51 protein-coding genes (1 of these 51 running past the window's edge) are annotated in these 57,671 nt (G+C 40.1%); 28 read left to right on the top strand and 23 right to left on the bottom strand.

All coding sequences use genetic code 11. From position 1 onward, the window contains the following. Window positions 1-180 precede the first annotated feature (180 nt). From B2906_RS09650 to B2906_RS09665, 4 genes are all read left to right on the top strand, one after another. Window positions 181-2,193, top strand: a complete 2,013-nt coding sequence (locus B2906_RS09650; RefSeq protein ID WP_144603490.1) for an alpha amylase C-terminal domain-containing protein — start codon at window positions 181-183, stop codon at window positions 2,191-2,193. A gap of 89 nt (window positions 2,194-2,282) precedes the next feature. Further along, window positions 2,283-2,603, top strand: a complete 321-nt coding sequence (locus B2906_RS09655) for a hypothetical protein (protein ID WP_144603488.1) — start codon at window positions 2,283-2,285, stop codon at window positions 2,601-2,603. Between the two features lie 28 nt (window positions 2,604-2,631). Continuing rightward, a complete protein-coding gene (locus B2906_RS09660) occupies window positions 2,632-3,069 on the top strand; it encodes an SRPBCC family protein (RefSeq protein ID WP_144603486.1) in 438 nt (145 codons plus the stop codon). An 86-nt stretch (window positions 3,070-3,155) separates the two neighbouring features. Beyond that, window positions 3,156-4,031 carry an ATP-grasp domain-containing protein gene (locus B2906_RS09665; RefSeq protein ID WP_144603483.1) on the top strand — a complete coding sequence of 292 codons (876 nt, stop codon included), beginning with the start codon at window positions 3,156-3,158 and terminating at the stop codon, window positions 4,029-4,031. A 22-nt stretch (window positions 4,032-4,053) separates the two neighbouring features. Here B2906_RS09665 and B2906_RS09670 read toward each other — a convergent pair whose 3' ends face one another. Next, entirely contained in the window at window positions 4,054-5,112 is a 1,059-nt protein-coding gene (locus tag B2906_RS09670) for a PA0069 family radical SAM protein (RefSeq protein ID WP_144603480.1), read from the bottom strand. A gap of 169 nt (window positions 5,113-5,281) precedes the next feature. On the opposite strand from B2906_RS09670, the gene B2906_RS09675 reads away from it, so the two are divergent. The 3 genes from B2906_RS09675 (at window position 5,282) to B2906_RS09685 (ending at window position 6,439) form a co-directional block, all read left to right on the top strand. Next, window positions 5,282-5,815, top strand: a complete 534-nt coding sequence (locus tag B2906_RS09675; protein ID WP_144603478.1) for a DUF2975 domain-containing protein — start codon at window positions 5,282-5,284, stop codon at window positions 5,813-5,815. 3 nt (window positions 5,816-5,818) lie between these two features. After that, entirely contained in the window at window positions 5,819-6,022 is a 204-nt protein-coding gene (locus B2906_RS09680) for a helix-turn-helix domain-containing protein (RefSeq protein WP_091655348.1), read from the top strand. Between the two features lie 63 nt (window positions 6,023-6,085). Next, window positions 6,086-6,439: a DUF805 domain-containing protein gene (locus B2906_RS09685; protein ID WP_091655349.1), complete on the top strand. Its 354-nt coding sequence runs from the start codon at window positions 6,086-6,088 to the stop codon at window positions 6,437-6,439. 25 nt (window positions 6,440-6,464) lie between these two features. Here B2906_RS09685 and B2906_RS09690 read toward each other — a convergent pair whose 3' ends face one another. The 6 genes from B2906_RS09690 to lpxK form a co-directional block, all read right to left on the bottom strand. Continuing rightward, entirely contained in the window at window positions 6,465-7,760 is a 1,296-nt protein-coding gene (locus B2906_RS09690; protein WP_144603476.1) for a prolyl oligopeptidase family serine peptidase, read from the bottom strand. A gap of 137 nt (window positions 7,761-7,897) precedes the next feature. Beyond that, a complete protein-coding gene (locus B2906_RS09695) occupies window positions 7,898-9,589 on the bottom strand; it encodes a GMC oxidoreductase (RefSeq protein ID WP_144603474.1) in 1,692 nt (563 codons plus the stop codon). Window positions 9,590-9,723: 134 nt separating this feature from the next. Then, window positions 9,724-10,968: an ABC transporter permease gene (locus tag B2906_RS09700; RefSeq protein ID WP_144603471.1), complete on the bottom strand. Its 1,245-nt coding sequence runs from the start codon at window positions 10,966-10,968 to the stop codon at window positions 9,724-9,726. A gap of 126 nt (window positions 10,969-11,094) precedes the next feature. Then, window positions 11,095-11,706, bottom strand: coding sequence for a tRNA-(ms[2]io[6]A)-hydroxylase (locus B2906_RS09705; RefSeq protein WP_219958486.1), 612 nt, complete (start codon window positions 11,704-11,706; stop codon window positions 11,095-11,097). Window position 11,707: 1 nt separating this feature from the next. After that, the gene (locus tag B2906_RS09710; RefSeq protein ID WP_255590546.1) at window positions 11,708-13,660 is read right to left on the bottom strand and encodes a putative porin; all 1,953 of its coding nucleotides are present in this window, start codon (window positions 13,658-13,660) and stop codon (window positions 11,708-11,710) included. Continuing rightward, window positions 13,657-14,712 (bottom strand): tetraacyldisaccharide 4'-kinase, encoded by a 1,056-nt coding sequence (lpxK, locus tag B2906_RS09715; RefSeq protein ID WP_219958485.1) that lies wholly within the window; start codon window positions 14,710-14,712, stop codon window positions 13,657-13,659. Before lpxK ends, B2906_RS09710 begins: the two co-directional genes overlap by 4 nt. Before the next feature lie 41 nt (window positions 14,713-14,753). Here lpxK and B2906_RS09720 point away from each other — a divergent pair, with 41 nt between their 5' ends. The 3 genes from B2906_RS09720 to B2906_RS09730 all read left to right on the top strand — a co-directional run bounded on the left by B2906_RS09720 (window position 14,754) and on the right by B2906_RS09730 (window position 17,294). Beyond that, complete coding sequence (locus tag B2906_RS09720; RefSeq protein WP_219958484.1) at window positions 14,754-15,854, top strand: Nif3-like dinuclear metal center hexameric protein; 1,101 nt, start codon at window positions 14,754-14,756, stop codon at window positions 15,852-15,854. 3 nt (window positions 15,855-15,857) lie between these two features. After that, window positions 15,858-16,628 (top strand): zinc ribbon domain-containing protein, encoded by a 771-nt coding sequence (locus B2906_RS09725; protein WP_219958483.1) that lies wholly within the window; start codon window positions 15,858-15,860, stop codon window positions 16,626-16,628. A gap of 249 nt (window positions 16,629-16,877) precedes the next feature. After that, window positions 16,878-17,294 (top strand): hypothetical protein, encoded by a 417-nt coding sequence (locus B2906_RS09730; protein ID WP_286938857.1) that lies wholly within the window; start codon window positions 16,878-16,880, stop codon window positions 17,292-17,294. On the opposite strand, the gene B2906_RS09735 is transcribed toward B2906_RS09730, so the two are convergent. Further along, complete coding sequence (locus tag B2906_RS09735) at window positions 17,275-17,901, bottom strand: histidine phosphatase family protein (protein WP_219958481.1); 627 nt, start codon at window positions 17,899-17,901, stop codon at window positions 17,275-17,277. The genes B2906_RS09730 and B2906_RS09735 overlap by 20 nt on opposite strands. A gap of 52 nt (window positions 17,902-17,953) precedes the next feature. On the opposite strand from B2906_RS09735, the gene B2906_RS09740 reads away from it, so the two are divergent. Genes B2906_RS09740 through menD form a run of 3 tightly spaced genes read left to right on the top strand, consistent with a single transcriptional unit; the run spans window position 17,954 to window position 21,269 of the window. Continuing rightward, complete coding sequence (locus B2906_RS09740) at window positions 17,954-18,376, top strand: hotdog fold thioesterase (RefSeq protein WP_091655358.1); 423 nt, start codon at window positions 17,954-17,956, stop codon at window positions 18,374-18,376. Then, window positions 18,373-19,584, top strand: a complete 1,212-nt coding sequence (locus B2906_RS09745; protein ID WP_219958480.1) for a chorismate-binding protein — start codon at window positions 18,373-18,375, stop codon at window positions 19,582-19,584. Before B2906_RS09740 ends, B2906_RS09745 begins: the two co-directional genes overlap by 4 nt. Next, the gene (menD, locus tag B2906_RS09750; protein WP_219958479.1) at window positions 19,581-21,269 is read left to right on the top strand and encodes a 2-succinyl-5-enolpyruvyl-6-hydroxy-3-cyclohexene-1-carboxylic-acid synthase; all 1,689 of its coding nucleotides are present in this window, start codon (window positions 19,581-19,583) and stop codon (window positions 21,267-21,269) included. The genes B2906_RS09745 and menD overlap by 4 nt, the downstream gene beginning before the upstream one ends. On the opposite strand, the gene B2906_RS09755 is transcribed toward menD, so the two are convergent. The 3 genes from B2906_RS09755 to B2906_RS09765 form a co-directional block, all read right to left on the bottom strand. Continuing rightward, a complete protein-coding gene (locus B2906_RS09755; RefSeq protein WP_219958478.1) occupies window positions 21,250-22,551 on the bottom strand; it encodes an MFS transporter in 1,302 nt (433 codons plus the stop codon). The genes menD and B2906_RS09755 overlap by 20 nt on opposite strands. Before the next feature lie 38 nt (window positions 22,552-22,589). After that, window positions 22,590-23,390, bottom strand: coding sequence for a helix-turn-helix domain-containing protein (locus B2906_RS09760; RefSeq protein ID WP_219958477.1), 801 nt, complete (start codon window positions 23,388-23,390; stop codon window positions 22,590-22,592). A 142-nt stretch (window positions 23,391-23,532) separates the two neighbouring features. Beyond that, window positions 23,533-24,399: a LysR family transcriptional regulator gene (locus tag B2906_RS09765; protein ID WP_219958476.1), complete on the bottom strand. Its 867-nt coding sequence runs from the start codon at window positions 24,397-24,399 to the stop codon at window positions 23,533-23,535. Window positions 24,400-24,491: 92 nt separating this feature from the next. Between B2906_RS09765 and hutH the strand changes: the two genes are divergently transcribed. The 3 genes from hutH (at window position 24,492) to B2906_RS09780 (ending at window position 29,443) form a co-directional block, all read left to right on the top strand. Next, window positions 24,492-26,057 (top strand): histidine ammonia-lyase, encoded by a 1,566-nt coding sequence (gene hutH, locus B2906_RS09770; protein WP_219958475.1) that lies wholly within the window; start codon window positions 24,492-24,494, stop codon window positions 26,055-26,057. Between the two features lie 12 nt (window positions 26,058-26,069). Continuing rightward, window positions 26,070-27,335 carry an imidazolonepropionase gene (gene hutI, locus B2906_RS09775; RefSeq protein ID WP_219958474.1) on the top strand — a complete coding sequence of 422 codons (1,266 nt, stop codon included), beginning with the start codon at window positions 26,070-26,072 and terminating at the stop codon, window positions 27,333-27,335. A 107-nt stretch (window positions 27,336-27,442) separates the two neighbouring features. Continuing rightward, on the top strand, window positions 27,443-29,443 hold the full coding sequence (locus B2906_RS09780; RefSeq protein ID WP_219958473.1) for a urocanate hydratase: 2,001 nt from the start codon (window positions 27,443-27,445) through the stop codon (window positions 29,441-29,443). 33 nt (window positions 29,444-29,476) lie between these two features. Here the strand turns inward: B2906_RS09780 and B2906_RS09785 are convergent, their stop codons facing one another. Continuing rightward, entirely contained in the window at window positions 29,477-30,100 is a 624-nt protein-coding gene (locus tag B2906_RS09785) for a Uma2 family endonuclease (protein WP_219958472.1), read from the bottom strand. A gap of 62 nt (window positions 30,101-30,162) precedes the next feature. Here B2906_RS09785 and hutG point away from each other — a divergent pair, with 62 nt between their 5' ends. Next, entirely contained in the window at window positions 30,163-31,119 is a 957-nt protein-coding gene (gene hutG / locus B2906_RS09790) for a formimidoylglutamase (protein ID WP_219958471.1), read from the top strand. A gap of 642 nt (window positions 31,120-31,761) precedes the next feature. Here the strand turns inward: hutG and B2906_RS09795 are convergent. Beyond that, window positions 31,762-34,710, bottom strand: a complete 2,949-nt coding sequence (locus B2906_RS09795) for an FAD-binding and (Fe-S)-binding domain-containing protein (RefSeq protein ID WP_286938912.1) — start codon at window positions 34,708-34,710, stop codon at window positions 31,762-31,764. A gap of 181 nt (window positions 34,711-34,891) precedes the next feature. Here B2906_RS09795 and B2906_RS09800 point away from each other — a divergent pair, with 181 nt between their 5' ends. Beyond that, entirely contained in the window at window positions 34,892-35,662 is a 771-nt protein-coding gene (locus B2906_RS09800; RefSeq protein WP_286938921.1) for a YdcF family protein, read from the top strand. A 91-nt stretch (window positions 35,663-35,753) separates the two neighbouring features. Further along, window positions 35,754-36,875, top strand: coding sequence for an AAA family ATPase (locus B2906_RS09805; protein ID WP_219958468.1), 1,122 nt, complete (start codon window positions 35,754-35,756; stop codon window positions 36,873-36,875). 38 nt (window positions 36,876-36,913) lie between these two features. Here B2906_RS09805 and B2906_RS09810 read toward each other — a convergent pair whose 3' ends face one another. The 5 genes from B2906_RS09810 to B2906_RS09830 form a co-directional block, all read right to left on the bottom strand. Then, window positions 36,914-38,215: a type II toxin-antitoxin system HipA family toxin gene (locus tag B2906_RS09810; RefSeq protein WP_286938925.1), complete on the bottom strand. Its 1,302-nt coding sequence runs from the start codon at window positions 38,213-38,215 to the stop codon at window positions 36,914-36,916. Further along, window positions 38,209-38,544, bottom strand: coding sequence for a helix-turn-helix domain-containing protein (locus B2906_RS09815; RefSeq protein ID WP_219958466.1), 336 nt, complete (start codon window positions 38,542-38,544; stop codon window positions 38,209-38,211). The genes B2906_RS09810 and B2906_RS09815 overlap by 7 nt, the downstream gene beginning before the upstream one ends. 645 nt (window positions 38,545-39,189) lie before the next feature. After that, complete coding sequence (locus tag B2906_RS09820) at window positions 39,190-43,050, bottom strand: AAA domain-containing protein (protein ID WP_286938941.1); 3,861 nt, start codon at window positions 43,048-43,050, stop codon at window positions 39,190-39,192. Next, window positions 43,051-43,863, bottom strand: coding sequence for an SDR family oxidoreductase (locus tag B2906_RS09825; RefSeq protein WP_286938947.1), 813 nt, complete (start codon window positions 43,861-43,863; stop codon window positions 43,051-43,053). 273 nt (window positions 43,864-44,136) lie between these two features. Then, entirely contained in the window at window positions 44,137-45,297 is a 1,161-nt protein-coding gene (locus tag B2906_RS09830) for a DUF4221 family protein (RefSeq protein WP_219958463.1), read from the bottom strand. Between the two features lie 92 nt (window positions 45,298-45,389). On the opposite strand from B2906_RS09830, the gene rlmD reads away from it, so the two are divergent. Together rlmD and B2906_RS09840 are read left to right on the top strand one after the other, a co-directional pair. Beyond that, window positions 45,390-46,796, top strand: a complete 1,407-nt coding sequence (rlmD, locus tag B2906_RS09835; RefSeq protein ID WP_286938960.1) for a 23S rRNA (uracil(1939)-C(5))-methyltransferase RlmD — start codon at window positions 45,390-45,392, stop codon at window positions 46,794-46,796. Then, window positions 46,793-47,170 carry a hypothetical protein gene (locus tag B2906_RS09840; RefSeq protein WP_144603406.1) on the top strand — a complete coding sequence of 126 codons (378 nt, stop codon included), beginning with the start codon at window positions 46,793-46,795 and terminating at the stop codon, window positions 47,168-47,170. Before rlmD ends, B2906_RS09840 begins: the two co-directional genes overlap by 4 nt. A gap of 102 nt (window positions 47,171-47,272) precedes the next feature. Here the strand turns inward: B2906_RS09840 and thiL are convergent, their stop codons facing one another. Continuing rightward, the gene (gene thiL / locus B2906_RS09845; RefSeq protein WP_219958460.1) at window positions 47,273-48,301 is read right to left on the bottom strand and encodes a thiamine-phosphate kinase; all 1,029 of its coding nucleotides are present in this window, start codon (window positions 48,299-48,301) and stop codon (window positions 47,273-47,275) included. A 285-nt stretch (window positions 48,302-48,586) separates the two neighbouring features. Further along, a complete protein-coding gene (gene mce, locus B2906_RS09850) occupies window positions 48,587-48,988 on the bottom strand; it encodes a methylmalonyl-CoA epimerase (RefSeq protein WP_219958459.1) in 402 nt (133 codons plus the stop codon). 90 nt (window positions 48,989-49,078) lie between these two features. Between mce and B2906_RS09855 the strand changes: the two genes are divergently transcribed. The 5 genes from B2906_RS09855 to B2906_RS09875 all read left to right on the top strand — a co-directional run bounded on the left by B2906_RS09855 (window position 49,079) and on the right by B2906_RS09875 (window position 53,619). Continuing rightward, the gene (locus tag B2906_RS09855; protein ID WP_091654361.1) at window positions 49,079-49,405 is read left to right on the top strand and encodes a HesB/IscA family protein; all 327 of its coding nucleotides are present in this window, start codon (window positions 49,079-49,081) and stop codon (window positions 49,403-49,405) included. A 137-nt stretch (window positions 49,406-49,542) separates the two neighbouring features. Continuing rightward, window positions 49,543-50,637 (top strand): glycine cleavage system aminomethyltransferase GcvT, encoded by a 1,095-nt coding sequence (gene gcvT, locus B2906_RS09860; protein ID WP_219958458.1) that lies wholly within the window; start codon window positions 49,543-49,545, stop codon window positions 50,635-50,637. Then, entirely contained in the window at window positions 50,634-51,344 is a 711-nt protein-coding gene (locus B2906_RS09865; RefSeq protein ID WP_219958457.1) for a 2-phosphosulfolactate phosphatase, read from the top strand. The genes gcvT and B2906_RS09865 overlap by 4 nt, the downstream gene beginning before the upstream one ends. 79 nt (window positions 51,345-51,423) lie before the next feature. Continuing rightward, window positions 51,424-51,933 carry a hypothetical protein gene (locus tag B2906_RS09870; protein WP_219958456.1) on the top strand — a complete coding sequence of 170 codons (510 nt, stop codon included), beginning with the start codon at window positions 51,424-51,426 and terminating at the stop codon, window positions 51,931-51,933. 144 nt (window positions 51,934-52,077) lie between these two features. Next, on the top strand, window positions 52,078-53,619 hold the full coding sequence (locus B2906_RS09875; protein WP_219959402.1) for a M81 family metallopeptidase: 1,542 nt from the start codon (window positions 52,078-52,080) through the stop codon (window positions 53,617-53,619). Window positions 53,620-53,852: 233 nt separating this feature from the next. On the opposite strand, the gene B2906_RS09880 is transcribed toward B2906_RS09875, so the two are convergent. Continuing rightward, on the bottom strand, window positions 53,853-54,947 hold the full coding sequence (locus B2906_RS09880; RefSeq protein ID WP_219958455.1) for a BamA/TamA family outer membrane protein: 1,095 nt from the start codon (window positions 54,945-54,947) through the stop codon (window positions 53,853-53,855). Window positions 54,948-55,002: 55 nt separating this feature from the next. Continuing rightward, window positions 55,003-55,350 carry a nucleotide pyrophosphohydrolase gene (locus B2906_RS09885; protein ID WP_219958454.1) on the bottom strand — a complete coding sequence of 116 codons (348 nt, stop codon included), beginning with the start codon at window positions 55,348-55,350 and terminating at the stop codon, window positions 55,003-55,005. Window positions 55,351-55,431: 81 nt separating this feature from the next. Here B2906_RS09885 and B2906_RS09890 point away from each other — a divergent pair, with 81 nt between their 5' ends. After that, window positions 55,432-56,472 carry a zinc-dependent alcohol dehydrogenase family protein gene (locus B2906_RS09890; protein ID WP_219958453.1) on the top strand — a complete coding sequence of 347 codons (1,041 nt, stop codon included), beginning with the start codon at window positions 55,432-55,434 and terminating at the stop codon, window positions 56,470-56,472. 1 nt (window position 56,473) lies between these two features. Beyond that, complete coding sequence (locus B2906_RS09895) at window positions 56,474-56,866, top strand: iron chaperone (protein WP_219958452.1); 393 nt, start codon at window positions 56,474-56,476, stop codon at window positions 56,864-56,866. On the opposite strand, the gene B2906_RS09900 is transcribed toward B2906_RS09895, so the two are convergent. Next, on the bottom strand, window positions 56,838-57,671 hold the 3' portion of the coding sequence (locus B2906_RS09900; RefSeq protein ID WP_219958451.1) for an ATP-binding cassette domain-containing protein. The gene runs 639 nt beyond the window's last position; only the last 834 of its 1,473 coding nucleotides appear in the window; its start codon lies beyond the right edge, outside the window; the stop codon is at window positions 56,838-56,840. The two genes, B2906_RS09895 and B2906_RS09900, sit on opposite strands and share 29 nt — an antisense overlap.

Consider the following 57,671-nt stretch of genomic DNA (forward strand, 5'->3'; position numbering starts at 1 on the left):
GCAAACCTAAAGGACGGTAGGCAGGGAGTGGAAGGCTTTTTCTATCATTAATGGCCACATTTCGACTCCGCTCAATGTGACAAAACCGCCTTTAACAGAGCCTCTTTTTTATTTGAGCTGTGGGAAAGTTTCATTCCTCCTATTTTTTCCTAAATTCAGCTCAGGTTAATCTAATTTTTCGTGAATTCAAACAATACACCACAGCTTATTCAGGATGAACCTTGGTTGGAAACTTTTGAAACGCAAGTTCAAAAGAGAATAGACCGGTTTAACAGTGCAAAATTCCATATTGAAAATGAGTTTGGAAGCATTTTGGAATTTGCCAATTTACATCAGTATTACGGAATACATTTTGAACCCATCCGAAAGGGATGGATTTACAGGGAATGGGCTCCTGCCGCCAAGCAACTTTTCTTAATGGGGGATTTTAACAACTGGGATAGGTATAATCATCCTATGCGTAGAAATCACAGAGGAGATTGGGAAATTTTCCTACCCTATCAAGAATATAAAGACAAATTTGTTCACGAGAGTAAAATCAAAACACATGTCATTGGAGCAAATGACGTGGCCCTAGATAGAATTCCTGCCTTTATAAGAAGAGTGGTGCAGGATGAAAGAAGCCATGACTTTGCCGGTCAATTATGGTTTCCTGAGAAATCCTTCGAATGGACTGATTCAGCATTTCAACTTCAAGCGATTCACCAGATGCCCCTCATCTATGAATGTCATGTGGGAATGGCCCAGGAAAAATTAGGAGTAGGCACTTACAAGGAATTTGAAGAAAATATTTTGCCCCGAATTAAAGCGGGTGGTTACAATGCCATTCAAATGATGGCTGTCATGGAACACCCCTACTACGGCTCTTTTGGTTATCATGTATCCAACTTTTTTGCGCCATCCTCCAGATTCGGCACACCTGAAGAATTAAAATCCCTGATCAATACAGCCCACAATATGGGTATAGCAGTGATTATGGATATTGTACATTCACATGCAGTTAAGAATGTGAATGAAGGATTAAATGAATTTGACGGCACGGATCATCAATACTTTCATCCCGGAATGAGAGGCTATCACGAAGGCTGGGATTCCAAGCTATTTGATTATGGAAAATGGGAGGTTCAGCAGTTTTTGCTTTCCAACATTCGATACTGGATGGAGGAATTTCACTTCGACGGTTTCCGATTCGACGGTGCTACATCCATGCTTTATCATCACCATGGTCATACCTCATTTGACTCTGCAGACAAATATTTTGACTTGGGGGTAGATGAGGATGCCTTGCTGTATTTCCAATTGGCAAATGAAGTAATCCATCAACTCAACCCTCATGCTATAGCGATTGCTGAGGAGGTTAGCGGAATGCCCGGATTATGCAGGCAGGTGGCAGATGGAGGAATAGGTTTTGACTTCAGGTTAGCGATGGGAATTCCTGATTTTTGGATCAAAACGCTGAAGCACAAGCAAGATGAGCAATGGGATATGTTTGAGCTTTGGCATGAACTAACTAACAGACCCAAGAAGGAAAAATCCATCGCTTATGCAGAAAGCCATGATCAGGCTCTGGTAGGTGATAAATCTATTGCCTTTTGGCTTATGGATAAGGAAATGTACTTTTCCATGTCGGTTTTAAATCAAAATCTGGTTATTGACCGAGGTATTGCTCTCCATAAAATGATCCGAATGATCACGCTTTCATTGGGAGGAGAAGGTTATCTCAACTTCATTGGTAATGAATTCGGGCATCCTGAATGGGTAGATTTTCCAAGAGAAGGCAATAATTGGAGCTATCAATATGCCCGAAGACAATGGTCATTAGTAGACACTGAGCATCTTCGATACTCTCAGTTGGATGCTTGGGATAAATCCATGATTCAATTGGCAAAAAACCATGACTTATTGTCCTCTGGCAGTGCAGAGCAACTCTATCTGGATCCTGACAAGAAAATCATTGCCTACCATAGAGGACAATTAATATTTGTTTTCTCTTTTCATCCTACAGAATCCTATTTTGGATACCCTGTCCCAATGCCCGAAAAAGGAAAATATCAAATAGCTCTCCATTCAGATGAAAAGAAATATGGAGGCTTCGAAAGAGTGGATAAGTCAGTGAAGTATGAGACAGACAAGGACCAAATGGTGCATTTATATGTTCCCAACAGGACTGTACTAATTATTAAAAAGCTCTAAACCGAAATTAAAACTGCTACACTACAATTTTTAATTCTCAGGTAATCTGTCTGGATTTTGGTAACTTATACTTGATCAACACTCAAGTTATGAAGGTTCCAAAAACGATTGACCTTAAATCATGGATCCGGTTTCATGCAAAAATTGGAGTAATACTCGGCTTCTTTTGTGGGATTATTTACTCCATTGGAGGGTTAGTGGTTGACTCTTTAGTTACCTTAGGGCTTGCATCAGGTGAGGTTTGGGAAACTCCTGGACTTTCTTTAGGAACATTACTTGCAATGGGAGCTTTGATTGGAATGCCTGTTATTTTCGGCTTCTTACTAATCTGTGCAGCATGCCTAGAAGCATTGATCTGTTATATTTTCCCGAATTGGTTTTCTGATTTCAATTTCAATAAAAATTCGTAAAACCTTATTTTTAAACTCCATTTACAATATGAAATCAAATCATTTTAAGCCAATTATTGTATCTGAAACTTTTCATCAGGACGTAAAGACCCTATGGAAATATTTGGTAGAAATCCAGCATATGCATCAATGGTATTTTGAAAATCTTCCAGATTTCAAAGCTGAAGAAGGGTTTGAAACCTCATTCTCCGTAAGTTCGGAGCAGAGGACTTTTACCCATATTTGGAAAGTTTTTGAGGTAATCCCTTTTGAAAAAATCAAATTGAGTTGGACTTATAAAGAATATTCAGGTGAGGGGTTTGTTACTTTTCAATTGGAGGAAAAAAACGGCGGAACAAAACTTACAGTCATTACAGAGGGCTTAGAAACCTTCCCTCAGAATATCCCTGAATTCCAAAGAGAAAGCTGCGAGGGAGGTTGGCATTATTTTATCAAAGACAGATTAAAAAGTTACGCCACCAAATAATGATTGGATCCAATCAAAGATTTTAAGGGTTTCAAAGGCATAATTTCCAATTCTTACTGATATTTGGATAGAATAAATTCAACAATATGCCCCGTTGCGCTTTTCTTTCCATTTCCAATACCGAAGGCTGGTTTATTGACGATGATTTGGTTCATCCGTTCCTGCATGAATTAGGCTGGGAAGTAAAAAATATTCCTTGGAATGAGAAAACCGATTGGAATAAATGGGATTTGGTCATCATCAGAAGCCCTTGGGATTATCAACAGCATTTGGAAGAGTTCATGGAAGTCCTTCAAAAAATAGAGGATTCCACGGCAATTCTTTTAAATCCTTTAGATATCGTAAAACAGAACATTCACAAAGGATACCTTTTTGAATTGGCAGAAAAAGGAATTGAACTGGTTCCTACTCAGAAATTTTCAAGCTTGGATGAAAGCCTCATCACCGAATCTTTTGAAAAATTTAAAAGTAATCAGTTAGTAATCAAACCTCTTGTAGGTGCAAATGCAGACGATACTTTTTGGATCAATATTTCCCATCCGCTAGACTGGGAGAAGCCTCTGGAAGTCTTTCAGGAAAAAGAAGGTATGATACAGCCTTTCATGAGTGGCATTGTCAAAGAGGGTGAGTTCTCTTTGATTTACTTGAATGGGGAGCTTAGCCACACCATTCTAAAGACCGTAGGAATCGGAGACTTTAGAGTTCAGGAAGAACATGGAGGCGGGGTAATAGCTATTCCAAACCCAGAACCAGAACTTGTGAAAGCAGCAGGTAAAGCAATGAAGGCTTTATCATCAACTCCTTTCTATGCCAGAGTTGATCTGGTTCGAACCCGTCAGGGAAGCTTTGCCTTGATGGAATTGGAATTGATTGAGCCTTGCCTTTATTTCCGATTTGATCCGAATTCGCCAAAGAAATTTGCAGCCTTGATCCATGATTATTATTCAAATCTTTCCAACTAAGAAAAGGTAAGGCCATTAATAATTATCCAAAATTCAGCGAATAGTTCCCCCCTTTCCTGAAGGCCTGAAGATTGAATTTTGGCATGGTGCGATTGGAGAAATATTTCTTTTTAGAGGTGTAAAAAAGTTGGTGAATCATTTCAGCGAGTATTCCTTCTCCTTTCATTCTTCTTCCAAATTCTACATCTTTAACGGATCCCCCATGAAGCTCGGCGATTTGACCCATGACTTTTTGAAATCTATCCGGATAATTTCTCTTTAACCAATCACTAAAAATCTCCTCCAATTTTCCATTCAAACGAACCACGGTCATCCCTGCAGACCTAGCTCCTTTTTCAGCGCTTGCTTTCAAAATTTCTGGAATTTCTTGGTCATTCAATCCCGGAATAATGGGGGCATTCATTACTGCGACCGGAACACCAACATTGCTCAACTTTTCAATTATTTGAAGCCGCTTAGAAGCACTGGCAGTTCTGGGTTCCATTTTCCTTCTCAATTCTTCATTCAAAGAGGTAATCGATATATAGACTTGCACCAAATCCTCCTTCGCTAAGTCTTGCAAAATATCAATATCCCTTTCTATCAGTGAATTTTTGGTGATAATCCCTACCGGATGCCGATAGCGGGCAAATACTTCTAACAATTGCCTGGTAATTCCCATTTTCTTCTCAATAGGCTGATAACAATCCGTATTTCCTGAAAGTGAAATTGGAGCTACCTTCCAGTTTGAACTCAGGATCTGCTTTTCCAACAATCTTGGAGCATCTGGTTTTGCCATCAATTGGGTTTCAAAATCTAAACCTGCCGAAAAGCCATAATATTCATGGGAATTTCTTGCATAGCAATAGCTACATCCATGTTCACATCCTTGATAAGGATTCAATGAAAAGCTCAAACCTATATCTGGGCTTTTGACTGGATTGATGATAGTTTTTGGATGCTCCAATCGGATATTGGTTTTTGGAGACAAAATCAACTCCTCATCCAAACCTTCCGAATGCTCAGTCACTAAATGCTGTGAGGAAAATCGGTTACCCGTTTGTAGCTGGGCTCCCCTACCTTTCCAATGATCTTTTTCCATGTCAATATTTTTGTCAAAGGCCTAGTTACAGTTTAAGCAAGCAAAAGGAGATTTAAAATTTATTGGCAATAATTGACAGAACTAGAATTGAATAAATTTTTTATCAATAATTATTTATTGTTTTTCAATAAATTTTTATTGTATATTTCGAAAAAATAAAAAACATACCATGAGGGCATCACAATCACTTTCCATCCTACAGGTGATCTTTTGGATCATCTTTATTGGCTTAGCAATAAAAACTGGAACCCTAATCATTTCTTATGGAGTAAGCATTTTTGTCAATCCAGAAGGAGCAAATGATCTTTATCTGGGATTATCACTTAAAAGTCTGATGGTTCAAAGTCCCATTTCCTATCATTTATTAGTGATCGGATTGATTACGATTTTCATTATCAAAACCAACCTTCTCTATCAGGTAGTTCAGCTATTTCAGAAGCTAAAACTCGTTGAGCCTTTTACAAATGAAGTTTATCATCACCTGACCAAAATGACAGGCATCACATTTCTAATAGGTATTTTAACTTATGTAGTTTTTGCCTATGCTAAATTTTTGAATGGCAAAAATTACGAGGTATCAGAAGCTTGGGAGCATTTGGAAGGAAGGCTGGAATTTATTTTCATGGGCATGTTACTCCTAGTGGTTTCTCAGATTTTTAAAAGAGGAATTGAAATTCAACAAGATAACGAACTAACCATCTAAGCTATGCCTATACAAGTCAATTTGGATGTCATGATGGCTAAAAGAAAAATTTCTTTGAATGAGCTTTCAGAAAAAGTTGAATTAACCTTATCCAATCTTTCCATTCTTAAAACAGGGAAAGCAAAAGCAATCAGATTCAGTACCTTGGAAGCAATTTGTAAAGCCTTGGATTGTCAACCTGGCGATATACTAGAATACATTGAATAGGCTTCCTAGCGCGAAAGGATCTGTTGAAACAAAACAATTAGCTATTTAATGTGTTAATTAGGTATGAAATCTATTTTAAAACCTACTGGACGAATTACACGAAGAAAGTATTTAACACTCTTCATGTTTTTTTATTTCGTCAACATTTTATGCTTAATGAAAGCTTGGGAAGCCTACCAAATCGAAGCTTGGCCTGCCTTTTTCTCTTTCAGCATTATCTTGATTGCCTCGATAGTTTTATTGCTGATACAGGCGATAAGACGTTTACACGATATTGGGATGGATTGGAAATATGCCCTTTACCTATTAATTCCGCCACCCATTAATTTTATTGGATTTGTATGGCTAGCATATAAAGAAGGTCAAGATGGTCCAAACAAATATGGACCTGATCCCAGAAAAACAGATATTGTATAAAAAAAGGAGCTCGAGGCTCCTTTTCTTATTTTTTGGCCTGGGCAGCCATCCATTCCATGATGGTAACAGGCCTTCCTCCCACTAAAACAGGAGATCCATCCAAACCTGTCCTAGCTTGATTGGCATGAACATAAATCCAAGACCAATGTCCATTGTAATGATAATTATCTCCCCCATAGAATCCGGTAATATCAGTTACATGATCATAAAATGTAAAATGTACATTTTTAGCTCCAGCCTTCTTTAATCTATCATAAAGTGGAACCACGGTAGATTCTGGTTTGGTTACTCCATCATCTTTGGAATGAACAAACCACATGGGAACCTGCTTGATTTTTTGAATATCCTGTTCAGTCACGTACTGAGCGTCATAAGCAAGAGCGCTGATATAACCCGCAGCAAAATAGTCAGGGTGCTCAAGGATCAACTTTAGAGACATGTATCCTCCATTTGAGCAACCTCCAACGTAAATCCTTTTGGGGTCAATTCCAGGATTGGACTTTACGTAATCTTGAATTAAGGCAAACAATGCCTCATTATAAATATCATTCGTTTGACCACGGGTCATACCCTCGGCAGCCTGCATCCAGAATGTTGGACTTTGAGGCACCAAAACATAAGCACCGGCATCACCAAACAAAGTTTGAATTTCAGGGGAGGCATAATTGGCCGCTCGGTTTCCCAAAAGAGCTATGGTAGGATCCATCCCTCCTTCACCTCCGCCATGCAGCCAAATTATCAAAGGAGCTTTTTTCCCTTTTGTTTCAGGGCTAAATGAGGCATAGGACATGGTCAAATTACCGTACTGAAATTTCCCCTTCAAATCGTATTCATCTACTAAAGGCATGATTTTTCCAGCTGCCTGATTCCAAACTTGATTGGTCTTCGAATTAATAATTGTCAGTGAATAATCAATCCAAAAGTTACCACCTCGGTTTCCAACTCTCATATATTGGATTGGAGAGCCTATAGGTTGAGTTGGGCTCACCTCCAATACCAAAGTGATATGTTTCCCAGATGCTACCCGATTCCCATTTTCATCGGAAACAAAGGCAAAAACCACATCTCTTTCTCCTGATTTTTGGGATTCCGGAATATCACCCTGAGAGCTTTCTCTTTTTGCAAAAACTTTAAATTCTGCAGGATTTGCATCAGACACTTCATTCTCTAAAGTGATAATCACCTGATTGACGGCAGGTCCCCAATCGAACCCTTCAACTACTAGCTTGTAGCTGCCCTCAGAGGACTTTATTTCAGAATTAGGATTGCCATAAATCCAATTGCTGAAGAGTAAACAAATAATTAAAAGGCTATTTTTCATGGTTTATATAGGTTTTGGGTGTAATACTCCCAACTATTTAACCAATTCCTGAAAAACTTCCCTTTAAAATTATATCAGTGGAAAATTTGAATGCAATATCAATTCTTGGCTGATAGCTTACAGATAAGGAAAAGGAATTAAGATAAATTTCCTTTCTTCAGTTCTTTTACAGCATAATCTACTGCTCGGGCTGTGAGTGCCATATAGGTTATGGAAGGATTTTGAGTGCCTGTGGAGGTCATACAGGCTCCATCAGTTACGAAGACGTTAGGCGCATGGTGCATTTGATTAAATCCATTGAGCAAAGAAGTTTGGGGGTCTCGTCCCATTCGCACTCCTCCCATCTCATGTATATCCAAACCAGGAGCTTGCTTGCTATCAGATTTTCTAATATTCACACAGCCTGCCTTTTCCAGCATTTCCTCTCCCTGCTGATGAAAATCCTGTAGAATTTTCTCATCATTTTCATCATAATCCACACTAACCTGTAGCAATGGTATACCCCATTCGTCTTTTTGATCCTTACTCAAGCTCACTTGATTACTTTCCTTTGGAATAGTTTCTCCCTGCATCATCATAAAAACATTCCAAGGACCAGGTTGAGTATTGGCTTTTTTAAATTCGGTGCCAAATCCTCCCACATCTGCATGACCAAAACCAGAACGGCCGGCAGAGTAAAAAGTCATATATCCTCTAAGGAAATCCATTTCCTGCTTTTTCACATTTCTAAAATTAGGCATCATGACCGCGGTTGGTCTTCTACCAAAATAGTATTGATCTTCAAAGCCTTCATACTTAGCTGAGATGGTTCCTCTATAGTTATGAAACGCAATGTATTTCCCCAAAACCCCATTTTCATTGCCCAATCCTTCTGGAAACCTTCTGGAAGTGCTATTCAATAAAATCAAATTGGTATTCAAAGCCGATGCATTCAAAAAAATGATTTTGGCAAAATAATCTTTCTCCTCCTTTGTTATCCTGTCAATCACTTTGACTCCAACCGCTTTTCCTTTTTCCTCATCCCAAATCACAGAATGAACCACTGAGTCAGGTCTTAAAGTCAAATTACCGGTTTTTGCTGCCCAAGGTAAAGTAGAAGAATTACTGCTAAAATATCCTCCAAAAGGACAGCCTCTGTAGCACTGATTTCTTGCCATACATTGCCCCCTCCCTTGAGCTAGGTGTTGGTCTTTGGGTTGTGTCAGATGCGCGCACCTACCTTTGATGAATTTTCTATCTTGATAGGATTGATTAACCCGCTGTTGAATCTCTTTTTCCACACAATTCATCTCCCAAGCTGGCAAAAACTCTCCATCCGGTAAGGTATCTAATCCTTCATAACTTCCGGAAATACCGACAAATCGCTCCACATAGCTGTACCAAGGTGCCACATCTTCGTAACGAATGGGCCAATCAACTGCAAAACCATCCCTGCCTGGCCCTTCAAAGTCATATGCACTCCAACGTTGAGTCTGTCTAGCCCAAATCAAAGATTTACCACCCACTTGATAGCCTCGAATCCAATCGAAGGGCTTTTCCTGGACATAAGGATGATCTGAATCTTTGACAAAAAAGTGCTCCGTATCCTCTTTGTAAGCATAGCAACGGTTCACCACAGGATTTTTCATCTTATCCTCCCTGGGAATCTGATTTCTGTGAGGCATGTCCCACACTGATGCTGTCATGGTCGGATAGTCCTTTAGGTGCTGAACATCCCTTCCTCTTTCCAAGACCAAGGTTTTCAATCCCTTTTCGCAAAGTTCTTTAGCTGCCCATCCTCCGGATATCCCAGAACCAACTACTATAGCATCAAATTCATTACTTTTCATAATCGAAAAATAATGATTTCTATTTCATCTTTTATAAATTTTTTAAAAAACTATACTTATGATTGGAGATTCAAAAAATAAAAAAGTCCCATCTCCTAAGGCTTAGGAAATGGGACTTGAAAGAACAAATTCGACTATTCGTATCTCAAGGATTCGATAGGGTCAAGTTTACTTGCTTTGAAAGCTGGGAAGTAACCAGACAATAAGCCAACGATGATACAAATAATAAAAGCGATAAACATCCACAGCCAAGGAACCAAGAAACCTCCAGGTCCAATCGCATTAGCAATGACATTTCCGATTGCTATTCCGAGAATTACCCCGAAAATTCCACCTAGCACGCAAATCATAATTGCTTCTATCAAAAATTGCTGACGGATCCTCAGTGGAGTAGCTCCTAAAGCTTTTCTAATACCTATCTCACGGGTCCTCTCTGTAACAGAAACCAGCATGATATTCATCAGTCCGATGGAGGCTCCCAAAAGAGTAATGAACCCAATACCAAAACCTCCTATTCTCAGATACCCGGCAACTTCCTCCAAACTTTCCGCTACCGATTGACTTTTTGTAAGATCAAAGGAGTTCTCAGCAGTTACTCTATCCTGACGGATTTTTCTCATCATCCCAATTGCCTGACCCATTTCGTAATCGATACGCTCAGGGCCGGAAGCAACAGCTGTAACATTGTAATTGAAAACACCTCTTTGGTCAAGTCTTGCAGCATTCTCTATAGGAATTAAAACCTGTCTGTCTGCTCCTTGATCCTGCCCTACTCCACCTTGCTTTTCCAATACTCCTACAATGGTGTAAGGCTTTCCGAAAAAGCTGATTTTTTGATTGATAGGATCTTCATTGGATTCAAAAAGAGTTTCCTGAATTTCTTTTCCTATGATGCATACGTTATTTCCGTATCGTATTTCAAGATTGGAAAAATTTCTACCTTCTTCGAGTTTGATTGCTTTTATGCTCAGGTAATTTTCATCCACGCCTCTAATTCTCGAATTTGGATTGGTGGTTTCGGAACCTCTTTTTATCTCAGCGGCTCGACTGACTGTAGTTTCCACCGTAGATATTCCGATAGAACTATATTCCTGCTTGAAATCCTGCACTTCTCGGAAAGACAATTTAGGATAGGTCTTCTCCTCTTTTCCATCTTGAATAGCTCGTCCCCCACTGAAACCTTTGTTTCTTACATCAAAAGTATTAGCTCCCAAACCAGAAAAGCTTTCTGCAATTTGAGACTTTATTCCATCGATGGCAGTCAACATCCCTACAAGAGAGGAAATACCAATTGCTATAATTGCACCGGTCAGGATAGTCCTTAGAATATTAACTTGAACAGACTTTAGGGCTTCCCTTATATTTTCGATCAAATTCATGTATTGTTCGAATTAGAACAGATTTTTAGAAAAAACTCATTTATGATTCTTAATAATAAGCAATTCGCTTTTAAAAAAAATTTGAGACTCAAATTATTGAATTTCAACTTTCAGTTACACTTTAATTCAATGCATCCTATCCCCTCTCAACTCCATTTCTTTTAGGATACTTGCTTCATAATCCAGCCATTCTTGCCATCGTTGATTGACATATTCAGGATCATGAAATTTTCTGGCCATTTCTATGAAAGTAACGTAATGCCCAGCCTCAGAAATCATCAACTCGTAATAAAACTTTTTCAGCTCCTCATCCTGAATATGTTTGGATAAAAGTTTAAAACGCTCACAACTCCTTGCCTCGATCAAAGCATTCAATAATAAATGCTCCGTCAACTGTTGTTTCCTACTTCCACCTTTTTTGACAAAACCATTGAGTTTGATGACATATTCATCCTTTCTAGGAAAACCAAACTTCATATTTCTCTTTCGTAGCTGCTCCATCACCCGCTCAAAATGCCCCCATTCTTCTGCAACTATGGGAGTCAGAGTTTCCACCAACTCGTCCAAGTCAGGATATCTCAAAATCAAACTGATACAGGAAGATGCCGCCTTTTGTTCACAATAAGCATGATCCACCAAAATATCCTCGATCTGCATTTCTGCAATCCCAACCCACCTTGGATCAGTGGGTAGTTTGAGATGTAACATTTTCTGTCTTGTACTTTCTTCCCAGCTCATATCAGTCAAATAAATACCAGGTAATTCCCAGGTCAATAAATGATTTGTAGCCGGTGTAGTCAGGTGTGACAAAATATCCTTCCCGATTCATCAAACCGGCATTCAAATGATTGTATTTTAATAGAACTCTTGTCCTGTTGATTCTGAAATTCAGGAAAACATCTGCCACTGGGTATGCAAATACCTCGAAGCTATTTTGAAGGTGAAATTGCTGATGAGCAGTAAAATAAGCATTTGCAAAGTAGCTGGACTTGTATCTCACATCCACACCAAATTGGATGAAAATATTTTCATCAAATGCAGGACTGTCAAAATAAAAACGAGTATTTCCGAATACTTCAGGGATTCTAAAAGCATCAGATGCCTCTCCAGTTACAGACGTAATAATAACCTCTGTATCCCATTTAAATTTCTTCCCTATTTGTATGGAGGATTGAATACCGGGCATCAAAATAAAAGCTTCACCTCCTGCCTGCTCGGGCACTCTTTGCTCGTTGAAAAAGACGTAATTATTGACCCTACTAATGGTTAATGATGGCCTGATTTTGACTTTTTCTAAATCAACTTTCAAGGTTCCCTTCACTTGATCTACACCAGTGTTGGAAAAATCATTATTCCAGGCATAGTGATTCCCCGCATAAACCTGCTGCAGCGAGGTGGGCTTATAGAGTGCTTTGGTATATTCCAAATCCAAGTAGGGGGATTTAAATACCCCATGCAGCCTGAATGCTCCCGGGATAAGGTATTCACCATCAGCACTCACACTCCATTTCTCAGAAATTTTCCCAATCAATTCCCCTCCTATGTATAATTCATTAAAGGTGTTAGGAGAATTAAAAAATGGACTTCTCATCCTACCATTCCTCAATCGGGTAAATGCATTGTAATAAAAGCCTCCAAAGGTCCCTTTGAAGCCGAACTCATTTCTCCACTCGGCAAAATCATTGAAATTTCTTGTGGTATCCTGCCGGTTCAGTCTGGTACTGGGATAATACAGGGAATCACTGTTAGTCAAAGGAGCATCAAAAACCAAATCTTGCTTCCTTCTGTCGAAAATATGATAGATCTGTAGCCCGTCTTTCACCTTATATTCATGATAGAAGTGATAGTCCTGCCTCAAATCTCTGGCTTGGGAGGTTCTTAGCCAAACTTTCGCATCCTCATAGGTGAAATAAACTGATGTAGAATCCACTTCAGGAGGTATAATCCCTCCGATCTCATTGACCACATGACGCATCCTCGAGAAATTCCCCAAGAACCAATATTTCCCGTCTTCAGATCTATAATTCGTATGGATAGAATAAGTGGTTTGATCCACCATGTTATCATCTCTAGCTGTAGGATTGAGGGTTTTTCTTACCCGCATGGTGTGAAAATCAAAACCTATATTCCACCTTGGATTGACATTTCTGGCAAATTTGATATCCAACATATTTCGGTTTCCACCCCCGAAAAAAGCTGACATCTCAGTAAATGGAGATTTGGTATCAAAATAGCGATTGTTGGAAGGATCGGTGTAATAGATGTCATAGGCATGAAAACCCGAAGTAGTACCGATTAACTCTGGAATCTGATAAAAAACCGGGGTAGCCGCACTACCAATATTACCCAAATCCTGATACTTCCAGCCACTTTTAGCCACCGGATCATAATTGTGAAAATTGGTCAAGGAAGTATCCTGAGGGTATAAAGTCAGACTATTTCGCTTAATATCTTTTTCGAAATAAAATAAGGCTGTGGTGGGACCAAAAACCATCTTGGTACTATCATCCAACAAGGTTCTTCGGCCATTTTCTTCATCTTGATTTTCTCCCTCTTGCACAGTTCTCTGGTTGACCCGCTGATTGGGATTTTGAACCTGCCTCCCATTGGTTGGAATAGGACGCTGTGCCTGAGCAGAGCCAGCCACGAGAAGCACCCAAAAAAAGCATATTCCTAATAGAATTTTATTCACCGAGCTTTGTCCGTTCCAAAGACTTTTTGTTGTACCATTTTAATCAATTTTTGCTCATCCTCTTCTTCCAAAAGTACCTGAATGGGCAGCACAAAAATCGGAATTTCTCTTAGAAATCCTTTGGGAAGCAAAGATTTTACTTTTACCCCATCTTTTTCTGTTGTGAGAATAACGGGATTTTCATTTGCATGTTTGGCGACAAGCAAGCCTATCTTTTCTAAATCAGCCTGATCATAATGATGATGATCCGAAAACTTTACAGCCTCCAACACTTCATATTGACTTTTGCAATAATCTATAAACTGCTGATTGTTAGCTATTCCACTAAATAAAATTACTCGTTTTCTGAACTGAGAATTTTCTGCAAGTGCTTGTGGTTCCCCATAGCCTACTTTTGTGAACAAGACAGGCTTTGAGCCAGCATATTGCCTAATATTTTCCTGAAATTCTGAGGCTTCCTTATTGGACTTAGACAAAGGGCTTTTGGTAACAATAATCAAATCGGCCCTTTTTGCTCCATTTCTACTTTCTCTAAGCCTTCCCATTGGAAGTAAAAAGTCCTGAAAAAAAGGCTCTTCCCAAGTAGTCAATAAAATCGAAAAATCTGCTTGAAATGATCGATGCTGAAAGGCATCGTCCAGGATAAGCAGGTCCAACCCTTCTTCTTCCTCTGCTATTCTTGCAGCTGCATTCACCCGATCTTCTCCTACAAAAACACGGATTTCGTCTCCAAATTTTTGATAAATCTGATAGGGCTCATCCCCGATTCCCTCAGGGCTACTGACGGAAGTAGCTTTAATAAAACCCTCAGTTTTTCTTCCATACCCTCTGGACAGGGTAGCTAAGCGGTAATCTTTTTTAAACGTTCTTATAAGGTATTCCACCATGGGGGTTTTCCCTGTTCCGCCAACCCTTAAATTGCCCACCAGAATTGCGGGAATTGGAGATGGTGTGGTTTTGAATACTCCAGTATTATAGAGCCAGTTTCTGACTCGAGTGATCAAATCAAATAGGACTGAAAAAGGATAAAGAAGAAAAGCAAGGCGCCTCATTCCTAAGAATTCGTATTTTTGATCAAATAAACCAAAAATTTATGGGATACAAGATTGGGGAAGTAATTTCATTTTTAGAAAAGCTGGCTCCCCCAGCCTATCAGGAGTCATATGATAATGCTACACTGATAACAGGAAACAGAAACTGGGACTTGACCGGAATCATCTGTTCTTTGGACTGCGCTGAGGAAGTCATTCAAGAAGCCATATCAGCAGGAGCCAATATGGTGGTGGCACATCACCCCATAGTTTTTAAGGGATTGAAAAGCCTGACCGGCAAAAATTATGTCGAAAGAACTATCATCAAAGCTATCAAACATGATATTGCCATTTATGCTATCCACACTAACCTAGACCATGTCGCTCACGGTGTTAATAAAAGAATCAGCGACAAACTTGGCCTTTTGAACACAAAGATCTTACAGCCTAAAAAACAGTTGCTCAACAAGTTGGTATTTTTTGTACCGGAGGAACATAAAAACAAGGTTTTGGATGCTGTCTATGAAGCCGGAGCAGGGCAAATTGGAGAGTATAAAGATTGTTCATTTCAAGTTAAGGGCATGGGCACCTTTACTCCATCGGAAGATGCAAATCCTTTTTTAGGCCAAAGAGGAGCTCCACAATACGAGGCCGAAATCCGTGCTGAGGTCATTCTTCCAGCTTTTTTAAGCAATAAGATAATTTCTGCCATGAAAAAAGCCCATCCCTACGAGGAGGTGGCTTATTACCTGAGTGCCTTGGAAAATGAGAATCAGGAAGTCGGCGCAGGAATGTTTGGAGAGTTGGAAAATCCAATGACTGCGGAAGAATTTTTAGATTATCTCAAAGAGAAAATGAAACTGAAAATAGTAAAGCATACCGCATTAGTTAAGGAAAAAATTAAGAAAGTAGCTGTTTGTGGTGGTGCTGGAATATTTTTATTGGGAGATGCCAAAAGAAAGGGTGCGGACGTTTTTATCACCGCTGACGTCAAGTATCATGAGTTTTTTGATGCTGATGGATCCTTAATTCTTTGTGATATCGGCCATTATGAAAGTGAAATTTTCACAAAAGAATTATTGGGAGAACTATTGTCACAAAATTTTCCTAATATTGCACTCTATTTGACAAAAGTAGTTACCAATCCCACATCCTACCGATAGTACATGGAAAGTACAGTAGCACAAAAACTCGAGGCAATTCACAACCTTCAATTAATAGATTCTAAACTAGACGCAATCATCAAAGTTCGCGGTGCACTTCCAGAAGAGGTGCAAGATTTGGAAGATGAAATCGCCGGCTACGAAACTAGACTTGACAAATTCAATAACGAGATCCAATCTTACGAAGATGAGATCAAGTCTTTGAAAGAAAGCATCAAGGAATCTGAAAAACTGATCAAAAAGTATCAGGAGCAGCAGATGAACGTACGAAACAACCGTGAGTACGATGCCATCACCAAAGAATTAGAACTTCAGGATCTTGAAATCCAAGTTGCTAAGAAAAAAATTGCTGAAGCTGGCGCTAAAATCGATCAGAAAAAGCACGATTTAGATGAGTTGACTGCTGTTATGAAAGACAGACAGAAAGACTTGGATCTAAAGAAAGACGAGCTTTCTACGATTGTTGCTGAAAGTGAAAACGAAGAAGCAAAATTGAAAGCTGACAGAGACAAGGCAGTTAAGAAAATCGAAGACAGACTTCTAAAATCTTACGAGAAGATCAGAACAAATGCCAAGAATGGATTGGCTGTAGTGATGGTTAAAAGAGGAGCTTGCGGCGGTTGCTTTAACACCGTACCACCTCAAAGACAGGCTGATATTCGTGAAAAGAAAAAACTAATAGTCTGCGAACACTGCGGAAGAATTTTAGCAGGTGTAGAAGATGAAGTTGTAGAAGAAACTCCAACCAAGAAAAAGAGAACTTCTAGATCTTAAGAAGTTTTGAAATAAACCAACGGAAAGCCCTGATATTCTTCGGGGCTTTTTTTGTGATTATCCGTATATTTTTTTTACAGTGAGAGTCAATTCAATCTGATTTCCCATTTATCCCGTACCTACTTGAAAGCCTAATCAAAAACTGAATCTTGGAAAGGCTTGAAAAATGAACCAAATCATGGATCGAGAAAATCGACGATTTTGAAACATTCTTGCTCTCAAGTCGATTAAATCCGTATATTAGAAGCTATGCGAAAGTTAGTACCACTCATTTTAATCTTGTTTATGTCTCTTTCAGCTCTTGCCAAAGACGCTGAGACCAAAACATTTTTGGTACTATTCAAATCCAAAGAATTAAAAGCTCATCAAACCTCTTTAAAGGCCATTGAATCACAATTTTCTTCTTTCAACACTAAAACCTATTCTGGAAATTCAGAACTGGCTTTGCTGATAGAAATCCCATCCTGTGATTTTGACGAATGCTTTCTTGGAGACTTTTTGGTAACAACAGGCGATCAAGATATTAAACTTCAAGAAATCGCCTTTAGACTCTTTGATATGACCGAGAGTAAAAGAAATCTTCAGCTTTTACTCAGTGCTTATCAGAATAATCCGGACAAGAAGAAAATAGCCAAAGCAGACAAGCCTAGTAACCCGCGGCCTTAAGATGCTCTCTGTCATTCCCTTTCCTTAATACAAAAGTTCCATCACTCAATTGCTCTAAAAGGTATAGGCATAAATTGCTATGTTCGAACTGATCCATATAGCGGAGATCGTAATTAAAAATCAGGCTTAGAAAAATCCTCATTGCTCTGCCATGCATGCAGACTAGAATAGTTTCTCCGGGGCCTTCCAATATTTTCTGAATTCCTTTTCGCATTCTTTCAGCCACCACGTTTGGGCTTTCCCCTCCGGCTATCGCATAGTCTAAGTTACCCATTTGCCACTGATGGAGCATATGCTTGTAGTATTCCCCTTCTTCCGGCGTCATAGGTGTGCCTTCATAATCTCCCCAAGAAATCTCATTTAGTTCGGGAAGAGCGGTAGTCGGAATCCCCTTCGAGATAAATGACTCAATAGACTGTCTGGTTCGAATGAGGGCAGTATGGTAAACCTGATCAAAGGCTATATTTTGATAGGCCTCAAAAAATGCCTTTGCCTGAGCTCTTCCAGTGTCATTAATGGGAGCGTCAATCCCACTTCCCTGCACTACTCCCCTAAGGTTAAAATCAGTCTGACCGTGGCGAACTAAGTAAATTTTTTTTCGATTCAAGATTCTCTATTTTTGTCCCAAGCCCAAAGAAAAACAAATCCCTTCAAAATACATGGTGTTTATTTCAAAGCCTAGTCTGGACCAACTCAATAACCCGAGAATTCACACGATGGTTGATCACATTGGTATTGAATTTACCGCGATTGGGGATGATTTTTTGGAAGCTTCTATGCCTGTAGATCATCGAACCAAACAACCTATGGGCTTGTTACATGGAGGAGCAAATGTAGTCCTCGCTGAAACGCTGGGTTCTGTAGCTGCTTCCTTGACAATTGATTTGAAAAAACAAAGTTGTGTTGGCTTAGAAATAAATGCTAACCACCTTAAATCGGTCAAAGAAGGAAAAGTAATCGGTAGAGCGACCCCGATTCATCTTGGCAGAACAACCCAGGTTTGGGAGATAAAAATCCATAATGAAGCGGGAGCACTTTGCTGCATAAGCCGCATTACCATGGCTATTTTGGATAAGAAATGATCGAAACTGTTACCGCTACTTCACTTTCTGTTGCCGAAGCTTTGGCAGCCTTCCTTCATACAGGTTTTCAATCTGGAGGATCATTTGCCTTATGGAGAAAACCTAAATCATCAAAACTTGAATTCGTCTTGGATGAGTTGGACGGAGTAAGAAAAGTAGGAATGAACCTGGAAGAATTACCAGCAGGATTTATCATTCACCCTTTTGAAGATCAGGAAAATAAGCAAGCCTATTTTATCAATGCCTCCAATTACTTGAGCATTGACTTAGCCAGTGATCTTAAGGAGGCAGATTTACCTCAGTGGATTCAAGCTCCGAAAAACATTGAGTATAAAAGTTTGCTAAAAACGGTAGGTCCTGAGCAAAACTCTGAGGACCTCTCTCAAAAAATTCATGATGGAGACTCCAAGGAGCATTTCCTAGCCTTAGTAGAACAAAGTATTTCTGAAATCGAGAAAGGCAATTTGGAGAAAGTAGTTCCTGCACGAACCAAGCACTTAGACCTTCCCGAAGAATTTGACCTGGCAAAAGCGATCAAAAGTATGCTGGACTCCTACCCCAATTCCTTCGTCAACTTTTTCCATATTCCACAAGTGGGCACTTGGATGGGAGCTAGTCCTGAAGTATTGATAGAAACTCAGGGAGATCATTTTCATACCATGTCGCTTGCAGGAACCCAGGCAGCCAAAGGAGATAATCCTTTGAAATCTGTAGCATGGACTCAAAAGGAAATCGAAGAGCAAGCATTGGTCAGTAGATATATTGTGGATTGCTTTAAAAAAATCCGTCTGAGAGAATATGAGGAGCATGGACCCAAAACTGTCATGGCTGGCAATCTATTGCATTTACGCTCAGATTTTAAGGTTAATATGAAGGCAACAAACTTCCCTCAGTTAGGGTCTGTGATGCTGGATTTATTACACCCTACCTCAGCAGTTTGTGGAATGCCAAGAAAGGAAGCACATGAATTTCTAAAAGCCAATGAAGGCTTTGACAGATCTTTTTTTGCAGGCTTTTTGGGACCAGTCAATATAGATAATACTACCTCGGTTTATGTCAATTTGCGTACGGCTTCTTTTCAAGATGGCAAAGTGACCCTTTATGCAGGGGCAGGAGTAACGGAAGACTCCGACCCGGAAAAAGAGTGGGAAGAAACAGAGATGAAGTGCGAGATCATAGGTAAGTTCATTCAAAAATCAATCGCTTGATTATTCAGTCAATTTTAGAATTGGTGGCCATTTGTGCCAAAAAAGGAGTTAAAAACGTCATTTTATCTCCGGGCTCGCGATGCGCTCCGCTTACACTGGCTTTTGCAAGACATCCTGAGATTCATACAAGAACAATCTCTGATGAAAGATCTGCAGCTTTTATAGCACTAGGAATGGCCCAACAGCTGAATCAACCTGTGGCTTTGGTATGCACCTCTGGCTCTGCCGCCCTAAATTATTACCCAGCAATTGCTGAGGCTTTTTTTCAACAAATCCCTCTCCTCGTATTAACAGCTGATCGCCCACCTGAATGGATAGACCAGTGGGACGGACAGACCATTTTTCAGCAGGAAGTCTATGGGAAACATATTAAAAAGAGCTTCCAATTTCCTGACACATTCGGGGATAAAGAACAATCCTGGTATGCAGCAAGGATGGTGAATGAGGCAATTAATACTGCCAATCATTTCCCAAAAGGCCCTGTTCATATCAACATCCCCCTTAGAGAGCCTTTCTACCCTTCAGAAAATGAATCCTTTGATTTTCCGGAGCATCCTTATCAAACAGAGATTAGTAAAGGCACTTTGCATTTGGGAGAAGAGAGCCTTAAAAAGATAAACTCCAAGCTCCAGTCCATACGAAAAATTTTGATTGTTCCCGGCCAACAAAAACCGGATGAAAAAATAGTGGAGCTATTGAAATCACTTTCTAAAAATAAGAGGGTGGTTGTTATCACAGACACTATTTCCAACCTACAGTCTGAGGAAAGCATCAATTTTCATGACCACTGGATGGGAAATCAGGAAGTGACTAAAGGTTTGGAACCTGACTTGATTTTAAGCTTTGGAAAATCAATCATTTCTAAATCTTTGAAACTATTCCTGAGAAATTCAAAGGCCGAGCACTGGCATATTCAGGAAAATGCGGAAGCAAAAGACACCTATCAAAGTCTAAGTAAAATATTGGCCTGTTCTCCTATGTTCTTTTTGAATTGGCTCAATTCAAACCTCCCTATTCAAGATGAAACTTATTACAATAGCTGGTGGGAACTGGAAAAAAGCATACTGAATAACCTGAACGATATTTTGGAACAAAGTCAGTTTGGAGAGTACAAAGCCCTACATCAGGTATTAAAGAACATTCCTGACCTATCCAAAATCCATGTAGCTAATTCTATGGCTGTTAGATATTTGAATTTTCTAGGAAGAAGAAAACAGGAAATTATTTGTAACCGGGGCACAAGTGGCATAGATGGATCTTCCAGTACGGCTGTTGGATGCACTTTTACCACCAAGCTTCCTGTCACTTTGATTACAGGAGACTTGGCATTTTTCTATGATAGAAATGCTTTTTGGCATAATTACTCCATGGCTAATTTGAGAATTATCCTGCTTAATAATCATGCGGGGGGAATTTTCAGATTAATTGAGGGCCCCGCCAAACAGCCAGAATTACAGGAGTACTTTGAAACCAAGCAAAAGTTGAATGCAAAATGCCTTGCCAATGAGTTTGGTTTCACTTATTTCTCAGCCAAAAATGAAGTAGAGCTGGATTCTGCTCTCAAAGACTTTTATGATTCTGGGGTCCATCCAAAAATCTTGGAAATTGAAAGTCAAAGTCCTCTAAATGCCGAAATCCTAAAAAGTATCAAAGAGAAAGTGAAGACTATACTTCCTTCAGCTTAAAAGCCATCATTATTGCAAGAAGCAATAAACCTGCAAAAACCAACAACATCCCGTCAGGGCCTAGAAAAGCCGATAATGAGCCCAATCCTGCTGCGATTAAAGTGGCAATTCCAATCAAGGTATTAGACAAAGAAACGTAAAGAGGGCGCTCATCTTTAGGTGCAAAATCAACCAAATAGGTTTTTCGACTAAGTCTAGCTCCACCGTAAATCATCACATGTAGCAAAAACAGAACGGCAAAGGTATAAATTGATTGATATTCATCCGGCCAATATTGGAAACTCACCATTGCCAAAATATTCAGAATAGCCAAAAATGCTACCAGCATCATCATTTTTCTGCTTGATTTGTCTGCAAACCTTCCCCAAAATGGAGAAGAAATAATTGCCCCAATTCCAGCAGCTAATACCATGAACCCTAAGTTTTTTACTTCAGGTCCCAATTCTTTCTGGGCAATGACTACAAAAAATGGCTGAGCTAAAGGCACCGCCATTAATAAGCCGCGTGCAATGATAAAATTCAGTAAGTTTTTATCCTTAGATAAGATGCTCCAGCCTTTTTTCAATTCTTTGATAGGAGTTCTACCTCCTTCAGTGGCACCTTTTTCTTCATAAATCCCGGCAAAGAATCCAGCTGAAATAAACCAGCAACAGGCCCCCGCCAATACCAGCCAAAAAAGATAATCGATAGACTGATTTTCTCCGTTTTGGAAATAAAGAAACAAACCGCATGCTGCTGTAAAAATACCGCCCATACTGGCTCTGTAAGCCAATAATTGTCCTCGTTTTCCTTTATCAATGGTTTTCGCTAGGACATCTTTGAAACTGATACTGGCGATTCCACTGGCGAAACTGAAAAGGGTCAATAAGGATAAAATCCACACTCCCGCTGCTAATCCTTCAGTCGATTGGACTACCCAAGCCATCGCCAAAAGACAGAGTCCTTGACAAAAAGCAGGTATAGCCCAAAACCATTTTCTCCTGGAAAAAGCTCGGATTTTGGCAGAAACAAAAAGTTGGGGCAAAAGAGAACCTGCATCTTTGATGGGAACCAATGCACCTACCAAAGCAGGCGGAACAGATAAGGAGGAAAATATCCAAGGAAGTGTAGTTCCAGGAGAAACCAATTGGTTGGCTAATTTGGAAAAGCCGCCACTCGCAACATTCTTTAAAAAATTTCCAGGAACCTCCTTACAGGCTTTTTCAGAGATCGTTTCGCAGGCCCTTTCTTCTCCTTCATCTGTAATGAAACTATATACCTTTTCTGAGATTTCCTGAGCCATAAAAATTAAGTTACTATTAAATAAAGGAAAAAACTCGGCTATTGTTTGCTCTCAGCAAAGGAAATTGGATCGGGAGACTTGCTTCCCCCGATCTTTTGAATCCAATAAATCATTAATCCTAATTGCCCTATTTCAGCTAAGGTCAAAGGAATCAGCCCTAAGAATGCGCCTATGCCTGAGAAAATCAGGATACCTGCCACCAAAGTCAGTGCTCCTATTACGACAGGAATGTTTGAATATTGGTTTTTATAAGCCAAATAGCCAATTCCCATAAAAGCGTAGCAAAAACCAAAGGAACTTACTTTCACGATATAGTAATCAGCAATTTCAAAAAGTGATGTAAATAGAGCCAGTAAATCCGCAATAAACCAAAGTCCTGAAACAGCCAACATGGTCCATAAAGCAAAATTCAGGAAATCATTTTTATAGAAATTGAGGAGCCTAATCCAGCCATAAATAAATAGTGCATAGCCTATAAAACTGATGGATTTTGCGAGGACAAAGCCAATCATTTTGAAGGAATAATTACCCGTGACATATTCTCCTTCCATGCTTATTTCAAAAATAGATGCGAAGAAGTATAAAATTCCAGCCGCAAAACCTGCGTAAAGAATCCATGGAGTTTTGCTCTCATTAAAGGACTCCGAATCAGCACTTATTTCGAAATCAAGTGCTTCAAATAAAGCTTTGATCGTGTAAGATCTTGGAGTGACTTCACCCGCTTCTATTCTCTGGATGGTTCGCACATTCAGATTACATTTTTCGACCAACTCTTCCTGAGTTAATCCTTTTGCTTTTCTCAACTCGGAGATTTTTTTGCCTAATTCTGGTTGTTTCATTGTGAATTGTGTTTTTGATTGAACCATGGCAATTTCTACAGTTGAGTGTTAATACAGGACGAAATAAACTCGGATTTCAGCCGACATTTACCCGACATTTATTATTTCTGGTCTAAAATAGCTGATTTGGGAATTTTTCAACTCAAAGCAAAGGCAAAATTCTACCCAAAGCAGGATTTCGATTTTTTGGCTTCCAAATCACTGATAGCTCCGTGAATTGTGGAATATTCGGAATTTCCATAAATCTAACTTTCAACTCATACCCTGCTTTCAGGGAAGTGGGAACAATCGCAATCCCTAGTCCATTTTCAACCAGTTTAAATATGGTCAAAGCATGGACGGACTTATGTTTGATTTTGGGGAAAAAGCCAGCATCTCTACAGATCCCCATAATTTGATCATAGTAATAACGACTATAATCGCTTGAAAAAAGGATAAAAGGCTCATCAGAAAACTGAGCTAATGTGGAAAAATCAGAATCATGAACAGTGTGATTCTCAGGCACCACAAGTGAAAAAGAATCCCTGAGAATAACTTTTTTTTCTAGGCCATCAGGCACAGATTCAATTCTGACAAAACCCAGATCCAATCGATCACGCTCTATCATTTCCACTTGAACCCAATTGCTCAACTCTTCCAAACTCGTGGTGATTCCAGGCTCTTTGTTATTTAGCTTTTGCAATAATTCCGGTAAAACCTGATTGGATGCAGAACCTAAGAAACCGATCCTCAACTCCCCTATTTTCCCAGATGAAATAGCTTTCATTTGAGTCTGGGTGGTTTGTAAATGGTTGAGAATAAAATCCACTTCACTTTTAAAATATTCACCGGCGGCTGTCAAAGCCACATGCTGCTGATCTCGCTCAAATAATTGAACTTCCAATAACTCTTCTAATTGCTTGATCTGTCTACTCAAGCCAGGTTGAGATATAAATAGTCTGGAAGCTGCTTTTCTATAATTCAGCTCCTCCGCAACTGCCTGAAAATAGTGCAAATGTCTTAATTCCATTGATGCCTCTAGGTTATCGTTTGTTGATAATAATAGTATCAAAAAGCATCAATAAAACCAAGTACCTTTGGTAAAGAATTAAACCCAGCACTATGAGAAGCTTCAATTACGGAAAAGATCATTTAACAGCCTCCATAGCATTAGGACTTGCTAGGAAAGAGATCAAAGGTCAATTTTTGCCTGAGGTTAAGCATAAAATAGAAGAATCAGCTTCAGCAGTATCAAAAATCGCTCAAGGTGAAAAAGTTGTTTATGGAATCAACACAGGATTCGGCCCACTATGCACCAGTAAAATTTCTGCTCAAGACACCACAACCCTACAGGAAAATCTATTGAAAAGCCATGCTGTTGGTCTTGGAAAGCCTGTAGATTTAGAAATTTCCAAGCTTATGATGGTGTTGAAAATTCATGCATTGGCGCAGGGATTCTCAGGAATTAGATGGGAAACCATTGAAAGGATTCACTGGATGCTCGAACAGGAAATCATCCCTTTGGTTCCTATTCAGGGTTCAGTAGGAGCTTCAGGAGATTTAGCACCACTGTCACATTTATTCCTTCCACTTTTAGGATTAGGAAAAGTATCATATAGAGGAGAAATAATTACTTCAGAGGAGGCACTCAAGCTATTTGGAAAAAGCTCTTTAACACTAGGACCCAAAGAAGGTCTGGCTTTAATTAATGGAACACAGTTTATGGCTGCCCATGGAGTAAAAATTATTGAAAGGCTCCATAATTTATTGACTCATGCTAGCATCACAGGTGCAATGATGGTAGAAGGACTGATGGGGTCAATCAAACCTTTTTCACCAGAACTCCACAGTTTAAGACCTTTTGCAGGAAATCAACATGTGGCAGCCACCATTTTAAACCTGCTTCGAGACTCTGAAATCGTCAGTTCACATAAAGATTGTGCGAGAGTACAAGACCCCTATTCCTTGAGATGCATGCCCCAAGTGCATGGAGCGAGTTGGAATGCATGGCTTCATGTCAAAGAAACTTTGGAAATAGAAATTAATTCAGTTACAGACAATCCCATTGTTTTTGATGAGAACCATACGATTTCAGGCGGAAATTTTCATGGCCAACCCATAGCATTGGCCTTGGATTATGCCTGTTTAGCAGCTTCTGAACTAGGAAACATAGCTGACAGAAGAATTTATCTATCCATTGAAGGAGATACCCCGGGGGTACCTAAGCTATTGTTGAAAGAAACAGGTCTAAATTCCGGATTGATGATACCTCAATACACCACAGCAGCTTTGGCCTCCGAAAATAAGGGCTTGTGTTTTCCTGCATCAGCAGATTCTATTCCCACTTCTTTGGGACAGGAAGACCATGTAAGCATGGGAAGTATAGGAGGAAGAAAAGCCCTTAGAGTCATTGATAACGTTGAAAAAATTATCGGAATTGAGCTTCTTTATGCTGCTCAGGCGATGGATTATCATGCGCCCCTTCAATCTGGCAAAATAATGACTGCCATTTACAATCATGTCAGAAGCAAAATTGAACCAGTTGTACAAGACCGAATTCTTTACGAAGATATGGAAGAGGCAATTCAACTGATTCAAAGCGGGGAATTGCTTAAATTGGCTTATTCGACCGCAAGCCAGGAAGGCTTGGAGTTCGACACCCAATGGAGTTATCTATTCACTTTCTAGAAACCCAGCACTATGAAAGACAAGAAATTAATAGGCCCTATTACCCAGCTCCTGAGTATGGATCAACTCCCAATGAAAGGAGCTCTAAAAGATTCCCAATTACCCATACATAAGCATGCCGGTATTTTATTAGACGGAGATAAAATCGTGGAAATTGGTGATTTTGAGATTCTTCGAAAAAAAATTGACCTCCAGGAGGTTCGAAGAATTGACCTGTCAGAAAATTATGTAGCTCTTCCCGGAATGATAGATTGTCATACTCACATTTGCTTTGCAGGGTCAAGAGCTAAGGATTTTGCTTTGAGAAATTCTGGTAAAAGTTATCTGGAAATAGCAGAATCTGGTGGGGGTATTTGGGACACAGTTACCCAAACTAGAAAAATGACTGGTAGTGAACTTGCAAAAATTACTGCCTCAAGAGCTGATCAATTACTAGAAAATGGAATCACTACGATTGAGGTAAAAAGTGGCTATGGTCTTTCGGTTTTGGAAGAAATCAAAATGCTGACTTCCATACATCAAGCAAACAGAAAAACCAAAGCCGACTTGATTTCCACATGTCTTGCTGCTCATCTTCTACCAAAGGATTTTGAAGGAGATGAAACTGCTTATCTGGATTGGATGGTTCAAAAATTACTACCTATCATTTACAAGGAAGGCTTAAGTAAGCGAGTGGATATTTTTATCGAAAAGTCTGCTTTTTCAAAGGAACAAGCCCTTGTTTATTTAAAAAAGGCCAAGGAAATAGGATTTCAAATTACAGTTCATGCCGATCAATTTACTTCCGGAGGCTCAGAAGTAGCGGTAAAAATGCAAGCTCTTTCGGCTGATCATCTAGAAGCCTCCTCGGAAGAGGATTTGAAAAGACTGGCCAATTCGGATACGATTGGGGTAGCACTTCCGGGAGCATCTATTGGACTGGGCTGTCCTTTCACACCTGCTAGAAAATTACTAGACATGGGAGGTTCATTAGCAATTGCCTCTGATTGGAATCCAGGTTCAGCACCTATGGGTGATTTGCTCACTCAAGCCTCGATTTTAGCCACTTTTGAAAAGTTAAGCACAGCCGAAGTATTCGCTGGAATCACTTTCAGAGCTGCCGCAGCCCTAGGATTGACTAATAAAGGAACCATAGCGGCTGGTCAGTTTGCAGACTTCATTCTTTTCCCGACCTCTGACTACCAAGAAATTCTATATCATCAAGGAAATATAAAACCAGCACAAGTATGGAAATCTGGTTTAAAAGTGTTTGATAGGAAGAAGAAGATGAAAAGCTAGTGGTTATTAGTTAATAGTTATTAGGCAGCGTCCATTGAGGATTGAAAATTAGTAATTGTACCTCCTCTGCCCTTCGTAATTCGTATTTCCAAAATCGTAAATCGAACATGTCTTTCAAAGATCAAATCATACAAGGAATACCAGCATCTCTTCCCCCAAAAAAACTAAGGAGCCCGGAAATTTCGCATGCTCCCAAACGGAAAGAAATTCTTTCTCCTGAAGAAAAGAAACTGGCCCTCATCAATGCGCTACGCTACTTTCCAAAGGCTTGGCACCGAGACTTGGTTGGTGAATTTACTGAGGAATTAACAAAGTATGGTCGGATTTACATGTATCGCTTTATGCCGGATTATAGGATGTATGCTAGGGCTATTTCTGAATACCCGGGCAATTCCGAAAAGGCCAAAGCAATCATGCTGATGATTCAAAACAATTTGGACCCTGCTGTTGCACAGCACCCTGAAGAATTGATTACATACGGAGGAAATGGTGCGGTTTTCCAAAACTGGGCACAGTACCTATTGACCATGAAATACTTGGCTGAAATGACTGAGGAACAGACACTCCATATGTATTCCGGTCACCCTATGGGACTTTTTCCATCCTCACCCCTATCACCAAGAGTAATTGTCACTAATGGTATGATGATACCCAATTATTCTAAACCGGACGATTGGGAAAAATACAATGCCCTGGGTGTCACTCAATATGGACAGATGACAGCAGGATCTTACATGTATATCGGGCCACAGGGCATTGTTCATGGTACCACCATCACGGTCATGAATGCATTTCGGAAGAAACTGGGTAGTGGTATCAGCCCCAAAGGAAAAATATTTTTGACTGCTGGTTTGGGAGGAATGAGTGGAGCACAACCTAAAGCAGGAAATATTGCCGGCTGTATCACTATTTGCGCTGAAGTAAACCCTTCTGCTGCCAAAAAAAGGCATGAACAAGGCTGGGTGGACGAGTTAATAACTGACATGGATCAATTGATCCAACGGGTGCATAAGGCCAAAAATCAGGAAGAGGTGGTTTCTATTGCCTTTTTGGGAAATATCGTGGATGTATGGGAACGGTTTGATGAAGAAAACATTTTTGTGGAATTGGGTTCTGATCAGACTTCCTTACATAACCCTTGGGCAGGAGGCTATTACCCAGTTGGGCTCAGTTTCGAGGAGTCCAACCTACTGATGGCTGAAAACCCTGAAGCATTTAAAGAAAAAGTTCAAGAGTCACTGCGCAGACAGGCCTCGGCGATCAACCGGCATACTGCGAAAGGGACTTACTTTTTTGATTATGGGAATGCTTTTTTATTGGAAGCCTCTAGAGCTGGAGCAGCTGTCATGGCAGAAAATGAAATTGACTTTCGCTACCCAAGTTATGTTCAGGATATTTTAGGCCCTATGTGTTTTGATTATGGGTTTGGACCTTTTCGCTGGGTTTGCACCTCTGGCAAATCGGAGGATTTGAGAAAAACAGATCAAATCGCTGCTCAAGTTCTGAAAGAAATTATGAAAGAGTCTCCTGCTTCTATTCAACAACAAATGCAGGATAACATCACCTGGATTGAAGAGGCTGAAAAGAACAGGCTTGTAGTGGGATCTCAGGCTAGAATTTTATATGCCGATGCGGAAGGAAGAGCCAAAATTGCAGCCGCATTCAATGATGCAATTGCAAATGGTGAAATTTCTGCTCCCATTGTGCTGGGAAGAGACCATCATGATGTGAGCGGTACAGATTCTCCTTACAGGGAAACAAGCAATATCTACGATGGAAGCAAGTTCACTGCAGATATGGCGATTCATAATGTGATAGGAGACAGTTTTAGAGGTGCTACCTGGGTGTCTATCCATAATGGTGGTGGTGTGGGCTGGGGAGAAGTGATGAATGGAGGTTTTGGGATGGTTTTGGACGGAAGCAAGCAGGCTGAAATCAATTTGAAATCCATGCTATTCTACGATGTCAACAATGGAATTGCAAGAAGAGCCTGGGCTAGGAATAGTGGTTCTTTAGAAGCTATCCAACGAGAAATGGATAGAACCCCGGAATTAAAAGTGACTTTACCAAATTTGGTAGATGAGGATATACTGAAAGGCTTGGGCTAAATAGGCATAAGTTATCTTGAGAGCTGATACCAATCAGTCTTCTTCAAATACCTCTTCTAATTCCAATTCGAATCCTGGTAAAACAGTAGAAGTAACCTTCTGTCCTGAGGTATAAAGTCGGGAGGGTTGATAGCTTCCATTGACCAATACATTGATTTGGAGGGTATTTTCCGAAGGATGAATGATCCAATATTCTCTGACCCCAAACTCCTCATAAAGCTCGTACTTATTTTGGAGTTCTACCTTGCTATTGCTTGGAGAAAGAATCTCCACAATTAAGTCAGGAGCTCCAAAACAACCCTTGTCATCCAACTTGGAATGATCACAAATCACAGAGATATCAGGTTGGATTACCGAGTCAATTTTACTGTAATCGGGATCTTTTGACAATCTGACATCGAAAGGTGCCGCGTAAACTTTGCACTGATGTCCTTTTAAAAATTCGTGCAATGCAACCGAAACCTTCATCGAAACAGCTTGATGCCTTCTGTTTGGAGCTGCGGCTTTGGCAAAGATTTTACCCTTGATCAACTCCACTATTTCCTCAAAATCCCATTTAAGATAATCAGCATAGGTATAGCCTGAAAAAGAGGCATCCGGCTCTTTGAATGAAGCCAAGTCAATGTTTTCTTTTTGAGGAATTCTATATTCTTTCATCTTTCAGGACTCGCTTTAGCTTAAAAATTATACCTAATTTAGTAAAAACCTGCTAAAACTCTATGAGCCTACACTTAAACCCAAACCCAGAAAATTGGACTGGAAGAAAATCTGAATTGCCTGAATATTGGCATCAAATTGTCCAATGCATTCCAAACCTTCACTATTCTGAGGAGGATGGAAGAAAAGTTGGAATTCTCGGTTATCCCGGAGAGGAAGGAGTCAAAAGAAACCAGGGCCGACCAGGTACGAAAGAGGCCCCGGATCATATAAGGAAATACTTGGGAGGGATTGCCTATCACTTACCTGATTCATGTAAAATTTATGATTATGGTGATATCCAAACTCAAGGTACTGATTTGGAGAGCACTCAAACCAAAATCTCAGAAACCGTTCAGGCATTATTAAGAAATAAACATCTTCCCGTCCTTTTGGGAGGAGGTCATGATTTAGCATTTGCCCATGGAATGGGTATATTAAATCATTTACATCTCAAAGGAGAAAAATTGGGAATAATCAACTTGGACGCCCATTTTGACCTTAGACCGTTGGCTAACGGAAAAGGCCATTCAGGTTCTCCATTTTATCAATTGGCTCAGGAGTTCCCCATGAACTTCAACTATTTAGCTATAGGTATTCAACGCGCCTCTAACCCTAATTCTTTGTTTGAAAATGCTAAAAAACTAAATGCGAAATACCTGTTGATGGAGCAGTTTAGACTTCGCAACTGGGAATATATCCAAGAGCAGATTTTATGGTTTTTGGACTCAGTCAACAAGGTTTATTTGAGCGTGGATATGGACGGCTTCTCCTCCGCATTTGCACCTGGTGTTTCTGCTCCTTCACCCATGGGTTTTAGTCCCCAGATAGCATTCCGGGTATTCGAATTAATCGCAAAAAGCAAGAAATTAATTGCTATGGATGTGGTTGAACTCAACCCCAGATTTGATCAGGACCAAGCCACTGCGAGATTAGCAGCTCGATGTGTAGAATACGTTTTGAGGAAGAATTTTGAATAAGGTGATTGAAAGATCTTGTTATAAATGAAACGGGCTCAAATATTTAAAGGGGCCCTTTTCAGCTTTCTCACTTAAGGCTTCTTACTTTCTTTTTTTCCCACAGATCCACACAGAAAAATCCACAGAATAGCACAGATTTTTTCAGACTTCAGACTTCCAAAAACTGCCTACTGCTTCTGCAAACTGCCTACTTTTTAGCTTTCTCACTTAAGCCTTCAAACTTTTTAGATTTCTTACTTCAGATTTCAGACTTTCTTTTTTCCCACAGATTAACACAGATCAATGCGCAGATTTACGCGGATTTTTTCAGACTTCAGATTTCATATTTCAGACTTTTCATCTTTCTCACTTCAGACTTTATACTTTATGAGACTGCTTCGTTCCTGGCAGTGACGACACCATTAATAGCCCACGAACATCCCAAACAACAAACTGCCAACTTTACCCTTTCAGCTTTCTCACTTAAGCCTTCAAACTTTTTAGATTTCTTACTTCAGATTTCAGACTTTCTTTTTTCCCGCAGATTAACACAGATCAATGCGCAGATTTACGCGGATTTTTTCAGACTTCAGATTTCATATTTCAGACTTTTTAGCTTTCTCACTTCAGACTCTAGACTTTTTAGATTTCTTACTTCAGCCTTCAACCTTCCCTCAGACTTTCCCAAAGTATCTCCACCGGATGCTTTGCCTTTCGGCCAGTTCCATCTGCAATCTGATGTCGGCAGGAAGTTCCTGGAGCCGCGATCAAGGTATCTGCTTCGGCTTTTCTCACTGCAGGAAACAGCACCAACTCTCCAACCTGCTGAGAAACCTCAAAGTGTTCCGCTTCATAACCAAAAGAACCAGCCATACCACAGCAGCCGCTTGGGATGGTTTCCACAGAATAGTTTGCAGGAAGAGAAAGAATTTTCTGTGTCCAAGTCAGAGAAGAAAGAGCCTTTTGATGACAATGGCCATGCAACTTGATTTTTTGAGGCTTGTCTGTGAATTGTTCGGATCTGATATTTCCGGCTGCTACTTCCTGACCTAAAAACTCATCAATCAACTTGACATGAAACTTGAGTTTCTTCGCCCCTTCTAGCAGCTCTTTTCCTACAATTCGAGGATATTCATCCCTAAAACTCAAAATTGCCGAAGGCTCCAAACCAATCAATGGAGTATTCCCGTCAATCAGTTTTTCAAAAATCCGCACATTGGCCTCGGCATGTTTCTTTGCTTTTTCCAAAAGACCTTTGGATAGCGCCGAACGACCACTCTCCTCATGATCTACGATCTTGACCTCATAGCCCAATTTCTTTAACAATGAAATTGCTTGGATGCCTATCTGCGTATCGTTGTGATTGGTAAACTCATCCAAAAAGAAAAACACCGACTTAATGGGTTTAGCTGGTCCGTCCAGAGTGGGATAATTCTTTTTGTACCACTTCCTCAAACTAATCGGACTGATTTCTGGAAGATGACGGTTTGGAGCCACTCCCAAAATAGACTTCATTAGACCTCCAGTCAGGGAATTGCTCAGAAAGAAATTAGCGATTCCAGGAACTTTGGAACCTAACTCATTCAATTCATTGATATAGGCAAAAGCCTTGGATCGAAGGGGAACGCCATGCGTTTTTTGATACTGATAGAGGAATTCAGCTTTCATACTGGCCATATCCACATTGGAAGGACACTCAGCGGTACAACCTTTACAGCTTAGACAAAGGTCCAAAGCTTCTTTGATCTCAGGATGGTCAAAGGCATTTTCCTTTTTATCCAAAGTCAAAAACTCCCGAAGCGTATTAGCACGGCCTCTGACTGTATCTTTCTCATTTCGGGTTGCCATATAGCTTGGACACATGGTTCCGCCGGAACCTGGAAGTTTACGGCAATCTCCCGAACCGTTGCATTTTTCTGCCAAACGCAAAATCCCCCCCACATTGGAAAAATCGATAATTGTCTTGTGCTCTGGAGTTTCCATCCCTGGCTCGTAGCGCAGGAATTTATTCATCGGCGCGGCATCTACGATTTTTCCGGGGTTGAAGATATTTTTGGGGTCCCATGTATATTTAATCCTTCGGAAAAGCTCATAATTCTTTTCTCCAACCATCAGCGGGATAAAAGCAGCGCGTACTCTACCGTCTCCATGTTCCCCAGAAAGCGAACCCTGATATTTCTTCACCAATTGGGCAGAAGCCAAGGAAATCTTGTAAAACTCCGCTACATCCTCCGCTTTTTTCAAATCCAAAATAGGACGCAGGTGAATTTCCCCTGCTCCGGCATGGGCATAGTGCACAGGCTTTTGGTTGAAACCTTCCATCATGGCATCGACTTCATCGATGTAATCGGCTAAGTCTTCGATATCCACCGCAGTGTCTTCGATGCAGGCTACCGCTTTAGGATCCCCAGGAATATTTCCCAAGAGACCCAAACCAGCTGCACGAAGAGCCCAAGCTGAAGCTACTTTCTCTGGTTCGATAATAGGATAGGCATACCCATAGCCGCCAGCTTTCAGGTCCGCCACAAGCGCCTCTCCTTTTGCCATGGCTTCTTCCAAGGTTTTTCCCCGGAACTCAATCATCAAAATCGCTTCAGGATCTTCCTCTACAAAATAGCGGTTTTTGGAATATTCTATGCTCTCCTTAGTACAGTCCAAGATGATTTTATCCATCAGTTCCACCGCAGTTGCAGGATGCTTCATGGCAACTTGAGCAGACTTCATGCTTTCGTGTATGGTCGCGAAGTGAGCAGCCACCACGATTTCCACCGGATCGGGCAAGGGATCCAAGCTTATTTTGATTTCAGTGGTGAAAGCCAGAGTGCCCTCCGAACCCGCCAATAGCTTACAGAAGTTAAATTTTTCCTTTCCTTCGAATAGCTCTGCTTTCAACAATTCATCCACTGCATAGCCGGTATTTCGGCGGTGAATGGATTTTTTGGGAAATTGAGCGTGGATTTCTTCGCGGACTTCAGGATTGTTGAGTTCGTCGAAGATTTGACGGTAGATTGTTCCTTCCAGATCTTTTTGCCCGCATTTCCGATCGAACTCATCCTGAGAGATCTCCCCGAAAACAACCTTAATCCCATCGCTTAGAACGGTATTCAGAGAAATAACCTTGTCCCGAGTTACCCCATAGACAATGGAAGTCGTTCCAGAGGAATTATTCCCAACCATGCCTCCAATCATCGCTCGGTTAGCAGTGGAAGTGATTGGGCTGAAAAACAAGCCATGTGGCTTCAAAAATCGATTAAGTTCATCTCGAACTACGCCGGGCTGTACCCGAACCCAACGTTCTTCTTTGTTGAATTCCAGTATTTGTGTGAAATACTTGGAAACATCTACAACAATCCCATTCCCCACACATTGCCCTGCCAAAGAGGTGCCTGCTGTTCGGGGAATCAGGGAAGTTCCGTTTTCATTGGCAAACTGAATCAGTTTCTGAATATCCGATTCAGACTTAGGAAAAGCTACCGCTAAAGGTACCTCCCGATAGACAGAGGCATCCGTGGCATAAAGCGTTCGGCTAAGTTTGTCAAACTGCAAATTGCCCTCGAGTTGGGCTGCAAGTTTTTCTAATTGAGGAACTAGATTGGGCTGGTTTGAAAGCATGATCAAAAATAGCTTTCCTTAACAGATTAAAGAAATTTAATATTCAATTATCAATAACCAAACTCATACTGATGAATCAGAAAAAGGAATCCGATCTTCTTGAATATTGTCTATTTTCTATTGCAAATTAAGTTTGAAAATCCCCCATTCCCTCCTTTCTTTGTTCCAAATCAAATCCAGCATGTTCTTCTACCTCTCCCAGTTTTTGAGTTTTTTGGCCATGCCTCTGACAATCGTACTGATATTTATTCTATCGGGGGTAATTTTTCTAAAGAGAAAATGGGGCAAAAAATTACTTTGCATAGGAATAGGTCTTTTGCTCTTTTTCACCAATCCTTTTCTTTCCAATCTGGCCTTATTGGCTTGGGAACCTGAATTCAAATCTTTTGAAGAAATAGAAAGTCATGAAATCGGCATTGTCCTCACTGGAGTAACCAATTTGAGCAAAACCGCCTATGACCGAACCTTTTTTAACAAAGGTGCCGACCGGATCACCCATGCCCTTCAACTCTATCGTATGGGAAAGATCAAAAAAATTCTGATCACCGGTGGGCAAGGTCTTAATCCTTCCAATCCGCAGACTGAGGCTGAGTTACTAAAACGATTTCTTATCATGACCGGAATGTCTGAGCATGACATTTTGATCGAAGATCAAGCAAAAAATACAGCTCAGAATGCGCAGTTCACCAAAGACTTTTTAGAGAAAAATCAAATCCCCGCCAATCAGGAGTTTATCCTCATCACTTCCGCTTTTCACATGAAGCGAGCTAAAGGATGCTTTGACAAGGTTGGATTGAAAACAGTGACTTTTCCCGTGGATTACTATTCCCATGATATCAAATACGATATACCATCCCTATTTTTTCCTGATCCTTCCTCATTGGAGTATTGGACCAAACTATTTAAAGAATGGATTGGGATTTTGGTATACAAAATCGTGGGGTATATCTAAATTAAGAGATTGCATTTCTTTGATTTTATTACGTACTTTACGTAACGCGATTTACGTAACGATTTTCATGTAATCCAAAAAGTGAGAAGTCATGAAAGAACCCTTCAATCCATTTATAATCAATACTTACCAAGGAAAGGAATACTTTTGTAATAGAGAGTTTGAGCTAAAAACACTCATTTCTCACATAGAAAATGACAGAAACGTAGTAATTTATGCCTGGAGAAGACTTGGAAAATCAGCCCTTATTCATCGACTTTTTGATGAATTAGAGTCATCAAAAAATTATGAAACTCTCTATATTGATTTACTCGCAACCCAAAATATAGGCGAATCCATTCAAAGCATATCGGCTGCCATATACGATAAGTATGGAAAAACTAGCAATGGGATAAGTGCCAGCATTCAAAAATTAATGGCTTCAATTGGGGCGACTATCAGTTTTAATTCTTTGTCAGGAGCTCCTGAGCTTACACTTGGTGTAAACAATACTAAACAACCTAATCAATCATTGGCTGCTTTGGGGGAATTTCTTGCTACCAGAAAGAAGCGAGTTGTCATCGCAATCGATGAATTTCAGCAAATCAACGACTATCAAGGGGAAAAAGCTGAAGCAGTATTCCGATCCTGGGTACAGCAGATTCCTGAAGTCCGTTTTATTTTTAGCGGAAGCCATCGCACATTAATGGAAGCGATGTTTACAGAAAAGAAAAGGCCTTTTTATCAGAGCTCTATGCTAGAGTCTCTTCAACCTATTTCCCTCGAAGCTTATTCTGAATTCATTACCCAACATTTTCAAGTTGCCAAGAAGAAAATCGAGCTGGATTCCATTGCGAAAATATATCACTGGAGTCGAGGTCAAACTTATACCGTTCAGTTGGTATGCAACCACCTTTATGCTAAGCACAATAAAGTAACCAATGCAGATGTGGATGTTGTATTCGATCAAATTCTTGTGCAGCAGCAGGCAATTTATGCTAATTTTCAAAAAATGCTGACTCGGACACAGTGGAATGTATTTAGAGCTATTGCCAAAGAGGAACCCCTTCAAAACCCATTGAGCAAAGGTTTTATTCAAAAGTATAATCTTGGCGCAGCAAGTACGGTAAGCACGGCCTTAAAGGCCTTGGAAAGACTGGAACTTGTCATCAAAGACGAAGAAAATTACCTGGTACATGAAGTGCAGCTGGCCAGATGGATGGCGCGAATTTAATTCCCTTTCACGCTAACTCTCCTTTGGCAGCTCAGCCATCAAACCAACAAAGTCTCCTGAATCGAATCCCTTAATCTTGGCTCTACTTTCGCCTCCACAGCAAACTCCTTCCAACGCTTGACAGCTTGCTTCACTTGCTCTATTTTCTCTTCCGGTCTTTTGATATTCATCTTTTTGGCTACTTCTAAAAAATCCGAGTCAGTAATTTCTTCCCTTTTTCCATTGACCTGAAGAGATTGCCTGCTCACCCAAATGCTACCAGGCCTGTAGGCATGGCATATATCGTATGCAGGAGACAAGGCCCACTTTCCACTTTGATCCATCAAAAACGCAAAGTTTTTGGTATGATCATCACAGTTTCGGGCCAATACATTGAATACCATTCGGACAAATTGCTGCTCTGCTTCTGGATAAGTTAGCCTTAGCATACGCATGGTTTCAAAAACTTGTTCGTAACTGTAAACACCCACCTGATTGAAATCAAAATGGCGGATACCACAGAGACTCTGCATATGGATTTTCTCTCCGGAATCCGTCCGATCAAATCGTTTGGTCATAAAATGAGCCCGACCGTTTTCCTCCAAAAGTCGGCATTCATTCATTTCGATTCCAGCCTCTTTAGCCATCAGATAATAGGCCATTTCCACTCTGCCGTAACCCGCCGTGGCTCCAAACTGTGAGTCATGTACTCCGTCAAATTTGATGATCCAATGAGAAAATCCTTTTGGTGCCTTTACCTGACCACTTTTCACTTCTCCTGTCTTCGGATTAAAAGCAATTACTGCCTTGGCCCTGGCTCCGCCTGCAGAGGTACCAATCTTCAAAATATCCGCTAAAGCTTCCTCTTCCTCAAGGGAAAGATCAGTTTGAAAGTTTTCCTTGCTGTTCAGTACTTTTTGGGCAATTCCTACCAAACTTTCAAGCTCCAAAGAACTTGCCCGACCCGTTTCCGTACGCAGTGCAGGTTTGATTTCCAATGCCCCAACCCCTCTCTTGCCGATAAAACAAAGCAGTTCTACCGGATTTAAACTATCGGAAGGTCGTCCATTTTGAACTAACCAAGCGTTGATTAACTGGTTTCCGTACTTATCTGGGAGCATGTCAGCAAGCAGTCCCGGTAAACCTTTAAAAGTATCAAACGCATCATCCCGGGATCTGCGGGTTTCAGGAAAAGAATAGAGTCTTTTCCCTTGGGATAAAGGCATCAAAATAGGTGAAATATCCCATCCGGAGCGAAGAAAATTTCGATCAAATTCAAAATTGGCGAGTTGCCTGGACTCATCCCAAAGCACTGCTCCTACCAATTTATTCCAAAGCCAAATCTCAGCTGCATTTACCATTCTGAAGGAGGATTTTCAGCTGCCTGATCAGTATTACGGACTCGCTGCCGCTCTTGCTTCTTTTGAAGCTTGATGTATTCGAGCGGGCTGATCTGGGTCTGAGTCTCAAAAACCTCCAGAATCTGCAACTCATCTAAAACACGTAAGACTTGAATAAGGGTGATTAAATTAACCTTTTCGCCACGCTCCAGCAAACTCAAAGTAGAGCGACTGATCCCCGCCTCATAGGATAAAGTATCCTGAGTCTTATTGAGATCCATCCGCTTCTTTTTGATAAATTCTCCTATCATCTGAAGAATTGCTGCATCTGATAATTGTGAGATATTCATGACTTATTAATCATTCATTATAATCAAAAATACTATTTTATGAATGAAATATCAAACATTATAATATTTATTTTTGAATGATTATTCATACGTATTTAGATGTAAATAAGTTTAATGAATGATTTATCACTCATTTAATAACTTTATACTTCTATTTTTTGATTTCATATTTTTTATTTAGCCACAGATTAACACGGATTTTATCAGAATTCTGACTTTTCAGCTTTCTCACTTAAGCCTTTATACTTTATGAGACTGCTTCGTTCCTCGCAGTGACGACACTATTGAACCCACAAGCATCCCAAACTGCAAACTGCCTACTGCCTACTGCCTACTTTCAGCCTTTCCAGCTATCTCACTTCAGATTTCAGACTTCCGACAATATCTTCCAGACTTTCTTTGAAAAAGATTAATGAAAACCAAATCGCTTCTCCGAAGCTCTTGTTTACTCCCTATTTCAATCTATTCTACAACCAAAACGCCTCTCTGAGGCTGTTTGCAACCCATCCAGTAAAGAGCACCAGCGGTGTGATTTGGTAAATGCTTTAAAAAATTCTTTGCTTCTTTTCTTCTTTGCGGGAGATAATCTGCAACGCCACTTTTCAGCTTTCACACTTCAGATTTCAGCCTTTCCAGCTTTCTAACTTAAGCTTTCATACTTCCTTCCCTGCTCCAAACCATCTTCCATTTCCAGCCTTTTTCTTCCAATAAAATAGGATGATAAGCTAAAGCGGCTTTGGCCGTGGGTGAATTAAAAAAACGTTGATCATCAGTTAAAATGGCTACCTGATCACCAGAAGAGTCAACTCGAAGCAAATCCATAACTGCCGAAGGTATATGACTGGAATAAGTTGGATCGCTTTCCATCAACTTCTTTTTCAAACTCCAATCAATTTCAAATTTCTCAGTTTCAACTTCCGGAGCAGGAACGGCTCTCTGCTTGCTTTGCTTCTGAACCCAAATTAAATAGGATCTTAAAAGAGATAGACCAGGATTTTGCAATTGACCGGGACGAAAGTCTTCTGGATTTATGGAAGATATCAGGTGCAATTGCTTTCTGGCTCTACTGATAGCCACATTGAGACGGTTTTCCGCTCCTGATTTACTCAATAAGCCAAAATTGGTCACTAATTTCCCTTCCCGATTGGGAGCATAACCCAAAGATAAGATCACCTGATCAAACTCATCCCCCTGTACATTTTCTATGTTACGAACTTTAATTCCTGCCTGCCTAAGCCCTTCTTTCCAAAGCTTTTCCCGAATCAAATCCATTTGAAAATAGTTGCCTGTCACTATCCCAATACTATCGCCTAAAGAATCTTTTTGAATTTGCCTAACTCTAGTCAAAACTGCATCAGCCTCCACTTGATTGACCTGATTTTCCCAAATCCCCTCTACCTTTTCCCAGAAAAAAGGAGTTTTACCGGATTGAATGGTTGCATAATCCGGAAGGGTTTCCAATTGACCCTCATAAAAATGGGTATTGGAAAAATGAATCAAGGCAGGATCAGCAGATCGATAGTGTCCCTTTAGCCTAGCACTTTCGAAGAAATTCCCGGCCAACTCCAACAATGACTCTGCCTCAAACTCTAAACCCTCCTCCTCACTTTCCCATTTGACCTGGTAGAAATCTGAAGGCCGCAACTGCTTACCATCACCTGCAATAACCACCTGCTTTCCGCGAAGCATGGCCGGTAAGCCCAATTCAACAGGACACTGGGAAGCTTCATCAAAGATCACCAAATCAAATTGATTCTTTAGAGGAAAAAGAGCAGATACAGTCTCCGGACTGGCCAACCAGCAGGGCAAAAGTTTAAATACCTCATCATCCAATTCCTGAACCAATTTTCGAATAGCCCAACGCTGCCTTTTTTTACTGACCTGATGAAAAAGCTCCCTGTATGTTACTCGGTTTCCTAGTCGGTTGTATTCCAAGTGCTGACACATTTGCTCACGTAACCTCAAAAGTGCTATGTGTTGAGACAAGCTTCTTTTTTCCAAAATAGACTTTCGAAGCTCCTCCAGCTCTGACTCCATTTTCAGGGAACCGGCCTCTGCCAATACTGGAAATCTCCGCTCCAACTCTGAAATCCAGGCTAAATACCAGCCATTCCAAAAAATATGAACTTGATCAGCAGTACTTTCTTCGGGAAACTCTTGCCAAAGTTCTAATCCTAAACTTTGATTATCCCAGCCTAGCAAAAAGCGATCAAAAGCCACTAATTCGGTATAAACCGCATTCCAGTTCAATTCATTTTCGGGTATACATGAAGAAAGTCCTTGCTCTAAAAGTAATTGAATTTGAGATTCGCTCAGCCAAGTTTTCCAGAAAGTCCAGGAAGTACTTCCTTTCTCTAATACCTCCATCCATATTTCTAATTGTCTGAAAAGATCATTCGTGGGATCCAAAAGAGAATGCCAATCACCCAATTCCTGCCAAGCGTTTATCCAATCTAAGGCAAGATTTAAGCGATGAATATCCTTTTCAGCATCTTCCGAAAAAGGAATAGCCAAGCTTTGAGGTATAGCTTGTTTTTCTTCCTGAAGTTGAATTCTAATTTGAAGTTCCTCTTGAATATCCCCAAGAATGCCAGAACCTAATTTCAGCTCATTGGCCTTCAAGAGTTCAAATACCAAAGGGTACTTCGAATGGTTCAAATTGGCCCAAAGCTTTCCGAAAAATGATTGGGATTTAGAAAGCAAAACTTCTAATTCTACTTGATATGCCTGGGGATCAGCTTTCAATTCAAATTTCAATTGAGCCAATTGTTTTTTCTCTTCAATCAAGAAAAGTTGTTGTTTTCTAAGCTTTTTAACTTGCTCTTTCTCTAAAATCAGATGAGAATCCAATTTTTCAGAACTCAACTGCTGCAAGGAATTATAGGCTCTGTGAAACTTCTGGAGTTGATTTTGAATTTGAAGCTCTGTGCTCACTTGTTTTTTCGCTAAACCAGAAGAATCTAACTCCAAAAGCTGTTTTCGAAAGCCCTCCACTTCCCAAATTGCCTGAGAAATACGAGGAAAATCAGCAGCTTGAACCTGGGCAAATGACTTTCTTTCATTCCAAAAACTAGCCTCAAACCTTTCCTGGTAGCGTGCATAGATTTTAAAATCTTGTTCAAAAGTCTTTGCCTGTTCCTGATTGAGTTTTAATAGGCTTCTAGATTTTTGGGCAGGCTTCTCCAAATCCGCATTGAGGTACATTGCCTTAATTGGCATACCTACAATACTAGTATCAAAAAGAGCCTGACGAAAATCCTCCAATTTATCAGAAAGTCTGGCTATGCTTCTGGAGTTTCTAGAGATTTCTCGTTCCAGATGAATGGCATCAATTCCTCTATTTTGCTCTTGATAGGCTTCGATGGATTCGATCTGCTTTTTAATTTTTTCAAAAAGTAGATTTCGATCCCCCTGAAAATCATGTACCAAAGCCAAAAATTGGCCAAACCCAACTTTTGCCATACGCTCAAAAACCACATCCAGAGCAGCTCTCTTTTGAGACACTACCAAAACCTTCTTTCCCCTAGCAATAAAATCTGATACCAGATTGGAAATTAACTGGGATTTGCCAGTTCCGGGAGGCCCCTCTACTACCATACTTTTACTCTGCCGAACCTTCAGGAACACATTTTCTTGTGATGCATCCAAGGGAAAGATAGGAAACATCGCATCTTCTCTGGGAAAGGGACGATTTTCTGGTGCTTCAAAATGGGCTGAGAACAAATCTTCAAGACTCATATCCTGGCCTTCAGCATTAAGCTCCTCGTAATCAGAAAAAAGGAAGCTCCCTTTTTGGGCAAAAGGACCCAACACAGCATAGGGTTTTAAAGTAAGCTTTCCTTCCTGATACTGGTTCTGATCCACTTGAATCTGGGAATTAGGAAAATTCTGAATCCGGTCTTCAAACAAATTGGATTGAACTTGAATAGAGAAATTACTTTGTACTATCTGATTGAGAGTAATTCTAAATTCAGTGGGATCAGCAGGTAAATTTTCCAATTGCTCATCAGAAAAATCATCCGGTAATCGCTGTTTGGTGGCATGCCTCCAAGCCAACAAAAAGGCCGGATTCCATCTCCAAGATTCCGAGGAATTCAATTTCCATTGAGAATCAATCCGCTCTAACCCAACTGGCTTGAGTATCAATGGAGCTCTCATTAATTGTCCATTGATCAACTTCCCCTCCACAAATAGCCATGCCAGATAAAGACTTTGCTCTCCGGTTTCTTCCTGTATTAATTGATCTCTAAAGGCCAAGCGGGAAAGACTTTTTGAAAGCCGATTGGAGCTGGCGGATCTCGGATCCAATTCTGGAATTAAAGAAACCTGCCTTTTGCCTTGTAGTAGCTTTCGAATCAGTTCAAATGCTGGCGCTCCTGTTAAAAAATCAAAATCCTGCAAATCAATCATCCCAAATCCACTCAATCTTGGCATATACAGGGATCTGTTTTTAGTCGATAAATCCGTGAGCCGATTGAGATAAGTTTGAAAGATGGATTCGGGCATTTATTTAAAAGGCGAGTCTTTTTCTTTGGCCATTTGATTATACACAATTCCGTCCAGAATTCCCGGCATCCATTTATTCAGAAACACGGCCAATTTTCCCTGAAAAGTCAAAACCATATCCCTTTTTCTTTTCAATGTTGCCTTCAAAATATGTTGTGCTACCTCTTCCGAGGTCATCATTTTAGCTTCGTCACGGGGAGATTCTCCTTGAGAGGAACCATCAGCGGTTAAGGCAGTATTTCGGATATTGGAGGCTGTAAAACCTGGTGCGACGACGAGAACATGTACTCCTTTTTTCATCACCTCCGTACGAAGCGATTCAAAAAACCCATTCATCGCATATTTACTGGCAGTATAGGCTGTTCGGGCGGGAGTGCCTCGGTAACCATTGATGGAAGAAATCCCGATGATCGAGCCTTTGGATTTTAAGATTGAAGGAAGGCAATATTTGGTAGCATAGACAGTCCCATAAAAATTGGTATCCATCACTTTTCTAAAAACATCCATATCCAAGTCTTCAAACAAAGCTCTCATGGAAATCCCCGCATTATTGATCAAGATATCTATCCCTCCAAAGTGTTTGATTGTTTCTTCGGCCATGTGACGGTTATCCTCCTCCTTAGCAGCATCTGCCAAAATCGAATAAACCTGAATACCAGATTCCTTTAATTTTTGCTCAGTATTTTTCAGTTTCTCAGGATTACGGCCAGTGATAGCAATTTTCGCCCCTTCCTTTCCAAAAATTTCGGCACATGCTTCACCAATTCCCGAGGTAGCTCCAGTAATGAGAACGACTTGATCTTTGAATTTCATGAATACGGTTTAATGGGATAAAGATAGGGAATGAGAAGCCTTTTGAAAATCAGAATATAAAATCATTCAATCTGATTACCTCAATCTTGCCACTTACCATAGTTTCTTAGCTTGAGCTACTGGAAGACCGATGACCGAAGACCGAAGCTTCCGTGACCTTGCCTGATTTTGGTTGTCACAATTCCGTCTACTTACTGGTAAGAAAGCGGAAATTCATATCATTCAATAATCAAAAGCAGGTGTCTTTGATCTGTCATTAAACAAATCAATCTTTTATTCTATAATTATTCTCTGAAAAACCTTCTCATCTTCAACATCCTCTGGTGTAACAGAAATATATGGACCATCTTTTAAAATAATGAAATCATAGCCTCCAAATTTGGGAATTGAATCCAAACCAAACTCACCTATTCGGTTTAAATTTTTATCATAAACAATCATGTATTTTTTATTGGTTTTTCCAGCTCCTTTACGATTGACTATTCTATTTAGCGACTCATCGTCATATTTTTTATAAACAACCCTCCAATAAAGCATTCGAAAAGGGTCATAATTAAAAGAAAAATAATAATCAGTACCATATTGATACTGAATCATCCTATCTGACTGAATATCCTTGAAGTCTATGAAAACCGGTGGATCAAGCTGATCACTCCTCATCAGAAAATATGGCTCCATTTCCTCAGTCTTCAGGTTTAACTTGTAGATAGAATCTGCCAAAGGAAAGCTGACAAGCATGAAATCGGGGTCTTCTGAGGGGGATATACTAGGAAGTATATGATCGGGATTACCCCAAAAATCACCGGTTTGATATAATTCAGGATACCCTAGCAAAGTCGTGTAATCACCCGATTTCAAATCCAATTTGATTAAAAGGTTATTTCTTTTGTATTGGCTTTTAAATGGATCTTGATCAGGAATGCACGGGATGTATAAATACCTCCCACGTTTAAAAATCCTCGATTTAGATGTTACCCAGGGAAGAACTGAATCTTCCCCTGGCATATTACTATCATTTTCTTTTAGTCTATATCTTTTTAAAACTTCACCTGAAGAGTCAGCCAAGCTTACCTGATAGCGATACCTATCAATCAAAAATATAGAATCGTAATCATGAAAATAAAAGTCAGTCACTCCACCAACTTCATTGGGCCCTCTTCCATCAAATTTTAATACTAAATCCACCTCAGGGTCATCCAATGAATTGACAAATAAGTAATTGGGGTCAGAATCAAAGTAATTCAAATGAATAAACAGAACCTCTCCATCCTCCCGAAAACTTAGCTGAGAGAGAATCGAAAATTCAGTGGATAAATTATTGATCGGAATTACCTTCTGACTATTAGAGTCAAGCTTAATGAGATTTACTTTTTTATATTTTTCGGAACAAGAAAAAATCAAAAGTGAGATGCAAAAAACAAACAATGACTTCATTCTACTATTTTTTAATAATAGGCCTAAATATATAATATTTTCGTTTACAGTTCCGTTTCTCACAGCCATCTTTTTTCCCTAATTTTGCGGCCATGTCGAGAAAAATGAAAAATAAGGTCATCACCAACCTATTGATCGAGCGGATTGCTTCCGAAGGGAAGTGCGTAGGGCATCATGAAGGAAAAGTGGTTTTTGTCAATCAGGTTGCTCCCGGAGATGTGGTGGATGTTCGAATTACCAGAGGAAAAAGCTCCTTTATGGAGGGTGAAGCAATTCACTTTCACGAGTATTCCAAGGACCGAATCGAGCCATTTTGCTCGCACTTTGGCACCTGCGGAGGTTGCAAATGGCAACATATCAATTACGATCTTCAGAAAAACTATAAAAGACAGCAGGTTGTCGACCAATTTCAACGAATCGCCAAAGTCCCTATTCCTGAAGTGCTTCCGATCTTAGGATCAGAAAAAACCAGGTACTATAGAAATAAGTTGGACTTTACTTTTTCCAACAAAAAATGGCTTACCCTAGAGCAAATCAGATCGGGAGAGGATTTTGACCGAAATGCCTTGGGCTTTCATATCCCTAAAATGTTTGATAAAATCATCGATATCGAACATTGCTACCTTCAGGGAAACATTTCCAATGATGTCAGAAATGAGTTAAGAGCTTTCGCTTTGGCCAACAAACTCAGCTTCTATGATATTCGCGAGCAAGTGGGCTTATTGAGAAATCTCATCATCCGTACCGCCTCTACTAATCAATCCATGGTCATTGTGCAGTTTGGTGAAAATGATCCTGCCGGCATCGAGTTGGTGATGGAATTTTTGAAGAATAAATTCCCGGAAATCACTTCTTTACTTTATGTGATTAACACCAAAGGCAATGAAACCTTTCATGACCTGGATCTGGTAACCTATGCCGGTTTGCCGTATATCGAAGAGGAAATGGAAGGCTTAAAATTCCGAATCGGGCCTAAATCTTTTTATCAAACCAACTCAGAACAAGCTTACGAATTGTATAAAGTCGCACGTGATTTTGCCCAATTGAATGGTGATGAAGTGGTGTTTGATCTTTATACGGGTACAGGCACTATCGCCAATTTTGTTGCTAAGCAAGCCAAGCAGGTAATCGGCGTTGAGTATGTAGCTGCGGCAATTGAGGATGCCAAGTTGAACTCAAAGATTAATGAGATAGAAAATACGCTTTTCTATGCCGGTGACATGAAGGATGTATTAAACGAAGAATTTATCCAAAACCACGCTGCACCGGATGTCATTATTACCGATCCACCAAGAGCAGGGATGCATGAGGATGTAGTGAATATGCTTTTAAGATTAGAAGCTCCAAAAGTTGTCTATGTATCCTGCAATCCTGCTACTCAAGCCAGGGATATTGCTATGATGGGAGAAAAATACCAAGTGGAACGAATTCAACCTGTTGATATGTTCCCTCAAACCTATCACGTAGAAAATGTCGTACTCTTAACGCTCAAATCATGATATCTGATTTCAACGATCCAGAATTAAGCGGGAAATATCTAGGAACAATTACCTCAGATTTTGTAAAAATCTCTGATGTACTCAAAGAAGCCTCCTACCAAGTAAGGTCTAGAGGCTTTTCGGATTTCCCGATTTTTCCAATCTCCAAAGAGATGCAACCCATCGGTAAAATATTCTTGGGGAAAGCGGAGAAAAATCTAGACTGGAATTACTTCATCACCTATGTAGATGAATTTGTCCAACGAAAATTGATCGCTGAGGATGCGCTGGAAGAATTTAAAAAGGCCTACAAAGATCCAGATGAGTTTTGTTGCCTTTTTGTCATTGACGGAGCCTTTACCAGCTTCGTTTATGTACCTTATCCGGAAGAGTAGGTAGACAATTCAATCAAACCCTCCAAGCCCATCAAAATGCTTGGAGGGTTTATTTTTTTATAAAATTTCCCGCAGATTATCGCAGATTAAATTTTCCTAATTCTAAAAGTGCTTCCAGCCCTGAGCCTTTAACTGAACTGCAGTTCCACTTTTGGTAACCAAGAACTTCCCTTCTTCAGGCTTGGAAATATGTCCGATGAAATGGATATCCGGATGCTTTTCCAACTTTTTGAAATCCTTCTGATCTATTGTGAAAAGCAACTCATAATCCTCTCCCCCATTTAGTACGCAAGTAATTGGATCCAGATTTAGTTCAACAGCTGTATCGAAGGTTTGCTTATCGATCGGCAGTTTATCCTCATAGATAGTGGCTCCCACATTCGAAGCTTTGCAAATATGAAATATCTCTGAGGCCAAACCATCAGAAATATCCATCATAGATGTAGGTACCACATCCAATTCCCTCAACTCATGAATAATATCCATTCGTGCATCAGGCTTCAACTGTCGGCCTGTTACAATCGTATATTTTTCCAAATCCGGTTTCATATCTGGGTTGGCCAAGTAAACTTGTTTTTCCCTCTCCAGAATCTGAAGCCCAACCAGTGCTGCACCCAGATCTCCAGTTGCGCAAAGGATATCATTTACCTTCGCACCGTTTCTATAGCTAATTTGCTCCTTTTTAGCCTCTCCTATAGCTGTCACAGATATAACCAAGCCACTTCTTGAAGCAGTAGTATCTCCACCTATCAAATCTACCCCATAATGCTCACATGCTGCATGTATTCCGGAATATAGTGCATCTACAGCCTCAACAGAGAATCGATTGGAAAGAGCGATGGACACTGTGACTTGCTTTGGGATTGCATTCATCGCCGCAACATCAGAAATATTCACTGCTATAGCTTTGAACCCTACATGAGGCAGTGGAGCATAAGCTAGGTCAAAGTGAACACCCTCTAAAAGCAAATCAGTAGTGATTACTTTGACATGATCTCCAGCTTCAATTACTGCAGCATCATCTCCGATTCCTTTGAGTGAAGATGAGTTTTTGATGGCTACTTTTTCATTCAAATGATCAATGAGTCCAAACTCACCAATTTCGCTTATTTCTGTTCTCTTTTCTGACATTTCTTGGTATGTGATTCGTTGTTGAGTTATTAGTTATTGGTTATTAGAATTTTATGCCATGTTTAAAGCTCCAGATTGATACAAGAGTCAGGAAAACCTCGGGCTGGCAATACTACCTACTGCTTCTGCCTACTGCCTACTTTTCAGCTTTCTCACTTTAAACTTCAGCCTTTTTTCAGCTTTCTCAATTCAGATTTCTGACTTTCTTTTTCAGCTTTATGACTTCTGACTTCTGACTTTCTTTTTCAGCTTTCTCACTTCAGCTTTCAGACTTCCCACTACTGCCTACTTTCTTTCTTGGCACAATTCCACCAACACCCCATTCGTACTTCTGGGATGCAAAAATACAACTAATTTATTGTCGGCTCCCTCTTTGGGCGTTTCATTCAATATTTCGAACCCCTCTCCTTTTAATCTAGCCACTTCTTCATGGATATCTTCTACATCGAAAGCAATATGATGGACTCCAGGAGATTTTTTTTCCAAATATTTGGCGATGGCACTTTCTGGCCGGGTTGCCTGAAGCAACTCCACTTTGGTCTCTCCCACTTGGAAAAAGGAAGTTTCTACGGCCTCTCCCTCCACTACTTCTGTTTTAAAATGCTTTTTACCCAAGAGTTTTTCAAAAAGTAAATTGGATTCCTGAAGATCTGCCACAGCAATTCCTATATGTTCGATTTTCCTCATTTTTATTATTCGTATATTTGTATTTGAATCTTTTCAGCATGCAGCATGTTCTGCATCTGAGTTAATTTGAAGACGTAAAGTTATAAATATATGATCATCGTTTCTGACAAGGCCAAAGAGCGTATTTTGGAGTTGAAAAAAGAAGAAGGCCGAACTGAAAATGAAAACATCCGAGTTTCCGTCAAAGGCGGAGGCTGTTCAGGCCTTATGTATGATTTAGGCTTTGATGCAAAAACCGTGGATACAGACCATGTATTCGAGGATAAAGGCATCAAAATAATCGTAGATCGCAAAAGTTTATTGTACCTAGCTGGTACTACATTGGAATTTACAGATGGACTGAATGGAAAAGGATTTCAATTCATCAATCCCAATGCAAGCAGAACTTGTGGCTGCGGAGAGAGTTTCTCTGTCTGATTCTACAATTCTAGAATTTATCGACAAAAAAACATGCTAGGCAACCTCATCAGGTTGCCTTTCTTTTTGGGCTTAAACCTAGCCCATTTTAGACTTCATTCCTTACCTTTGCCCTCGTTAAAAAAAGAACCCAAATAATGGAAGATCAAATCAAAAAAATCCAACTGAATGACTTGCACATTGCCTTAGGAGGCAAAATGGTGCCTTTTGCTGGTTACAATATGCCTGTAAGATACAGTTCTGATAACGAAGAACACCTTTGTGTGAGAAATGGAGTTGGGGTATTTGATGTTTCCCATATGGGTGAATTTATGGTCGAAGGACCAGAGGCTTTGAATTTGATTCAAAAGGTCACTTCAAACGATGCTTCAAAATTAGTGGATGGGCAGGCTCAATATTCTTGCTTCCCGAACGAAAACGGAGGAATTGTAGATGATTTGATCGTCTACAAGTTTGCTGAAGAAAAATATATGCTTGTAGTCAATGCATCCAATATTGATAAAGATTGGGCTTGGGTAAATAAGCATAATACCATGGGAGCTCGATTGACTAATATTTCTGATCAAATCTCACTTTTTGCTGTTCAAGGTCCTAAAGCAATCGAGGCAGTTCAGTCTTTAACCCCAGTGAATCTTTCAGAGGTGAAATTTTACCATTTTACAGTTGGTGAATTTGCAGGAGTTCAAGATGTGATTATCTCCGGCACAGGATACACTGGAGCTGGTGGATTTGAAATTTATGTGAAAAACGAAGATGCTGAAAAAGTCTGGAATGCCATTTTTGAGGCGGGAAAAGACTTTGACATCAAACCCATAGGATTGGGAGCAAGGGATACTCTGAGAATGGAAATGGGTTATTGCCTGTATGGAAACGACATCAATGATGATACTTCCCCTCTCGAAGCGGGATTGGGTTGGATCACCAAGTTCACCAAGGATTTCATCAACTCAGAAGCGCTAAAAGCCCAGAAAGAAGCTGGTGTAGACAAAAAACTAGTAGGATTTGTCATGCAGGAAAGAGGAATTCCAAGAGGACATTATCCTATTGTAGATGAAGCCGGAAACACTATCGGTGAAGTAACCTCCGGAACTCAATCTCCATCTATGGGTGTGGGAATTGGTTTAGGCTATGTGAAAACAGAATTCAGCAAACCTGGAACAGAAATCTTCATACAGGTTAGAAATAAAAATCTGAAAGCTCAGGTTGAAAAACTACCCTTGTTGAAAGGATGAGAAACATTGAAGTCTGCTTCAGCCCAGAATTAATTCATTTGCATGATTTGCAGGGGAAAATCGTGGTGGTAGTCGATATTTTTCGGGCTACCTCCACGATGATTGCTGCTTTGGCAAATGGGATTGATGAAATCATGACTTTCGCTGACTTAGAAGCCTGCCGAGAAATGAGAGGCAAAGGTTATTTGATCGCAGCTGAAAGAAATGGGTTGAAAGTGGATGGCTTTGATTTAGGGAACTCCCCGGTAGCATTTTTGAAGGATGATTATTCCGGGCAAAAGTTGGCAATGACTACCACCAACGGTACTTTGGCAATATCGAAATCCAATCAGGCTGATGAGATATTGATTGGAGCTTTTCCGAACCTATATGCTACAGTAGCCTATATCCAGCAGCAGAAAAAGGATGTTTTGGTCCATTGTGCGGGCTGGAAAGGCCGATTTAATCTGGAAGATTCTTTATATGCGGGAGCATTAGTCAAATCCTTGGAAAGCACTCATGCTGCTGAAGAAGATGGTGCATTAGCGATGAAATCACTTTTTGAAAAGGAAGGACATCAACTTTCAGCTTATTTAAGCAAGGCATCTCATGCCAAAAGACTTCAAAATCACGGAATAGAAGCAGATATTGATTTTTGTCTAACCTTGGATCTATATGATTTGGTGGCGAAGGTAGAGAATGAGAAGGTGAAACCAATTTCCTTTTAAAACTTCAAGTTCTTTTATTTCAGATAAGTAAAGGCTATTTTCAAAAATTGACGTAGCATCCTCTTTACAATTCTAGAAAATGAAAACCTTCAACTACAAAAAGAGAAATTTTTTTTCAGGCCCTCACCTATTGGGATTGATTTTGCTATTGGTGGGAATTTTTGTTTTGGTCAGCCCGACTTTTTTAGAAAGTGGAAGTTCCTTGGAAAAAGTCATCACAGTGGGACTAGTAACTCTTACCATTGGACTCATCATTTTTTCATCCTACAGTGGGGTCTTGCTTGATTTTTCAAAAAACAGGTATAAAAACTACTTTTCCATTGTGGGCTTTCGATTTGGAGAATGGAGCCTATTGCCTCAAATATCCAAGATTGAAGTACTTCCCTACAGCTTTAAAAGTCAAAATGTGCCCAATGGAATTAGCCCTACACTTTCAGGAACAGTAAATTCTTTTAAGGTAATTTTATATTCCAAATCCTCTCAGCATGTTTTTTCTTTTGATTATTCCAACTTGAATAAGGCGGTCAAAAAAGCGAATCAAATTGCCAGTGATTCTAACTCTGACTTAATTATTCCGTCAATTCAATGAATTGGTTTTTTTGAGGAATAATGGAGACTATATCTTTGGAATAAGTGTCTTTTCCCCAAACAAAGATTTCCCCAATCATCCCCTTTCCTTCAGAACTTTTCAAAATTGCTGGTATTTTCAGGATTCCATTTAAACCGGCAAATGATGAAGAACCTATTGGCCTTTGCACTGATCATTCTACTTTTTTCCTGTCAGCAAGAGAAAAAACTTCCAAGGATTGCTATAGCAGGTTTAGCTATTGAATCCAGCACCTTTTCACCAGCCAGATCCACCGCAGAATCATTCAAAGCACGAATCGGAGATGATATTTTCAATTACTACCCTTTCTTAGCAGATAGCAGCACCAATCGCAGCCGAGCCGAATGGTTTCCAACATTAAGAGGACATGCAATTCCAGGAGGTATGGTCACCCGGGAAGCTTATGATTCTTTGGTGAATTTAACATTGGACATGCTAAGAGAAAATCTACCCTACGACGGATTGTTTTTTGATATTCATGGCGCCATGAGTGTAGAAGGGATAGATGATCCGGAAGGGGATTTTATTCTGAAAGTTAGAGAGGTAGTTGGGTACGAGACGCTCATCTCCACCTCCATGGACTTGCATGGCAATGTGTCAATGCGATTGGCAGAAAACTCAGATTTGATTACCTGCTATAGAATGGCTCCACATGAGGATGCTTTGGAATCAAAGCAACGTGCTGTAGAAAATTTGCTAGAACGGTTAGAGTCAGGGAAAGGCAAACCAGCATACAAAGCTTGGATTCCTGTTCCGATTTTATTGCCCGGAGAAAAAACCAGCACTCGCATAGACCCCGGCAAATCTTTATACGCGAAGGTGGACCCGATCACACAAGAAAAAGGGGTCATTGACGCAGCCATTTGGATAGGTTATGCTTGGGCAGACGAACCCAGAAATCATGCTGTGGTGATGGTGACAGGAGATGATAAAAACCAAGTGAAAGAAAGTGCCGAATTCCTCGCCAACAGTTTTTGGGCAGTAAGAAATGAATTTGAGTTTGTCGCTCCAGTTGCTTATTTGGATGAGAGCTTGGAAATGGCACTAAAAAGCGAAAAGAAGCCATTTGTCATTTCGGACATGGGAGATAATCCTACAGCTGGAGGAGCCGGAGATGTAACTTGGACCTTGAATGAGTTACTGAAAAGACCTGAGTTCAAAAGTGAATCCGGACCCGAACTTATCTATGCTTCTATTCCAGGACCTGATTTGGTTGCTAAAGCCAAAGAAGTTGGAATTGGAAATCAAGTGGAAGGTTATGCCGGTGCGATGGTTGATGACAGATTTGCTCCACCACTATTATTGAAAGGTAAAGTTTTAGCCATCAAGGAGGGAGACTCTGATGCCAAGACAGAAGTGGTGGTTCAGATAGGGTCAATCAAAGTGATTGTCACTGAAAAACGGAAACCCTATCACCATGTCAAAGACTTTACTGATTTGAATCTGGATCCGGAAAACACGGATATTTTGGTAGTGAAAATTGGGTATTTGGTACCGGAACTCTATGACTTAAGAGGAGACTGGATTATGGCTTTGACTCCGGGAGGGGTAGATCAAGATCTGGGAAGATTAGGCTATCAGCGAATCAATCGACCGATGTTCCCCTTAGACAAGGATATGGCTGATCCGGATTTATCTGTGAGATGGGTAAAGGAATCTGGGAAGTAAAACTGAAATATTTAGGATTAAAAATACTTGGGGCTTAGATCTACCTTGTTCTTTTGTACAGGGTTCAGAGTTCATTTTCCCGCCTCTATGCTCTTTCAAAAGGAAAGAAATTTCTTTTCCCTCTTTAAAAAGGGCTTTGTAATTCATTTCAGACTTCTGATTTTAGCCTTTCATACTTCTATTTTCAGATTTCTGATTTTAGCTTTCAGATTTATAACTTTAGATTTTAGCCTTCAAAAAGCTTCTCCGAAAGTGAAATAAAACTGAAAAGGTTCTCCCGGGGAATGAGCCAAATCAAGCCGGAGGTTTAGTCTTTTTCGTTTGTTAAGCTGAAACCTCCCCCCTGCTCCATAGGTGAATTTACTCTGATTTAGCACAAAGGGATTTTCTTGTGAAAATGCATTTCCCAGACCACTGAAGGCCGTTATCCCCCATCTAGGGGCGAATTTATATCGATACTCAGCCTGCAAAACCACAACTTGTTTTTCTCTGTACTTCCCTTCAAAAAGACCTCGCATCAATCTGTTTCCTCCAAGCATTGGCAAGGCAAAGAATGGGACATCTCCAAAAGTCATTTCTGTGAGGCCTTGGGTGGCAATGATTTGATTCTTTCCTATGGGTATTATTTTTCGATAATCTGCAAAGATTCTCGCATAGGGGAATTCCCCTCCCAAAGCTTTTCCATATCCTTGGATGCTTGCTTCAAAATAAGCTCCATTTACAGGATAGAGTTGATTATCCCGAGAGTCAAAAAGCACCACAGGGCCCAAACCTGAATTTCTTCCTCCCTCGTTACCCAATATCCCATTATCTTCCAATTGGCCTGACTCTTCTTTTTGATAAATATCCATTGCATCAAATCGCAATCCTCCACCTAAATACCAATTGGAGCCCAAGGCCCAAGCATAATTTATTCTTACCCGAGGAAACTTTGCCGAATATACCTCCTCGTTTTCCTGGCTGACATTCATCCCCTGACCAAAGTAGAAATACACATAATCGTACCAGCCTATTTCTCCGTAGATCAAGTTCTTATTTCCTGGAGTGAAGATTCTTCCGCTTAGATAGCTTAAAAATTGTTTCCTCAAAGAATAAGCAATTCCGGCAGCTAATTGACTTTCGTAGGTACTTATTGAGTCTCCCAAATTGAAATTACTCACGGCTCCGACACCAAAAACCCATCGAGTCTCAGGGGTGTAATAGACCAATGGCAAAACAGACAAGGTCCAATCTTTTGACTTCTCCTGAACTAAGGTTTGAGAAAATGCTTTCTGGGTGAAAACAAAAAATATAAGAAATAGGAGAAAGGTCTTTTGAGAACTATTCATAATTGAATCTACGAGGATATTTACACCTTCCGATGAAACAGTTTAGGAAAAGCTATTATTGAAGCTTTTTATTGTCTTTGTGCCTCGTATTATCTCTGATATTTTTCTTTTCAAAATTTCTTTTTAATGCTTTTGTCAAATCTACCCCTGTCTGATTTGCTAGGCAGATCAAAACCCAAAGCACATCCGCCATTTCATCTCCCAAGTCCTTTCCTTTATCAGATTCTTTGAAAGACTGTTCCCCATAAGTTCGTGACATTATCCTAGCCAGCTCGCCAACTTCTTCCATGAGGATAGTCATATTGGTCAACTCGTTGAAGTAACGAACTCCCACCGTTTTTATCCAATGATCGACCAGTTCTTGAGCTTCTGCTATAGTTATTTCTTTTTTATCTGAGTCCATTATTGTTCTTTCATTTTATTCTCATCTAAGTAACTAAGAAAAAACGGAAGGGATTGGCTACTTTTCAGAAAAAATCATCGAATGAAAGCATTGGTCTACGAGCAGTTTCAAAGCTTACCCAAAATCCAAAAAGTATCCGATCCATCACCTGAGCTCAATGGTGTAGTTATCAAGGTCAAAGCTACAGGACTATGCAGATCGGATTGGCATGGCTGGATGGGTCATGATTCAGATATTGTTTTGCCACATGTTCCCGGACATGAATTTGCTGGAGAAATAGTAGGAATAGGAAAAGATGTCAGAAAATGGAAAACCGGTGATCGCGTGACAGTTCCTTTTGTTTGTGCTTGTGGCATATGCCCAACCTGCGCCTCCGGAAATCAACAAATCTGCAATGAGCAATTTCAGCCCGGATTTACTCATTGGGGATCTTTTGCTGAGTATGTGAGAATTGACCGAGCAGAAACCAATTTGATCAGCTTGCCTGAATCCATGAGTTATGAAACTGCTGCAAGTCTAGGCTGTAGATTTGCAACCTCTTTTCGCGCAGTAGTAGATCAGGGAAAAGTCGCAGGAGGACAATGGGTAGCTGTATTTGGATGTGGAGGGGTAGGATTATCTGCTATTATGATCGCCAAAGCATTGGGAGCTCAGGTAATTGCTATCGATATTTCTGAAAAGCAACTAGATCTCGCAAAAACAGTAGGAGCTGATGCTATTTTAAATCCCAAATCCATTAGCTCAACTCCAGAGGCTATTCATGAAATATCAAAAGGTGGTGTACATGTATCATTGGATGCCTTGGGAAATAGCAAAACAGCCTATGATTCAGTAGCCAGTTTGAGGAAAAGAGGCAAACATATTCAGGTAGGACTTTTGTTGGATCAGGAAAAAGACACTGCTTTGCCCATGAACCTGGTGATTTCCAAAGAGCTGGAAATTCTAGGGAGCCATGGAATGCAGGCATGGAGATATACAGAGATGATGGATATGATAGAAAATGGAAAACTGAATCCGCAAGCACTCATAGGGAAAACCATTAGCTTGGAAGATGCTGTAACTGTTTTGCCGGAAATGAATAAATTTGAAAATCAGGGTATTACCATCATTAATCAATTCTAAAATGGGACCGAAAGCGGAAAATATTGAAGAGTATTTCAGCTGGTTTCCTCCTGAAATCCAGAACCAATTAGGCCAGATAAGAAAGGCAATAAAAGAGGTGCTCCCTGAAGCTACTGAAGTTATAAGCTATCATATGCCGGCTTTCAAAACCACCGAAGTGCTGGTTTATTATGCAGCCATGAAAAACCATATTGGTTTCTATCCAACCAACTCTGCAGTATCTGAATTTAAGGAAGCTTTAAAGCCCTTCAAAACCAGCAAGGGAGCCATTCAAATACCTTATAATGAAAAGTTGCCATTAAAATTGATTCAGGACATTGCGATTTTTAGAAAGGAAGAAGCAAAAGCCAGGGCAGAGCAAAAGCTTAAGATAAAGCAAAAACGCGGTCAATGATTTCTGGAACATCTTCATCGTAATGGCTCACGTAGATTAAGGACAAAGAAGAAATTTCACAGACTTTTTGAATTGTGTTTTTAAATAATTCCCGCTGAAGCTTATCCATTCCCTGAGATGCTTCATCTAGGATTAATAGCTTTGGCTTTTTGATCAATGCCCTAGCTAACAAAGTCCAGCGTTGATGTTCTAGGGAAAGTCTTTGAATGGGAATTTGCTGAACTTTCTCCAGTTCAAATAATTTAAGCCAGCTATCTGCCAGACTTTCTTGCTCGGCTGTAGTTTTTTTGAATAAACCCATCGTATCATAAAGTCCCGAAAGAATAACTTTTCTACAAGTTTGATTTGCAGGAAAAAATCTTGATAATTCAGGAGCTACAAAGCCAGTTGGTTTTTTTACATCCCAAATACTCTCTCCTGTTCCTCTTTTTCTTCCAAAAAGATAAATATTTTGAGAATAAGCCTGAGGATTCTCACCAATCAACAATGAGATCAAAGTTGATTTCCCTGATCCATTTGGCCCCTTAAGTTGCCAGTATTCACCAGAGTTTACTTCCCATGAAACTGAATCCAAAATCAAATTTCCCTGATAGGAAATATTCACAGCATCCAATTTGATCAGAGTTTCTGAAGGCATTGATTCGTTAGAAAGAAGTTTTCCCAACAAAGCCCAATCCCATGATTTAGCCTGACTAGCATGACTAGTAAGATGGAAATCGCGGCTACTCCAGCGCTGAATAATGCCTTCATCTGTCAATTTTGCCACGTTGGTAATTCCATCAGGTATATCTTCAGCATTAGCAGT

The sequence above is a fragment of the Algoriphagus sp. UBA3586 genome (genome assembly GCF_002376385.1).
GTDB classification, from domain to species: Bacteria; Bacteroidota; Bacteroidia; order Cytophagales; family Cyclobacteriaceae; genus Algoriphagus; species Algoriphagus ornithinivorans.

What these genes read in the sequence shown, in the direction of transcription:
- hutI (WP_219958474.1), top strand. Translation starts at nt 26,070, where the DNA reads ATGAAAGACAAGAAATTAATAGGCCCTATTACCCAGCTCCTGAGTATG.
- B2906_RS09820 (WP_286938941.1), bottom strand. Translation starts at nt 43,050, where the DNA reads ATGCCCGAATCCATCTTTCAAACTTATCTCAATCGGCTCACGGATTTA.
- B2906_RS09760 (WP_219958477.1), bottom strand. Translation starts at nt 23,390, where the DNA reads ATGAAACAACCAGAATTAGGCAAAAAAATCTCCGAGTTGAGAAAAGCA.
- B2906_RS09740 (WP_091655358.1), top strand. Translation starts at nt 17,954, where the DNA reads ATGGTGTTTATTTCAAAGCCTAGTCTGGACCAACTCAATAACCCGAGA.
- B2906_RS09885 (WP_219958454.1), bottom strand. Translation starts at nt 55,350, where the DNA reads ATGGACTCAGATAAAAAAGAAATAACTATAGCAGAAGCTCAAGAACTG.
- B2906_RS09855 (WP_091654361.1), top strand. Translation starts at nt 49,079, where the DNA reads ATGATCATCGTTTCTGACAAGGCCAAAGAGCGTATTTTGGAGTTGAAA.
- B2906_RS09865 (WP_219958457.1), top strand. Translation starts at nt 50,634, where the DNA reads ATGAGAAACATTGAAGTCTGCTTCAGCCCAGAATTAATTCATTTGCAT.
- B2906_RS09755 (WP_219958478.1), bottom strand. Translation starts at nt 22,551, where the DNA reads ATGGCTCAGGAAATCTCAGAAAAGGTATATAGTTTCATTACAGATGAA.
- B2906_RS09880 (WP_219958455.1), bottom strand. Translation starts at nt 54,947, where the DNA reads ATGAATAGTTCTCAAAAGACCTTTCTCCTATTTCTTATATTTTTTGTT.
- B2906_RS09705 (WP_219958486.1), bottom strand. Translation starts at nt 11,706, where the DNA reads ATGAGCTGGGAAGAAAGTACAAGACAGAAAATGTTACATCTCAAACTA.
- rlmD (WP_286938960.1), top strand. Translation starts at nt 45,390, where the DNA reads ATGTCGAGAAAAATGAAAAATAAGGTCATCACCAACCTATTGATCGAG.
- B2906_RS09870 (WP_219958456.1), top strand. Translation starts at nt 51,424, where the DNA reads ATGAAAACCTTCAACTACAAAAAGAGAAATTTTTTTTCAGGCCCTCAC.
- B2906_RS09730 (WP_286938857.1), top strand. Translation starts at nt 16,878, where the DNA reads ATGCGAAAGTTAGTACCACTCATTTTAATCTTGTTTATGTCTCTTTCA.
- B2906_RS09695 (WP_144603474.1), bottom strand. Translation starts at nt 9,589, where the DNA reads ATGAAAAGTAATGAATTTGATGCTATAGTAGTTGGTTCTGGGATATCC.
- B2906_RS09875 (WP_219959402.1), top strand. Translation starts at nt 52,078, where the DNA reads ATGAAGAACCTATTGGCCTTTGCACTGATCATTCTACTTTTTTCCTGT.
- B2906_RS09680 (WP_091655348.1), top strand. Translation starts at nt 5,819, where the DNA reads ATGCCTATACAAGTCAATTTGGATGTCATGATGGCTAAAAGAAAAATT.
- B2906_RS09795 (WP_286938912.1), bottom strand. Translation starts at nt 34,710, where the DNA reads ATGCTTTCAAACCAGCCCAATCTAGTTCCTCAATTAGAAAAACTTGCA.
- hutH (WP_219958475.1), top strand. Translation starts at nt 24,492, where the DNA reads ATGAGAAGCTTCAATTACGGAAAAGATCATTTAACAGCCTCCATAGCA.
- B2906_RS09675 (WP_144603478.1), top strand. Translation starts at nt 5,282, where the DNA reads ATGAGGGCATCACAATCACTTTCCATCCTACAGGTGATCTTTTGGATC.
- mce (WP_219958459.1), bottom strand. Translation starts at nt 48,988, where the DNA reads ATGAGGAAAATCGAACATATAGGAATTGCTGTGGCAGATCTTCAGGAA.
- B2906_RS09685 (WP_091655349.1), top strand. Translation starts at nt 6,086, where the DNA reads ATGAAATCTATTTTAAAACCTACTGGACGAATTACACGAAGAAAGTAT.
- B2906_RS09805 (WP_219958468.1), top strand. Translation starts at nt 35,754, where the DNA reads ATGAAAGAACCCTTCAATCCATTTATAATCAATACTTACCAAGGAAAG.
- B2906_RS09890 (WP_219958453.1), top strand. Translation starts at nt 55,432, where the DNA reads ATGAAAGCATTGGTCTACGAGCAGTTTCAAAGCTTACCCAAAATCCAA.
- B2906_RS09660 (WP_144603486.1), top strand. Translation starts at nt 2,632, where the DNA reads ATGAAATCAAATCATTTTAAGCCAATTATTGTATCTGAAACTTTTCAT.
- B2906_RS09780 (WP_219958473.1), top strand. Translation starts at nt 27,443, where the DNA reads ATGTCTTTCAAAGATCAAATCATACAAGGAATACCAGCATCTCTTCCC.
- B2906_RS09700 (WP_144603471.1), bottom strand. Translation starts at nt 10,968, where the DNA reads ATGAATTTGATCGAAAATATAAGGGAAGCCCTAAAGTCTGTTCAAGTT.
- B2906_RS09720 (WP_219958484.1), top strand. Translation starts at nt 14,754, where the DNA reads ATGGGATACAAGATTGGGGAAGTAATTTCATTTTTAGAAAAGCTGGCT.
- B2906_RS09745 (WP_219958480.1), top strand. Translation starts at nt 18,373, where the DNA reads ATGATCGAAACTGTTACCGCTACTTCACTTTCTGTTGCCGAAGCTTTG.
- gcvT (WP_219958458.1), top strand. Translation starts at nt 49,543, where the DNA reads ATGGAAGATCAAATCAAAAAAATCCAACTGAATGACTTGCACATTGCC.
- B2906_RS09815 (WP_219958466.1), bottom strand. Translation starts at nt 38,544, where the DNA reads ATGAATATCTCACAATTATCAGATGCAGCAATTCTTCAGATGATAGGA.
- B2906_RS09895 (WP_219958452.1), top strand. Translation starts at nt 56,474, where the DNA reads ATGGGACCGAAAGCGGAAAATATTGAAGAGTATTTCAGCTGGTTTCCT.
- B2906_RS09800 (WP_286938921.1), top strand. Translation starts at nt 34,892, where the DNA reads ATGTTCTTCTACCTCTCCCAGTTTTTGAGTTTTTTGGCCATGCCTCTG.
- lpxK (WP_219958485.1), bottom strand. Translation starts at nt 14,712, where the DNA reads ATGAGGCGCCTTGCTTTTCTTCTTTATCCTTTTTCAGTCCTATTTGAT.
- B2906_RS09810 (WP_286938925.1), bottom strand. Translation starts at nt 38,215, where the DNA reads ATGGTAAATGCAGCTGAGATTTGGCTTTGGAATAAATTGGTAGGAGCA.
- B2906_RS09765 (WP_219958476.1), bottom strand. Translation starts at nt 24,399, where the DNA reads ATGGAATTAAGACATTTGCACTATTTTCAGGCAGTTGCGGAGGAGCTG.
- B2906_RS09690 (WP_144603476.1), bottom strand. Translation starts at nt 7,760, where the DNA reads ATGAAAAATAGCCTTTTAATTATTTGTTTACTCTTCAGCAATTGGATT.
- B2906_RS09830 (WP_219958463.1), bottom strand. Translation starts at nt 45,297, where the DNA reads ATGAAGTCATTGTTTGTTTTTTGCATCTCACTTTTGATTTTTTCTTGT.
- B2906_RS09825 (WP_286938947.1), bottom strand. Translation starts at nt 43,863, where the DNA reads ATGAAATTCAAAGATCAAGTCGTTCTCATTACTGGAGCTACCTCGGGA.
- B2906_RS09655 (WP_144603488.1), top strand. Translation starts at nt 2,283, where the DNA reads ATGAAGGTTCCAAAAACGATTGACCTTAAATCATGGATCCGGTTTCAT.
- hutG (WP_219958471.1), top strand. Translation starts at nt 30,163, where the DNA reads ATGAGCCTACACTTAAACCCAAACCCAGAAAATTGGACTGGAAGAAAA.
- B2906_RS09665 (WP_144603483.1), top strand. Translation starts at nt 3,156, where the DNA reads ATGCCCCGTTGCGCTTTTCTTTCCATTTCCAATACCGAAGGCTGGTTT.
- B2906_RS09840 (WP_144603406.1), top strand. Translation starts at nt 46,793, where the DNA reads ATGATATCTGATTTCAACGATCCAGAATTAAGCGGGAAATATCTAGGA.
- B2906_RS09725 (WP_219958483.1), top strand. Translation starts at nt 15,858, where the DNA reads ATGGAAAGTACAGTAGCACAAAAACTCGAGGCAATTCACAACCTTCAA.
- B2906_RS09670 (WP_144603480.1), bottom strand. Translation starts at nt 5,112, where the DNA reads ATGGAAAAAGATCATTGGAAAGGTAGGGGAGCCCAGCTACAAACGGGT.
- thiL (WP_219958460.1), bottom strand. Translation starts at nt 48,301, where the DNA reads ATGTCAGAAAAGAGAACAGAAATAAGCGAAATTGGTGAGTTTGGACTC.
- B2906_RS09785 (WP_219958472.1), bottom strand. Translation starts at nt 30,100, where the DNA reads ATGAAAGAATATAGAATTCCTCAAAAAGAAAACATTGACTTGGCTTCA.